Source organism: Sphingopyxis sp. GW247-27LB (genome assembly GCF_002277025.1).
Taxonomy (GTDB): Bacteria; Pseudomonadota; Alphaproteobacteria; order Sphingomonadales; family Sphingomonadaceae; genus Sphingopyxis.
The window spans coordinates 114,413-160,713 of the sequence record NZ_NIWD01000003.1; the positions used below are offsets into that span (position 1 = coordinate 114,413).

40 protein-coding genes and 7 pseudogenes are annotated in these 46,301 nt (G+C 60.7%); 21 read left to right on the forward strand and 26 right to left on the reverse strand.

Features of this window, described 5'->3' with window-relative positions:
* A pseudogene (locus CD928_RS04290) lies at window positions 1–152 on the reverse strand (ATP-binding protein); the annotation flags it as partial.
* Here CD928_RS04290 and CD928_RS04295 point away from each other — a divergent pair.
* Window positions 115–714 (forward strand): VCBS repeat-containing protein, encoded by a 600-nt coding sequence (locus CD928_RS04295; protein WP_176473445.1) that lies wholly within the window; start codon window positions 115–117, stop codon window positions 712–714. The pseudogene CD928_RS04290 and the gene CD928_RS04295 overlap by 38 nt on opposite strands.
* A gap of 125 nt (window positions 715–839) precedes the next feature.
* Here the strand turns inward: CD928_RS04295 and CD928_RS04300 are convergent, their stop codons facing one another.
* Window positions 840–2,045: an integrase arm-type DNA-binding domain-containing protein gene (locus tag CD928_RS04300; protein WP_095385517.1), complete on the reverse strand. Its 1,206-nt coding sequence runs from the start codon at window positions 2,043–2,045 to the stop codon at window positions 840–842.
* Between the two features lie 215 nt (window positions 2,046–2,260).
* Between CD928_RS04300 and CD928_RS22920 the strand changes: the two genes are divergently transcribed.
* From CD928_RS22920 to CD928_RS04310, 5 genes and pseudogenes are all read left to right on the forward strand, one after another.
* Window positions 2,261–2,479, forward strand: coding sequence for a hypothetical protein (locus tag CD928_RS22920; RefSeq protein ID WP_141237084.1), 219 nt, complete (start codon window positions 2,261–2,263; stop codon window positions 2,477–2,479).
* A 625-nt stretch (window positions 2,480–3,104) separates the two neighbouring features.
* A pseudogene (locus CD928_RS23700) lies at window positions 3,105–3,365 on the forward strand (ISL3 family transposase); the annotation flags it as partial.
* Window positions 3,363–3,524 (forward strand): annotated as a pseudogene (locus tag CD928_RS04305) (transposase); the annotation flags it as partial. The pseudogenes CD928_RS23700 and CD928_RS04305, both read left to right, overlap by 3 nt.
* A 55-nt stretch (window positions 3,525–3,579) precedes the next feature.
* The gene (locus tag CD928_RS23705; RefSeq protein WP_255247033.1) at window positions 3,580–3,786 is read left to right on the forward strand and encodes an IS66 family transposase zinc-finger binding domain-containing protein; all 207 of its coding nucleotides are present in this window, start codon (window positions 3,580–3,582) and stop codon (window positions 3,784–3,786) included.
* Window positions 3,787–3,810: 24 nt separating this feature from the next.
* The gene (locus CD928_RS04310; protein WP_255247034.1) at window positions 3,811–4,620 is read left to right on the forward strand and encodes an IS66 family transposase; all 810 of its coding nucleotides are present in this window, start codon (window positions 3,811–3,813) and stop codon (window positions 4,618–4,620) included.
* A gap of 189 nt (window positions 4,621–4,809) precedes the next feature.
* On the opposite strand, the gene CD928_RS04315 is transcribed toward CD928_RS04310, so the two are convergent.
* Genes CD928_RS04315 through CD928_RS04355 form a run of 9 tightly spaced genes read right to left on the reverse strand, consistent with a single transcriptional unit; the run spans window position 4,810 to window position 15,027 of the window.
* A complete protein-coding gene (locus CD928_RS04315) occupies window positions 4,810–5,805 on the reverse strand; it encodes an alpha/beta fold hydrolase (RefSeq protein WP_039575348.1) in 996 nt (331 codons plus the stop codon).
* Entirely contained in the window at window positions 5,805–7,439 is a 1,635-nt protein-coding gene (locus tag CD928_RS04320) for an NAD(P)/FAD-dependent oxidoreductase (RefSeq protein ID WP_054588684.1), read from the reverse strand. The genes CD928_RS04315 and CD928_RS04320 overlap by 1 nt, the downstream gene beginning before the upstream one ends.
* Window positions 7,436–9,049 carry an acyl-CoA synthetase gene (locus CD928_RS04325; protein WP_054588685.1) on the reverse strand — a complete coding sequence of 538 codons (1,614 nt, stop codon included), beginning with the start codon at window positions 9,047–9,049 and terminating at the stop codon, window positions 7,436–7,438. Before CD928_RS04325 ends, CD928_RS04320 begins: the two co-directional genes overlap by 4 nt.
* A gap of 58 nt (window positions 9,050–9,107) precedes the next feature.
* Window positions 9,108–10,199 (reverse strand): acyl-CoA dehydrogenase family protein, encoded by a 1,092-nt coding sequence (locus CD928_RS04330; protein ID WP_054588686.1) that lies wholly within the window; start codon window positions 10,197–10,199, stop codon window positions 9,108–9,110.
* A complete protein-coding gene (locus CD928_RS04335; RefSeq protein WP_054588687.1) occupies window positions 10,199–11,419 on the reverse strand; it encodes an acyl-CoA dehydrogenase family protein in 1,221 nt (406 codons plus the stop codon). The genes CD928_RS04330 and CD928_RS04335 overlap by 1 nt, the downstream gene beginning before the upstream one ends.
* Window positions 11,420–11,426: 7 nt before the next feature.
* Window positions 11,427–11,888 carry a Zn-ribbon domain-containing OB-fold protein gene (locus CD928_RS04340; protein ID WP_054588688.1) on the reverse strand — a complete coding sequence of 154 codons (462 nt, stop codon included), beginning with the start codon at window positions 11,886–11,888 and terminating at the stop codon, window positions 11,427–11,429.
* On the reverse strand, window positions 11,885–13,075 hold the full coding sequence (locus CD928_RS04345; RefSeq protein ID WP_054588689.1) for a transporter: 1,191 nt from the start codon (window positions 13,073–13,075) through the stop codon (window positions 11,885–11,887). The genes CD928_RS04340 and CD928_RS04345 overlap by 4 nt, the downstream gene beginning before the upstream one ends.
* A gap of 24 nt (window positions 13,076–13,099) precedes the next feature.
* Window positions 13,100–14,242, reverse strand: a complete 1,143-nt coding sequence (locus tag CD928_RS04350) for a nitronate monooxygenase family protein (protein WP_054588690.1) — start codon at window positions 14,240–14,242, stop codon at window positions 13,100–13,102.
* Window positions 14,243–14,286: 44 nt separating this feature from the next.
* Window positions 14,287–15,027: a FadR/GntR family transcriptional regulator gene (locus CD928_RS04355; protein WP_039575369.1), complete on the reverse strand. Its 741-nt coding sequence runs from the start codon at window positions 15,025–15,027 to the stop codon at window positions 14,287–14,289.
* 190 nt (window positions 15,028–15,217) lie between these two features.
* Between CD928_RS04355 and CD928_RS04360 the strand changes: the two genes are divergently transcribed.
* Entirely contained in the window at window positions 15,218–16,480 is a 1,263-nt protein-coding gene (locus tag CD928_RS04360) for a cytochrome P450 (protein ID WP_039575372.1), read from the forward strand.
* Window positions 16,481–16,509: 29 nt separating this feature from the next.
* Window positions 16,510–16,836, forward strand: coding sequence for a 2Fe-2S iron-sulfur cluster-binding protein (locus CD928_RS04365; RefSeq protein WP_039580993.1), 327 nt, complete (start codon window positions 16,510–16,512; stop codon window positions 16,834–16,836).
* A 197-nt stretch (window positions 16,837–17,033) separates the two neighbouring features.
* Here CD928_RS04365 and CD928_RS04370 read toward each other — a convergent pair.
* Both CD928_RS04370 and CD928_RS04375 read right to left on the reverse strand, forming a co-directional pair.
* Window positions 17,034–18,016 (reverse strand): annotated as a pseudogene (locus tag CD928_RS04370) (helix-turn-helix domain-containing protein); the annotation flags it as partial.
* 490 nt (window positions 18,017–18,506) lie between these two features.
* Window positions 18,507–19,007 carry a MarR family winged helix-turn-helix transcriptional regulator gene (locus tag CD928_RS04375; protein WP_223181259.1) on the reverse strand — a complete coding sequence of 167 codons (501 nt, stop codon included), beginning with the start codon at window positions 19,005–19,007 and terminating at the stop codon, window positions 18,507–18,509.
* A 68-nt stretch (window positions 19,008–19,075) separates the two neighbouring features.
* On the opposite strand from CD928_RS04375, the gene CD928_RS04380 reads away from it, so the two are divergent.
* Complete coding sequence (locus CD928_RS04380; RefSeq protein ID WP_039575377.1) at window positions 19,076–19,954, forward strand: alpha/beta fold hydrolase; 879 nt, start codon at window positions 19,076–19,078, stop codon at window positions 19,952–19,954.
* Entirely contained in the window at window positions 19,951–20,361 is a 411-nt protein-coding gene (locus tag CD928_RS04385; RefSeq protein WP_054588691.1) for a hotdog fold thioesterase, read from the forward strand. The genes CD928_RS04380 and CD928_RS04385 overlap by 4 nt, the downstream gene beginning before the upstream one ends.
* 285 nt (window positions 20,362–20,646) lie before the next feature.
* On the opposite strand, the gene CD928_RS04390 is transcribed toward CD928_RS04385, so the two are convergent.
* The 5 genes from CD928_RS04390 to CD928_RS04410 all read right to left on the reverse strand — a co-directional run bounded on the left by CD928_RS04390 (window position 20,647) and on the right by CD928_RS04410 (window position 27,929).
* The gene (locus tag CD928_RS04390; protein ID WP_136173728.1) at window positions 20,647–21,879 is read right to left on the reverse strand and encodes a serine hydrolase; all 1,233 of its coding nucleotides are present in this window, start codon (window positions 21,877–21,879) and stop codon (window positions 20,647–20,649) included.
* A 61-nt stretch (window positions 21,880–21,940) separates the two neighbouring features.
* Window positions 21,941–23,488 (reverse strand): carboxylesterase/lipase family protein, encoded by a 1,548-nt coding sequence (locus CD928_RS04395; protein WP_082665267.1) that lies wholly within the window; start codon window positions 23,486–23,488, stop codon window positions 21,941–21,943.
* Between the two features lie 55 nt (window positions 23,489–23,543).
* Entirely contained in the window at window positions 23,544–25,610 is a 2,067-nt protein-coding gene (locus CD928_RS04400; protein WP_176473446.1) for a TonB-dependent receptor, read from the reverse strand.
* A 277-nt stretch (window positions 25,611–25,887) separates the two neighbouring features.
* Window positions 25,888–27,192: a hypothetical protein gene (locus CD928_RS04405; protein WP_095385523.1), complete on the reverse strand. Its 1,305-nt coding sequence runs from the start codon at window positions 27,190–27,192 to the stop codon at window positions 25,888–25,890.
* Complete coding sequence (locus CD928_RS04410; protein WP_052208263.1) at window positions 27,189–27,929, reverse strand: GntR family transcriptional regulator; 741 nt, start codon at window positions 27,927–27,929, stop codon at window positions 27,189–27,191. The genes CD928_RS04405 and CD928_RS04410 overlap by 4 nt, the downstream gene beginning before the upstream one ends.
* Before the next feature lie 133 nt (window positions 27,930–28,062).
* Here CD928_RS04410 and CD928_RS04415 point away from each other — a divergent pair, with 133 nt between their 5' ends.
* The 8 genes and pseudogenes from CD928_RS04415 to CD928_RS04450 all read left to right on the forward strand — a co-directional run.
* Window positions 28,063–29,076 carry a serine hydrolase gene (locus CD928_RS04415; RefSeq protein ID WP_052208266.1) on the forward strand — a complete coding sequence of 338 codons (1,014 nt, stop codon included), beginning with the start codon at window positions 28,063–28,065 and terminating at the stop codon, window positions 29,074–29,076.
* A 214-nt stretch (window positions 29,077–29,290) separates the two neighbouring features.
* The gene (locus CD928_RS04420; RefSeq protein ID WP_137865749.1) at window positions 29,291–30,904 is read left to right on the forward strand and encodes a long-chain fatty acid--CoA ligase; all 1,614 of its coding nucleotides are present in this window, start codon (window positions 29,291–29,293) and stop codon (window positions 30,902–30,904) included.
* A gap of 171 nt (window positions 30,905–31,075) precedes the next feature.
* The gene (locus CD928_RS04425) at window positions 31,076–31,753 is read left to right on the forward strand and encodes a TetR/AcrR family transcriptional regulator (RefSeq protein WP_039575391.1); all 678 of its coding nucleotides are present in this window, start codon (window positions 31,076–31,078) and stop codon (window positions 31,751–31,753) included.
* A gap of 98 nt (window positions 31,754–31,851) precedes the next feature.
* Window positions 31,852–32,538 (forward strand): annotated as a pseudogene (locus CD928_RS04430) (DDE-type integrase/transposase/recombinase); the annotation flags it as partial.
* Window positions 32,539–32,624: 86 nt separating this feature from the next.
* Window positions 32,625–33,068 (forward strand): transposase, encoded by a 444-nt coding sequence (locus CD928_RS04435; protein WP_052208271.1) that lies wholly within the window; start codon window positions 32,625–32,627, stop codon window positions 33,066–33,068.
* Window positions 33,065–33,421: an IS66 family insertion sequence element accessory protein TnpB gene (gene tnpB, locus CD928_RS04440; protein ID WP_039575394.1), complete on the forward strand. Its 357-nt coding sequence runs from the start codon at window positions 33,065–33,067 to the stop codon at window positions 33,419–33,421. Before CD928_RS04435 ends, tnpB begins: the two co-directional genes overlap by 4 nt.
* A gap of 31 nt (window positions 33,422–33,452) precedes the next feature.
* Window positions 33,453–34,882 (forward strand): annotated as a pseudogene (locus CD928_RS04445) (IS66 family transposase).
* A pseudogene (locus tag CD928_RS04450) lies at window positions 34,883–35,167 on the forward strand (integrase core domain-containing protein); the annotation flags it as partial.
* A gap of 18 nt (window positions 35,168–35,185) precedes the next feature.
* Here CD928_RS04450 and CD928_RS04455 read toward each other — a convergent pair.
* The 7 genes from CD928_RS04455 to CD928_RS04485 form a co-directional block, all read right to left on the reverse strand.
* A complete protein-coding gene (locus tag CD928_RS04455; protein ID WP_081997347.1) occupies window positions 35,186–35,797 on the reverse strand; it encodes an ABC-type transport auxiliary lipoprotein family protein in 612 nt (203 codons plus the stop codon).
* Window positions 35,794–36,702 (reverse strand): MlaD family protein, encoded by a 909-nt coding sequence (locus CD928_RS04460; RefSeq protein WP_054588698.1) that lies wholly within the window; start codon window positions 36,700–36,702, stop codon window positions 35,794–35,796. Before CD928_RS04460 ends, CD928_RS04455 begins: the two co-directional genes overlap by 4 nt.
* Complete coding sequence (locus CD928_RS04465) at window positions 36,702–37,469, reverse strand: ABC transporter ATP-binding protein (RefSeq protein ID WP_039575408.1); 768 nt, start codon at window positions 37,467–37,469, stop codon at window positions 36,702–36,704. The genes CD928_RS04460 and CD928_RS04465 overlap by 1 nt, the downstream gene beginning before the upstream one ends.
* Window positions 37,466–38,566 carry an ABC transporter permease gene (locus CD928_RS04470; protein WP_095385526.1) on the reverse strand — a complete coding sequence of 367 codons (1,101 nt, stop codon included), beginning with the start codon at window positions 38,564–38,566 and terminating at the stop codon, window positions 37,466–37,468. The genes CD928_RS04465 and CD928_RS04470 overlap by 4 nt, the downstream gene beginning before the upstream one ends.
* Before the next feature lie 355 nt (window positions 38,567–38,921).
* Complete coding sequence (locus tag CD928_RS04475; protein ID WP_039575413.1) at window positions 38,922–40,385, reverse strand: efflux transporter outer membrane subunit; 1,464 nt, start codon at window positions 40,383–40,385, stop codon at window positions 38,922–38,924.
* Between the two features lie 7 nt (window positions 40,386–40,392).
* Window positions 40,393–41,964 (reverse strand): MDR family MFS transporter, encoded by a 1,572-nt coding sequence (locus CD928_RS04480; RefSeq protein WP_095385529.1) that lies wholly within the window; start codon window positions 41,962–41,964, stop codon window positions 40,393–40,395.
* Window positions 41,961–43,088 carry an HlyD family secretion protein gene (locus tag CD928_RS04485; RefSeq protein ID WP_054590305.1) on the reverse strand — a complete coding sequence of 376 codons (1,128 nt, stop codon included), beginning with the start codon at window positions 43,086–43,088 and terminating at the stop codon, window positions 41,961–41,963. The genes CD928_RS04480 and CD928_RS04485 overlap by 4 nt, the downstream gene beginning before the upstream one ends.
* A 131-nt stretch (window positions 43,089–43,219) precedes the next feature.
* Here CD928_RS04485 and CD928_RS04490 point away from each other — a divergent pair, with 131 nt between their 5' ends.
* The 3 genes from CD928_RS04490 to CD928_RS04500 all read left to right on the forward strand — a co-directional run bounded on the left by CD928_RS04490 (window position 43,220) and on the right by CD928_RS04500 (window position 46,138).
* A complete protein-coding gene (locus CD928_RS04490) occupies window positions 43,220–43,708 on the forward strand; it encodes a MarR family winged helix-turn-helix transcriptional regulator (protein WP_095385532.1) in 489 nt (162 codons plus the stop codon).
* Window positions 43,709–43,713: 5 nt separating this feature from the next.
* Entirely contained in the window at window positions 43,714–45,303 is a 1,590-nt protein-coding gene (locus tag CD928_RS04495) for an AarF/ABC1/UbiB kinase family protein (RefSeq protein WP_039575416.1), read from the forward strand.
* 64 nt (window positions 45,304–45,367) lie between these two features.
* On the forward strand, window positions 45,368–46,138 hold the full coding sequence (locus tag CD928_RS04500; RefSeq protein ID WP_054590306.1) for an NUDIX domain-containing protein: 771 nt from the start codon (window positions 45,368–45,370) through the stop codon (window positions 46,136–46,138).
* A 50-nt stretch (window positions 46,139–46,188) separates the two neighbouring features.
* On the opposite strand, the gene CD928_RS04505 is transcribed toward CD928_RS04500, so the two are convergent.
* Window positions 46,189–46,301, reverse strand: a 113-nt coding sequence (locus CD928_RS04505) for an integrase catalytic subunit (RefSeq protein WP_095385535.1), incomplete at its 5' end; no start/stop codon positions are given.

A 46,301-nucleotide genomic window follows, 5' to 3' on the forward strand; every position in this document is an offset into this window, starting at 1 on the left:
TTGCTGATGAGGTGGAACAGCAACTGCCCTCCGGAGCGGGCGAACGGCAGATAACCGAGCTCGTCGAGCACGATCAGGTCGAGCCGCGACAGCTGCGCCGCCAGGGTCCCGCCCTTGCCGATCCGGGTCTCCTCTTCGAGGCGTGTCACCAACTATGACAACGACGGGTGGCTTGATCTGTTTGTCACTGCCTACACCGGCAAGTCGGGTAGCCAGCGGCCCGCAAATCGTCTCTACCGCAATATCGGGGGCAAAAGCTTTATCAACGTCCTGCTTCCCGCCTCGGCGCTCAACGCCGGCGACCATGGCGTGCAGTGGATAGACTATAACCGCGATGGCGCGCTCGATCTGTCGCTAACCCGCGGCTATACCGATACCGGCGGCCACTTCCTGTTCCGAAACGACCTCGCAAGGAGCGCGGCCCGGCGAAGCCTTGCGGTCCGCGTCCTCGACAGGACGGGGCAGTTCACGCGCATGGGCGCAGAGGTGCGGCTCTACGACACGGCCGGCCGTATCTTGGCGACACGGCAGGTTTCGACCGGCGAGGGATATAATTCGCAAGGAACACAACCGCTTTACTTTGGCCTCGCTTCGATGTCGCCCATTACCCTGGAAGTCACTTTCATGGACAAAGCCGGTAGCAAGAGCCAACGGATCGAGCCTATCCATCCGGCGCGCTACGCCGGGACCGAGCTCATAGTCCGCCAGCGATAGGCTTCGGTCAGGAGCTAATGTTTCTGGGCAGCATCCGCTCGCCTAGATCGATTCTGATGCGCGCGATCACCGGGGCAGGTTTCACAATGTGCGACGTATGGCCGATGATCGGCACATTGGCACATCTAGGCGGCGCGCACGATGGATCGGGCGACGCGCAATTCATCGAGATAATCGCTCCACCATTGATGCATTGCCACACGTTCCTCCCAATAACGTCCGCGATTGTAGATCCCGCGGATGGCGTTGGCATCTGCATGCGCGAGCGATCGCTCAATCGCGTCGGGACTCCATTTTCCGCTTTCGTTGAGCAGCGAGGAAGCCGTGGTCCGAAGACCATGAGCGGTCACTTCACCGGCAGCATAGCCCATTCGGCGAAAGGCCTGATTGACCGTATTCTCGCTCATTGGCCGCTTCGACGTATGAAAGGCCGGAAAGACGAAACCCTCCGGTCCCGTCAGCGGATAAAGCTCTTCCAGATACTGGAGCACCTGTCGCGAGAGCGGAACCGCGTGCGGCCGGCGCATCTTCATGCATTCGGCCGGAATGGTCCAGACCGCCTTGTCGCGATCGATATCGCTCCATGAGGATTGGCGCAATTCGCCCGGCCGGAGCATGACATGCGGCGAGATCTGGCACGCAAGACGGGTAATCGCATTTCCGGAATAAGCGTCGATCGTCCGGAGCAACTCCCCCACGGCTTCGGGCTCGACGAGCGCGGGATGATGTTTCGTCCGGGGAGCGATCAACGCGCCGCGCAGAACCGACGTCGGGTCCATCTCCCCTCGCCCCGTCGCGACCGCATATCGAAAGACGCGGCTTGCAAAGGATCGGCAGCGCCGCGCCGTTTCATACTTCCCGCGCGCACTGAGCTTTTTGAGCGCGCCCAGCACTTCGATCGGCTTGATGTCGGCGACCGGCATTTTAGCGAGCGGCTTCAGTTGTTCGAGAAGCCAGTTGGCCTTCACCGTTGTGGCCTCGGCCCGGCCCTCGGCCACCATCTTCTCGATATACTCTTCGGCGATCTCGCCAAATGTGTTCGCGGCACCGAATGCGGCGGCGAGCTTCGCACGCTTGCGCTCCAGGATCGGATCCACGCCTTCAGCGATCGCCTGCTGGATATCATCGCGCTTCTTGCGCGCATCGGCGAGACCGACCGCGGGATAGGAGCCAAGCGCAATCCGTTTGTCCTTCCCGTGAAAGAAGTAGCGGAAGCGCCACAGCTTCGCTCCCTTCGGACTGACCTCGACATAGAGGCCGCGATCGTCCGGTACCTTGTAGAGCTTATCTCGCGCCTTGAGCGCCCTGATCTTCACGTCGCTGAGAGCCATTGCCATTTCCTTCCAAAGGGCGGCGGTTTTCTCGTGAAGATTCGGACGGCATCGGGTCAGATTTTTTGAGCGGGAAATTTGACCCGAAAATCTGACCCGGTTTCGACGAGATTATGTAAAATCTCTTCGGACGTCGCGAGACAACCACCGAGAAGAAAATGGCAGATTTCCAGCGATTTTTCAAGGTTTTTGGGACCCTTTGAGAGGGGTCCCTGGTGCCCAGAAGAGGAACTGAACTGGGCATCAAAGCGGCGGAAATCCGATGCAATCAACAACGAGATACCGCTGAAACCATCATAGAAACCATCACAAAATTTGGCAAGGGCTGGACGATATCGGAAGCCGATTTTTGGTTGCAAATTCGCTCGCGATCGCAGTCGCAGCTTTTCAAGCTCGCCGGCAGAAAAATCGCCGACCGAGTAATCATTTTATGAGCGTCGAATTCGAGCTGGCAACTTGCTAGCTATTGCGGCCCAGTCCTGTTGACGAGGCCAATAAGGTCGAGACCACGCGTTCGAGTTCGGCCAGTGCGGCAATTGCCCCCATTCCCAAGAACGACCGCGCGCGCCCGGCGCTGGCCAACGGGCCGCCTTGCGCCGATCGCCTCAGAGAGTTGCCGCACATCCGCCAAAGGACGACAAATGGAGGCTTTGAGCGTCGATCATAACGGTCGAGTTCGCGCCTCGCGCTGTCGCCCGGGTCGTCTTGCAACTATGTACGGTGCCCTTCCGACCAGGCCAAAACAAATCCCATAGCTCAATCCCAGAGCCCACGCGGGTTCCCCCATCAGAGGCTTTCGTACGCTAAAGCGCCCGAGCCCTTCGCGTTAGGATGTGGATTAGCGCCAGAATGGGGCTCTGACTCACTTTTGGTGCAAGTGCGTTGATAGTGGCGAGTTTTTCCCCGAAGGAGGAGATCGCCATGCATGGGAGAGGTTTTCGCGAAGCCATTGCGCCAACAGGATTGGTGATCGACAAGGTCGAGTATGCCGCCGATCAGATACGGATCACCCGGCGATCCCGATTTCGAGTTTCGATTTACCCGAACTGCTGCCGCCCATCTGCGCGTGTCCACAGTCGATATCACTGTACACTCGCCGATCTACTCTCTCATGGCCGACCGGTTCGGATTACTCTTGTCGCCCGGCGTTTTCGCTGCGCCACATCCCGCTGCACCACGCGGATCTTCGTTGAACGCTTTCCTCCAGATGTGACTGCAACATTTGCCCGGCGTACGGCCCGCCTGGATTCTATCGTACATCACCTTAGGCTGGCGCTGGGTGGGCGTCCGGCGGCCAGCTTGGCGCGCCGCCTTGAGGTGTTCATCGGCGCGGGCAAGCGGCGGGAGTGGCCGCCCGAGGTGGAGGCCTCGATTGTCGCGGAGTGCTATTCGGGCCGCAAGGGCGTCAGTCCTGTGGCGCGCCGGCATGGGCTGGATCCCTCGCAGCTATACGCCTGGCGGCGGGATTTGCGTAAACAGCTTGAGGCCGAGGGTGTGATCCTGCCATCGGCACATTCGGAAGATCGGCGAGGATGTGGCCGAGCGCCTCGATGTGGTGCCGACCACCTTCCGCGTCCTGGTCACCCGGCGGCCGCGTTATGGCTGCCGTTCGTGCGAGAGCGCGATCGTGCAGGCTCCGGCGCCAGCGCGGATCATCGAGGGCGGTACTCCCACCGAGGCACTGATCGCCCAGGTGCTGGTATCCAAGTATGCCGATCACCTGCCTGCGCCCCTTGCGTGACCACATTCTCGACGAGCTACGACGATCCGAGCGGTTGTTCGCCGACGAGATAACCGCCCCGGTCCTCGATCCGGGCGCGGGCCGACCAAGACAGGACAGCTCTGGGCCTATGCTCGCGATGATCGACCATGGGGCGGCTGCGATCCGCCGATCGTTGCCTATGTCTATGCGCCAGATCGCAAGGCAAAACGCCCTCACACGCACCTTGGTGATTTCGCGGGCATCCTGCAGGTCGATGGCTATGGCGGCTACGCCGCGCTCGCCCGGCGGCGCCAGCAGATCCGGCTCGCTTTCTGCTGGGCGCACGTCCGCCGCAAGTTCTACGAACTGGCCGACACGTCGCCGGTCGCCACCGAAGTGCTGCGCCGCATTGCCTTGCTCTATGGTGTCGAGGACGAGGTGCGCGGTTCACCCGCCGAGCAACGCTGTGCCGCTCGGACCGAACGCAGCCGCGTCATCGTCGGTGATCTTCATCAATATCTTGCCGCCCCTGGCCGCCAAGTCAGCGCCAAGAGCAAGCTCGGCGAGGCGATCCGCTATGCGCTCACCCGCTGGGATGGACTGTCCCGGTTCATCGACGACGGCCGCATCGAGCTCGACTCCAATACCGTCGAACGCTCGATCCGCCCCCTCGCATTGAATCGCAAAGATGCCCTGTTTGCCGGTTCCGACGAAGGCGGCGACAACTGGGCGGTGATCGCCACGCTCATCGAAAACTGCAAGATCAGCGGCGTCAACCCGCACGGGTGGATGACCCAGACCCTCGTGAAACTTGCCAACGGTCATCCCGCCAACAATCTCGCCCAACTCATGCCATGGTCCACCGTGGCCTGAAAACACCGGTTACATGCTTTCGCTGCTTGGCACTGTTTCGCCTTCCCGTTCTATCTGGTGCGGCGCGAACGATGGCTTGAACGCCGCAACGGCATGGCCGGCGAACGCTGAGTGGCAGCTCCCTTTCCCGGCAGGCAAGGTCTGGCAAGCACCGCACCTGCGGGAACCCGGGGCGAAGGACAACCAGGATCAGGCTGCAAGTGGCGGTGCAGTGTGCGTATCCCAAAGGGCAAGAATGCTGCGGAGTGCGGTTACAAAGGCCAAAGGCTGATCGAGCATCAGATGGTGACGGGCTTCAGGCACCGCGATGATCGGAATGTCACCTCCACCCAGCTCGCGGACGTATTCGGCCGATTCCGGGGTGAAGAGTTGGCTCATACCGCCGTGCACGATGGCCTTCCGGCCCGGTGCCTGCACCAGACGCTCGCCCATGGTGAGCCATTCGTTGGGCTTGTTGCTCCTCCGAAAGACCTCGGTTGAAAACTTCCACGTCCACTCGTCTCCATCCTGTCGCAGGGAATGATAGGCCATGTAGTCCAGAAGGAATGGCTCGCCGACCGGCTGGGGCGGGGAAAGGATGTACCGCTTACGTGCCGTTTCATAGCAAGGATAACGCTTGCTGGGCTTGTCCGGATCGCCGGAACCAGGGCTTGACCGCCTGAGGTTCCAGTACTCTTCCAGGAGAGCGGGCCGCATGATCATGAGATCGCAAACCACCACTCCGGCAAAGGCCTCGGGCCACTGGGTCACGGCTGTCAGGGCTGCGCCCGACCCGAAGCTGTGCGCGATGATTGTCGGCTTTTGGCCATCCGCAAACATATTCAGCGCCTCGGCAATCTCGCGAAACTCGCCCCCTCTCGCCAAGAGGTCGGCGCGACCACGCATGTCGCTGTCGCCCATGCCGGCCAGATCAAACGCCACCACGTCATAATCTTCTGCCAGAAACGGTGCAATGAAGGCAAAGCAGCGCGCATGTGCCAGAAAGCCATGGGTCATCAATACCTTGGGCTTGCTGGGGTCACCCCAGCGGAAATAGTGCGCCTTGGCCCCATCTATTTCCACATAACCTTCTTCGCGGGGCACCTTGAGCGCCGACACGAACCATTCGGGCAGATGTGAGCCGTCGCCAGCCCAAACAGGATCAATGTCCACTGGAAAGTCACTTATTCTGAACATCTCATTCATCAGGTTGCGCTGTCCTTGTTCGCTGGTGTGCTGGCGGCAAAGCCGCGGTAGGCATCGCGTGCCACATCGCCGCAAATCGCAGCATAGGTCGACACGCTTGGAAAATTGATGAGTTGGCGCTTCTTACCCGGGATGTTTGCGCCCATGTACCAGGAGTCCGCTTCGGGAAAGAGCGTCATAGCGCCAACCTGAGCGACCATTTCGGTCCAGTCCGCCTCTGCTTGCGGATCGGCGTCGAAAAGATCGTAACCGTTGTTTCGCAGCCAGACCATGAAATCGCAGATCCAGTCGCCCTGCATTTCCGCGCTTGTCGGGCCGTTGGAAAAACCCGAGGGGCTCAGGGGTCCGTAAGCGAACAGCATGTTGGGGAAACCCGATACCGCCATTCCCAGATAGGCGCGCAGCCCGTTGTCCCAAGCTTGCGACAGTAACAGGCCGCCCCTGCCGGTGATGTTCATGTCGATCAACCCGCCCCGCCCCGCGTCGAAGCCGGTGGCGAAAACGATGAGATCGCATTCGACCTCGCCGTCTGCGGTTGTGATTGCGTGCGGCCCGACACGGGTGATCGGGTTTGCCTTCAGATCAACCAGCGCAACATTGTCCTGCGCGAAAATCTCGTAATATCCCTGTTCCAGCGAAGGTCGCTTCGTGCCGAACGGATGCGGCGGTTCGGATGGGGCGAGTTTCTCGGCCAGATCGGGATCGGCGATCCGCGCGCGAACCTTGTCGCGCCAGAAATCGTAGGCGTGGCGATTGGCTGCGCGATTGGTAAGCAAGTCGGCGAAGTTGTGGTACCAGAACCTCAATCCGCCTCGCTGCCATAAATCTTCGAAGTGGGCATTGCGCTCAATCTCGTCGACTTCGAGCGCCGAGACTTCAAGTGACTGGCTTTCAAATCCTCCGCTCGTCTGCCTGCGCTGTTCGAAAAGGGCAGGATAGCTGTGCTTTTCGCGTTCCTGATCCTCCCGCGTCAGCCGCTCCTGCCGCATCGGCAGGGCCAGGATCGGGGTTCTTTGGAACAGGATCAGCGCTTCAGCCCGCTTGGCTGCTTCTTGGGCGACCTGCACACCGCTCGCTCCGGTTCCGATCAGGGCAACTTTGCGCCCATCGAGATCAATACCCTCCTGCGACCAGCGCGCCGTGTGGCACCATTCGCCCTCGAAATCCTCAATGCCCGGAATGTCGGGGATATACGGCTTCGACGCAAAACCGAGGGCTGGGAGCAAGAAGCGTGTCGATACGGATTGCCCGCCCTCAAGCTGTAGATTCCATAGTCCCCGCCCTGCATCAAAATCGGCGCTTTCGACCCTCGATCCCATCCGCATCAGCGGCCAAAGGTTCAGCGTATCGCAGACATGGCGGAAATAGGCCCTGAGTTCTTCCCAGCCGGGAAAGCGCTCACTCCAAGTCCATGTCCGCCACACTTCGGGGATCGAGAATTCATAGAGCGGAATCTGCGAATCCACGCGTGCGCCGGGATAGCAATTCCAGTGCCAGATGCCGCCCGGATCGGTCGCAGCATCGACCAGCAGCACGTTGAACCCGGCGTCCCGCAACTTGTGGAGCAAGTAGATCCCGCTGAAGCCAGCACCGATGATCACAGCGTCATAATCGGGCGAAGTCTGATTCGTCATGAAGCGGCAGTCAGGCTCTCGGCAATTGCCTTCGCCGTTGCATAGTCGGCCTTGCCGTTCGATGCGCGCAGGGGGATCTTCGTTGGATATATGGCCTTCGGTGTTTTGTAGCCTGCCAACTGCCCCCGCACATGATCCTTGACGGCTTGCTCGTCGAACGCAACGTCGCCGCTGAGGTGGACGACGGCGGTGACGGCCTGACCCCATTTTTCGTTTGGCACGTCCACGACCAGCGCGTCACCAATCGCGGGATGGGTCTTGAGAATCTCCTCGACTTCCTCGGGGTAAACTTTCTCGCCAGCAGTGTTGATGCAAACGCTGCCACGGCCCAGCAAGGTCAGGCTGCCATCGGCCTCGACCGTGCACCAGTCGCCCGGAATCGAATAGCGGACCCCATCGATTGTGCGGAAGGTCTTGGCGGATTTCTCGGGATCCTTGTAATAACCCGCTGGGATCGCACCCATGAGGGCGATAAATCCCGGTACGCCGCTTCCCGGCGTCACTTTCTGGTCGTTTTCATCAAAGACATGACAGAATTCGCCAATCGCAAATTTCGCGGTGTTGGTGCCCCCTTGCGCGGTTGTGATGGAGCGGCCGAAGCCGAGCCCTTCGGAAGCGCCGAAGCTGTCCATCAGCACCACCTGGGGGATATGCTTGCACAGCCCAGCCTTGACTTCCTTGCTCCACATCACGCCGGATGAAACGATGGTGACGAGGCTGCTGGTATCCCAGCGGCCGGGATTCCGGTCCAGCGCCTGCAGCATTGGCTTGGCAAAGGCATCGCCCACAATTGCGATGCTTTGCACCTTATGCTTATCAACTGTTTCCCACAACTCCGTCGCATCGAAGGACGAGTCTGCGAGTGTAACGATGGCGCCGCCCGACATAAGTGTGCCGATCGCGGTGATGAAGCCGGTCCCGTGCATCATCGGGCAGGATGGCAGGGTGCGGTTGCCGGGCCCTTGACTTGTGATCAACGCGACGTGTTCTTCGAGTGTCTGAGGAACGGGGGCGAGCAGCTTCTGGGCCTCGAGCTGTGCTTTGCGCATTTGGTCGTGATGCCACATCACGCCCTTGGGCATGCCCGTCGTGCCGCCGGTATAGATGAAGAGCTGATCTTCGGGAGAGCGCACTATGCCGAGCGCCGATCCGTCGCCTTCTTGCGCGAGTGTTTCGTAAGGGATCGCAAAAGGCGCGATTTGCGAAGCCTCGCCAATTTCCACAAAGGTGTGAACCTTCTCGAGCCGATCCTTGAGCTCGACGATACAGTCGCGGAATTCCGAGCTGTAGACGATCACTTCGCTATCGGAATCGTCGAAGATATAGAAGACCTCCTCGGCGACATAGCGGTAATTGATGTTCACATGGATCAGGCGCCCCTTGAAGCAGGCTGCCATCAACTCGCCATATTCGGGTCGGTTGCGCATATAAAAGGCAACCTTGGCCCCATTGCCGGCTCCGCGCTGCCGGAGCGCGCGGGCAACATTGTTCGAACGTCCCGACATTTCGGGCCAGGTGATGATCCGGTCGCCGTGTATCAGGGCCGGCGCATCCTTTGGCATGACGGGCTCGATAGCGTCGAGAATGTCGCCGAGATTCCAGTCGATCACATTAGTTCCCCTCTCCGAACGGGGTGGCGGCTTTGGCGCACTTCCCTTGGAAGAAACATCACGCAGCTTTGGTCCAGCCCTGAAGTGCCGCAGCCTCCGCCCGGACCGCTTCTGGCCCACCCAGAACCTGCCGGTCGAATCCGATCCGTTTGAACCAGTAATGCAGGCCAAGCAGGTCGGTGAATCCCATTCCGCCGTGCACTTCGGTGGAAGTGCGTGCGACAAATCGATAGACCTCGGCCGTGTGCGATTTGGCATGGCAGGCAAGCAGTGATGCCTCATTCGGCACCGCGTCGAAGGCGTGGGCGGCGTACCAGACGAGCGAACGGCACGGTTCATGCCGCGCGGCCATCTCGGCGCACATATGCTTTACGGCCTGGAAACTACCGATCAGGCGGCCGAACTGTTCGCGCTGACCAGCATAATCGACAGCCCTTTCGATCATGGCCTGACCTGCGCCAAGGCTGTCTGCGGCGAGGATCACGCGGCCCGCATCGCGCAGCCGGGCCACTGTAGCTCCGCCATCGTCAGCCAGTGGTTCCGCTTCGTCCCCGTCAAACCGCAATTCCCCGACGCTACGGGTGCGATCGATGGTCGTCAACGCGATAGCTTCCAGCCCGGACGCCTTGGCACCGACAAGGTGCAGCCTGCCACCGGAATCGGCGACGACGTAGGCATCAGCTCCTTCGAAATCGAGCGCGAACAGGGCGGTGCCGTTGAGCTTCCCGCCGGCAGAGGAAACTCCCGCGCCGTCGCGCACCTCGATCGTCTCGGAAATCGCGACACCGACACGCGCCTCGCCGCTCGCTATCTTTGGCAGCCAGTGGGCCTTTTGCTCCTCGTTGCCAGCTTCGCGCAAGGCGATCGGTGCGAGAACCTGACTGGCGAGAAACGGCACCGGTGCGACCGCATAGCCAAGCTGTTCCGCCACCACCGCCGCGTCGAGCAAGGTCATGCCGAGCCCGCCATGCTCTTCGGGGACGAGCATTCCGGCAACGCCCAGATCGTGGAGGGCGCGCAACACCTGGTCGCTCAACGGATTGTCCCGCTCCGCACATTCGCGGACGTGACTGAGCGGGCTGGTATCGGCGAGGCACCGCGAAACGGCGTCGCGCAACATCTGCTGGTCCTGCGAAAGTCCAAAGTCCATCAGTCTGCTCCCTGCTTCTGTCGCGCCATGTCCGCGGGGTTCGGCTCACGTGGCATTTCAAGGCCGCGTTCGGCGATGATGTTCTTCTGGATCTGAGCGGTCCCGCCGCCGATGATGAGACCGAGTTGGAACATATAGTTCCATTGCCACGCCCCGCCGTCCCGCTCACGCGGGCTGTGGTGATAGAGTATGCCCAGTTCGCCCATGGCGTCGATTGCCAGCGCGGATATCTGGTGAGCGAGTTCACAGCTTTGCAACTTGACGATCAGCTTCGCCATGCCGCCCGGCTCTCCCCTAAGGCTGTTCGAAAGGATGCGCATCCCATTGTATTTCATCGCCGCTACTTCGGCCTGAAGTGCCACTAGCCGGTCGCGCAGTACCGGATTGTCGATCGCGCGACCCTGGCCCAAACGCTCTTCCTGCATCAGTGCGATCAGCGCCTGCAGCCGGTTTTCGAGCGCGTCGGGATCGCCCAGCATTCCGCGCTCATGGCCTAGGGTTGCGTTCGCGACGAACCAGCCCTGGCCCCGCTGGCCGACGATCTGGTGCATGGGGACGCGCACATCGGTGAAGAACGTCTCGTTGAACTCGGCGTGACCGGTCATCGTCTTCAAGGGGCGAACCTCGATGCCCTGCGTGTCCATCGAAAAGATCAGGTAGGAAATGCCGCCATGTTTGGGTGCGTCAGGTTCGGTCCTGACCAGGCAAAAGATCATGTCGGCCTGCTTGGCGGTGCTGGTCCAGATCTTCTGGCCATTGATAACAAATTCGCCGTTTTCGATGTGCGCGCTGGTCTTGAGGTTGGCTAGGTCCGACCCGGCACCGGGTTCGGAATAGCCCTGGCACCATACGATATCGCCTTTCAACGTGGGTTCGATCCAGCGCCGTTTCTGTTCCTCGGTGCCGAGTTCAAGCAGGGTCGGCACGAACATCGAGATTCCCTGATTAGAAAGCCCGCCCGGCACCCTGGCCCGCGCAAATTCCTCTGCGATGATGCGCGATTGGAGAATGTCCGGCTCCGCTCCATAGCCTCCATACTCCTGCGGGATCGTTCGCGCGGTATACCCATGCTCGATCAACAGCTTCTGCCATTCGACTGCCTTGGACGAAGGTCGGGCCGCCCGGTCAGCAGAAGGCGGCGCGAGATGGCGGTGCGCTTCGATGAAAGCCCGCACTTGCTTGCGGAAGACATCGTATTCGGGCCCGTAATCAAGATCCATGACGCTTCTAACTTTCACGCAGGCGGAAAACAGGAAGGCGGAAGTCCTCACCGATCAATTCGAATTCCACTTCCACCGGAAGGTCGAGCGCTAGGCGCTCGTGATCGCAACCAATCAGGCGCGTGGCCATGCGTACGCCCTCTTCCAATTCCACCACCGCCGCCACGAAGGGAATTTCGTCGGCAAAAGCCGGGTGGAGGGCCTGGTGGGTAACGGTCCAGGAAAACAGCGTGCCCTTGCCACTGCTGCGTTCCCAGGAGAATTCCGGCGAGCCGCACTTTGCGCACATATAGCGCGGTAGGTGGCGGAAGCAGCCGCAGCCGCCGCAGCGCTGGAAATAGAGATTGCCGTCTTGGCACCGCTTCCAGAATTCCTGCTCAACCGGGTCTTGCGGGCGAGGTCGCGGTTTGGGCGGCGCAACCTGCGCGGAGGGCCGCATTTTGGGAGGCAGATCGCTCTCGCTGCTCATGCAAACCTCCTGAGAATGGCAATGCTTCCATCGCCAAGGTCACCCCAGCCGGTCACAAGACCAGTTTGGGCTCCCAGCACCTGGCGCTCGCCGCAGTCGTGACGAAGCTGGCGCACTGCCTCGACCACGTGGTTGAGTCCCCAGACATGCGCCTCACTGAGCAAGCCGCCATGGGTGTTGATCGGATAGCGGCCACCCAGCTCAATCTGGCCATTGGCGACGAATTCGAACTGTGCACCCGGTTCGCAATAGCCCATCGCTTCCAGTTGCAGCAGAACGACATAGGTAAAGCAGTCGTAAATCTGCAGGAAATCCATGTCCTCGCGCTTGACGCCCGCCATGTCGAAAGCGCGCGGGGCAGCATAGCTGAGGCCAATCTTGAAGGGATCGGGCCGCGAGGGGATGTCGTCGGCGGGATAGGGGTGGCCTTCCGCGGCACCGGCGATGCTGACGGGCACATGCGGCATATCCCTGGCCCGATCCATTCGCGATATGACTACCGCGCAGGCGCCATCGGTTTCAAGGCAGCAATCGTAAAGGCGGAAGGGCTCGGATATCCAGCGCGCCGAATGATAGGTTTCCGCGTCGAGTTCGCGCCCATAGGTAAAGGCGCGCGGATTCAACTGCGCGTGACGCCGGCAGGCTAGCGCTACCGCTGCCATCGCATCCGCGCCCACGCCGTAAAGCTTCGAGTGACGGGTCGCCAGCCAAGCATACATCTGCACCGGCAGGAACACACCATAGGGGATGTAATAGCCCTGGATGGTATTGGTCAGCGTGTTCATGTTCATCGCCCGAGTGGGCGGGGCACCCGGCTTGGGCCTGAGGGCGGAATAGCCGTTCCAACCGAGCGTCACCAGCACGTGATCGCAAAGCCCGCTGGCGATCGCCATTGCCGCGTTCTGCAGCGCCGTCGTCGGGCTGGCGCCGCCCATGTGAACGGTGGCCGCATAGCGCAGCACATCAATGCCGAGATTGGCGGCCATTTCCTCCGAGGTCGTATAGATCGGCGGCGGCACCATGCCGTCGATGTCGCAAGGTTTCAGCCCGGCATCTGAGATTGCGCGGCGCGAGGCTTCCAGCATCATGTCCACCGCGGTCCGTTCGGTGCCCTTGACGAATGCGGTTTCGCCCACACCGGTTATGGCGGCCTTGTCGGCAAAGGATAAGGTCTGCGAAGCGTTCATACAGCGTACCCGTCTTGCCGCAATTCAGGAATAGAATCTGGCATCGGCCAGCGCCCTTTCGGCCCCTTCGACAAGATCGCGCATGACCTCTGCCGCTGGACGGATCGAATGGATCAATCCAATTCCCTGCCCCGCGAAGCCGGGCATGATATCCTTGCGCTGAGCCTTTATGCCCGAAGCCATGACCGGCCCTGAAATCATCGACTGGTAAGGCATCGGAAGCGGCTCCTTGCCCGCCGCAACCCAAGCATCGGCCCATTTGTTGCGGATCATGCGCGCAGGCTTGCCGGTCAACGAACGGCTAACGACGGTATCTGCATCGCCGCCGTCGGTTATTGCTTCCTTTTGGAACCGTTCAATCCCTGCCTCTTCGGTTGCCAGGAACGCCGTTCCGACCCACGCGCCCAGAGCGCCCAGCATCATCGCTGCGGCGACTCCGCGGCCATCGGAGATTCCACCTGCTCCGATCACGGGAACCCGATCGCCCACCGCGTCGACTACCTGCGGAATCAGCGAGAAGGTTCCGATCGGGGAGTTGTGCCCGCCGCCATCGTGGCCCTGCGCCACAATCATGTCGATGCCGGAATCGACCACCTGCTGGGCGTGCTTGACCTTGCCGATCACCGCCATGACCCTGGTGCCATTGGAATGAAGGCGGTCCATCCACGGTCCGGGATTGCCGAGGCCGGCGGCATAGACTGGCACCTTTTCCTCGATTACCACTTCCATCTGCGCCTCGAAAAACTCCCGCGTGAACAGCTGCGGACCGCCCTTGCCCATTTCCGGCGCGCCAGCCGCGCGCATGGCCATTGCGGCATCCACTTCGGGCAGATCCTCGCGTTCCATGAAATCGCGGGTGAACTGCTGATATTCGCCAAGCAGTGCCATCGGGTTTTCGAGCGAGGCGCCGCTCTGCGGTGCCGAACCGCGCCTGACGGAGGCAGGCAGAAGGGTGTCGACCCCAAATGGCTTATCGGTCAGTTCGCGGGTCTGGCGGATCCAGCTGCGCAACTGGTCTGGCGAGCAGGCCGCAGCGCCAAGAACGCCAAGTCCCCCGGCATTCGATACTGCGGCCGCGAGCGCGGGGACACTCGCCCCGCCCATTCCGGCCAGAAGGATCGGGTATTCGATCCCGAGAATTTCGCATATGCGGCTCTTGAGTGCCATCGTAATACCCTCTCCATCCAGCGCCACCCACCGGCGCCCGTTTTTTACGTCTGTCCCCACCTGACCTTCTGGGACACAAGCTCAGGGCTTCTCTGTGCGAGATAGGAGGCGGAGCCCGCCACGAGACGCGCCATAGCCTGCCGCGCTCCTTCGGCATCGCCCTTGCGCACAGCTTCAAGGACGCGGCGCAAGAAACGCAACTGGACCGCACGCTCTTGCGCCGAATACCCCAGCGAGAGCGAGAATTCGCGGGTAAGCATATGCAACGCGGAAGTCAGAAGGCCGAAAAGCGGATTGCCGCTGGCCCAGCCGAGCATATCGTGAAAACGGCGATTCAGTTCCTCGAACTGGCTGCTCGCTTCGTTTCGCTCCAGCTCTTTGAGGCAATCGGCAAGTGCGCTCAGATCACCCGTGGTCGCGCGCTGGGCGGCATAGGCTGCAACATCCGCCGCAATCGCTTCGCGCAATTCGAGCAAGCCCCTCAAGTCCGCCTCCATGAAATGCAGGATCAGCGAGAGGCTGTTTGCGAAATCGCCAGTCTGCGGGCGAGCGACCACCGGCCCGCCACCGCGACCTAGTTGAAGATGGATAACGCCTTGGAGTTCAAGGAAGCGAAGCGCTTCGCGCAAGGTCGCTCGGGCGACATCGTATCGCGCAAGCATTTCGTCCTCGCGCGCCAACCTGTCGCCCGCAACATGCGCCCCGGCTTCGATATCGCGTACGATGTCCTGCGCAAGCGTGAGCGCACGCTTGGCCTTCCTCGAATCATCGACCTTCGGTTGCATCACTGGGAATCGCTCCTCTGATAAAACCTTATAAGAGTTTATCGGATGGCATGTCCAGCATCAGTCTATGAAGTTTGCAGTGCGGTCAAATGTCGCAACAATCCTTATAAGCTTTATTGACCACACCCTGCGAAACATCTACCTGTTTGATAGCAAGGTGAGTCTGCTTGCCTGGGATGGAGGACGAGACATGAGCATCGACACGATGGAGCTGGATACTGCCGGAAAAGTTGCAGCCATTCCGATCGACGAAATTGATGTCGCACGGCCGAGTCTTTTTCAGCAGGACACGATCGGCCTGTATTTCGACCGGCTGCGCAAAGAGGAGCCGGTCCACTATTGCCGCGAAAGCTATGTTGGGCCTTACTGGTCGATCACCAAGTTCGACGATATCATGGCTGTCGACACCAACCACAAAGTCTTTTCGTCGGAGGCAAAGCTCGGCGGTATCGCCATTCAGGACATGCATTCGGTGGAAGGCGCGCTCGAACTTGAAATGTTCATCGCTATGGATCCTCCAAAGCACGACCAGCAACGCAAGGCCGTCACCCCCGCTGTAGCGCCGTCCAACTTGCTGTTGCTCGAACCGACAATCCGCGAACGAGCGTGTCAGATTCTCGATGATCTGCCGATAGGCGAGGAATTTGATTGGGTTGACAAGGTCTCAGTTGAATTGACCACGATGACCCTTGCTACCCTATTCGATTTCCCGTGGGAGGAACGCCGCAAGCTCACGCGCTGGTCCGACGTCACAACGGCCGCCCCTGAAACCGGCATCGTCGAATCGTACGAAGCGAGGCGTGAAGAACTCATCGAGTGCGCGATGTATTTCAAAGGACTGTGGGAGCAGCGCATCAACGAAGAACCGAAGAACGATCTGATTTCCATAATGGCGCATTCCCCGGCGACACGGGATATGCCCTTCCTCGAATTTCTGGGTAACCTGCTGCTGCTGATCGTGGGCGGCAACGACACCACGCGCAATTCGATAAGCGGCGGTGTGCTGGCGCTCAATCAGAACCCCGATGAATATCGCAAACTGAATGACGACCCTTCGTTGATCGCCAGCATGGTGCCGGAAATCATCCGCTGGCAGACGCCGCTGACTCACATGCGCCGCACTGCGCTGCAGGACTGGGAGATTGGCGGCAAGCAGATCAAGAAGGGCGACAAGGTCGTGATGTGGTACCTGTCGGGCAACCGCGACGAAACGGTCATCGACCGGGCTGACCGGTTCATCATCGACCGCAAGAATCCGCGCCATCACCTGTCATTCGGTTATGGCATCCATCGATGCATGGGTAACAGGCTGGCAGAACTGCAGTTGCGGATCATCTGGGAAGAAATTCACAAGCGGTTCGCCAAGGTCGAAGTGACCGGCGAGCCCGAGCGCCTTTTCTCAAACCTTGTGCGCGGGATCACCAATCTGCCGGTGCGGCTGCACGCGCGCTGATTTGCTGAAGCAGAAATACGGAGTGTATGATGGTCAAAGTGACGTTCGTATCCAGCGATGGAACGCGGCGGGAAGTCGAAATTGCCGAGGGCGAAACCGCACGCGAGGCGGCGCTCTTCAATGATGTACCGGGCATCGACGGCGATTGCGGCGGTGTCTGCGCCTGTGCGACCTGCCATGTCCATGTCGATCCGGCCTGGATCGACAGGGTTGGTCGCCTGGTCGAAGGGGCAGCGGAGGCAGAGCTTCTGCAATTTGCCGAAGGTGCCAACGAATACAGTCGCCTCGCCTGCCAGATACCCATGGTGGAAGGAGTGGAAGGTTTGATTTTGCACGTTCCCGAGCAGCAATACTGACCAGACAGAGCGCAGCCCTGTCGTGCGCGTGCGGCGTCGCAAATTCAGTTTTGAACGGAGGTTTCAGTGCCAACTCAGCTAGAACCTGATGTCTAGACGAGCGAAGACGCATTTCGCACCGAAATGCGGCAATTCCTCGCCGCCCATTTCCCTGACGAATTAAGGGGCGCGGGCAATATGCTGGCCGGGCCCATTGGCAGCTTCGGCTTGTGGATCATCCTGGCCGACGCGCATCCGGAAGCTTCGAGGGACAGCTCCAGCGTGTCGGTGACATCCCCGGCCCGCATGGTGGTACACAGCTTCCAAAGGATGACATAACGGGAGAAGTCGTCGAGCACGGTCGACAGGTACACCAAGCCCCAGCCGATGATCTTGAAGTAGGTGAAGTCGGTCTGCCACATCTCGTTCGACCGCGTCGTCTTGGTGTGGAACCCGTCGGCGGCCTTGATCACGATGAAGGCCGGACTGGCGATCAGGTCATGGGCTTTCAACATACGGTAAACCGTGGCTTCCGACACGAAGTAGCGCTTCTCGTCGGTGAAGCGCACCGCGAGCTCGCGGGGTGACAGGTCGGTTGTATCCAACGCCATGTCGATGATCTGCTGCTGGATATCATCGCAGATGCGGTTCCACACCCGCCTCGGGGCCGATGGCCGATCCTCCAGCGCCTCCGGCCCGCGCTCGAGGTAGCGGTCGTACCAGCGTTAGAAGGTCCGGCGCGGGATGCCCAACTGCTCCAGCGTGCGCTTGGCCGGCAGGTGCGACTGCTCGACGATCCGAATGATCTCCAGCTTCTCGGATGCGGGTTACCTCATTCGTCGTCGGCCCTATCCGCGATCATGCTTTTTTTGAGCAACCGGTTTTCCAGCGTCAGATTGGCCACGCATTCCTTAAGGGCACGGGCTTCGCGGCGCAGGTCGTGCACCTCGCCGGTGGTCGCGGCACGGGCGGTGTCGCCCGCCAAGCGCCGCTTGCCCGCCTCCATGAACTCCTTCGACCACGTGTAATACAAGCTCTGGGCGATGACATCCTTGCAGCACAGCTCGGCGATGCTGTCCTCGCCGCGCAGGCCTTCCAGCACGATCCTGATTTTGTCCTCTGCAGAGAAGTGCCGGCGCGTCGCACGCCGTATGTCCTTCACCAGCCGCTCAGCAGGGGCCTTCGGCGCCGATTTTTTCAAGGAGGATTGGGCTTCATCCTCGTTCCTTAGTCACTACGACGAAGCCCAAATCCTCCTTAAATCACAACCTCAAATCTGTGCCATTGGTGCTGACGGCGGACAGCACCGGCAATCCGCCCTCACATGAAGCGCTCGGGTTGAGCCATGTCGGTCTCCACGCAGAGGTTCGTTTCTTGGTAGACAACTCGTTGCACGAAATAGCTCGTCGGTCAATTGGCGCTGGCACGCGAAGCCAAGAGCGGCCCGCCTCGCGGGAGGGCGCTCACCGCCGAACGATTGCCGGCTCGATCGGACTATTCTGCAACACGGCGGGAGGCAGGTAGGGCTCCGTGCCGCGATATTCGCAATTAGTTAGCCGTCAGTGCTGGCAACCTGATGCAGCGGGGGCAGAACGGCCGCGGCGCGCCGCCTCAGACGCGAGCGGTGCCAGTTGGGGATATCGGCTTGCTGACGATGAATGGCGTCGGCCATTTCAAATCTTCCACGGCTCCTATCGAGGAGGCATGTCTTCCGATCCGCTTTCGAGATTGCCGGACATTTTCGTCAGCAATGAGCGCATCGCGCGTATCTCAGTTGGGGAAATCATATGGAGCAGTCGCGCGTAGATCATGTCGGCTTCGGCGCGCAGCTGAGGCAGGATTTCGATCGCTCGGGGCAAAAGATGAAGTTCCCAGACGCGCCGGTCGCCCTTGGCAGCGCGCCGTTCCGCGAGCACCATTCTTTCCAGCTGGTCGACAACATGGCCAACGCTGGCACGCTCCAGTTCGAGGCATTTGGAGAGGTCGGTTTGGGTCATGCCCGGGGTCCGATAGATATAGACGAGCGCGCGCCACTGGGTTCGCGTCAATCCGAAGCGCGCCGTTGAGGCATCAAACTTCCGACGCAGTTTGCGGGGCACTTCCTCGATGAGAAAGACAAACTCGTCTGAGGCCGTCAGAAGACTTTTCGCGGGAGAGATGCCGCTTGTATTGCGAGGTTCAACCATCGTCATGGACTGTAGAGCCAACATCATATTCTGAAAACCCTTTACTGTAAGATATGATATAGTATGATCGTGGAATGATTGATCAGTCGATCACGCTTGCCGGGAAAGCGGGCCATGAAATCGCAGCGTCGGTTGATGGCCCGGAACTCGGATTACCGGTAATCCTCGCGCACGGCGGCGGACAGACCCGAAGGGCATGGAGGGCGGTAGCCCACCGGCTCGCGAGCCATGGTTTCCGGACCATCGCAGTCGATATGCGCGGGCACGGCGAGAGTGCATGGGCCAGCGACGGAGCCTATGATATCTCCGATTTTGCGGCCGATCTCGTCGAGATCGCTGCGGCGACGGCGAGCAAACCGGCGCTGATTGGCGCGTCTCTTGGTGGCCTGGCCGGGATCATCGCCGAGGGAAAATGCGCACCGGGAAGTTTCGGATCGCTGACGCTGGTCGACGTCACACCTCAGATGGAACCGAGCGGCGTCGCCCGCGTGGTCGGTTTCATGGCGGCGCATGCGCGCGATGGTTTTGCGTCGGTGGAAGAGGCCGCACAGGTCATTGCCGACTATCTGCCCCATCGCCCCAGCCGGAAGGCTTCGGCCGGGCTAGCACACTATCTGCGCCGCAAGGACGATGAACGCTTCTATTGGCACTGGGACCCCGCCTTCATCGAAAGAGTGACGCAGCAGGGCGGCGGCGTTTCCAGCGACCATGGCCGCACCGAGCTCAGCGCGGCCGCTGCCTGCTTGACCTTGCCGGTGCATCTGATCCGCGGCGGGTCAAGCGATCTCGTCTCGCTGGAAGCCGTCAAGCATTTCCAGGGCCTTGTCCCTCATATGGCGTATAGCGACATTGCGAATGCGACTCATATGGTGGTGGGGGACGAGAACGACGCTTTCGGGCAATCGATCCTAGAGTTTTTGCTCGGCATCCATGAAGCGGAAATGAAATCATGAATGCCCCCGCCGTCCCGGGGCTTGAGGAATTACGTGACCTATTGGCGCTGGCCCCTTTTCACCGCTGGCTCGGGCTCAGCATCGCTGAGGTCGGCGCCAACGAGTTGGTGATCTCCATGCCTTGGCGAGACGAAATCATCTCAAATCCGACGGTCGGCGCGGCGCATGGTGGCATCGTATCGGCTTTGATCGATCTGACCGGCCTCTATACGATCATCGCGATGGGGGGTGCTGCGCGGGCGACGGCGGACCTCCATGTGGATTTTCACCGACCGGCCAAGCTGGGGCCGCTTCGCGCGATCGGCAGCCCGGTGAAATTAGGGCGGCAGATAAGCGTCGCGGCTACCCGGATCCTAGCCGCAGACGGAACCTTGGTGGCGAGTGGTAGAGGGGCCTACGTCGCCTGATAACCGCCCGAGGCGAGCCAATCTGCGCGGCCAGATGCATGCCCAGCAGCTTTCGGAGCCGAGGCAGTGGCGGCAGCGACACGCTTTTTGGCGACGTGTCCCTAGGCCGAACCCACGACCGGACGGCCGCGCATCGGCCATTCAGTCAAATCGGCTCCCTGCCGGTCACACGCGGGTTTGGCCGCTCGCCTTTGAGCCGTCGACTTTGCCTAGTCCGACAGGCCAGCCACGCAGCGCATGGAGATCAAGTTCTCCTGTGCTGCGTGACTAGACTGCTGGGTCAGGTCAGGGCGCCGGGGTGCGATTCGCGATCGCATCCTCGATCAGATCCTGCATGACCTGTTCGAGCTCGACGCCTTTCCGGTCGCCTCCGCTCGATATTTCGGTGGCGATCAAAGCGTAATAGCCGGTCTCGCGATCGATCCAGCCGGTCCAACCATAGGCACCCGGTGAGGAATTGATCTTGGACGTCGCGCAGGCCGAAGGCGTGTCGCATTCGACAAAGGAGCCGAGCGCATATTCCCAATTGCCCGCGCTCGCCGGCACGAAAACGCGCGGCAAGCCTGCGGTACGTTGCTGGGTGAAGCTTGTCATATCGGTAATAAAGCTGCCGCCAAGGAAGGCACGCAGAAGTTTCGCATAGTCGCGCGGCGTCGAATAGGCGCCGCCCGCGACCCACGGGTTGGTGGGAGCGCTTCCCGCAGGGTCATACCAGGTCGTGCTCGTCATCCCGAGCGGGGTCGTCACATGCTGCGCGAACAGTTCGTGAAAATTGCGCTGGCGTGCCGGTGACGTGCCGGGCGCAATGCTTATATCCTTTGCCTCCAGATAGGCAGCGGCGACCTGAAGGCCGTGCGGTCCATAGCTATATTGCGCGCCGGGCGCGTTGCCCGGGCGCAAAATATCATAGCGCAAATCGTGGATGCTCTTCGCGCAATTGTAGAGCGTCATGGCCGGAAGCAGCTGACAGCCGCCAACGAGCGGGCTCGCATTGAAGCCCGACGTCATCGACAGCGCATGCTTGAGTTGGACATCCTTCTTCGTTCCGATCGTGGTCCAGAAGGCAAGCGGCGGCCGCATCGGATCGTCGAGCGTCGCGATGCCAGCCTGCACCATGCGCATCCCCAGCGCGCCGGCGAACCATTTGGAGGCCGACGCAAGCGGGGTCACCCGATCGATACCAAAGCTGCCCTTCTCGTAAGCGAAGAGATAGTCGGGATCCGAAGCATTCCCGACGATGAAATAGCCGTTATCGACCTCGGTATCAGCGTCGATTGCCGACTGTAACGCGGTCCAGTCATAGGTATAACCGCCGACGGTGGCCGAAAGGCTGGCGGCCGCGGGCGCCGATGCCGCCGACGTCGACGCTTTAGCAGCGGGCGCCGCAGGCGGAAGCTGCACCATGGGACGCGCCTCGCCGCCGCCGTTGCCCCCGAACCCGCCCTGCGCCGCAAAGGCCGCAGCCCCAGCCATCGCCGCACCAGCGGCAAGCCACATCCATTTCGTTCTTCCAGCCATTTTCTCTCTCCCAGCTTCGTTGCACATCGTCGAAACGGAGGGCCTAGCGCGGCCGGACGGGCTAGGGCCTGGGCTGGCCGTTCCCGAAGTGAACATTGAGCAGATGGTCGAGCTGCGCCTTGCGAAAGCCGGCGACGACGCCAGACTCGGGCGCAAATTTTGCGAGACGGTCGCTTGCCGCATCGTAACGCGGCCAGTCGCGAACGAGTGCGCAGCCAGGAACGCCCGTCTTGGCGAAGCCAACCCAGCAGGCGGCGATGCCTTCGCCGAAGCGGCGATCCTCGTCACCGACGGCGCCGGCGACCGACGCGAAATAGTCGAGCGTCCCGAACAGATAGGGGATTTCAGACCCGTGCGCGGCGCCCTTGGCGCGGTCGCGCCGCGCCGCTGCGACATAGTCGAAATGATAGAGATACGAAGGCGCCCCTCCCGCCGTCCGGGCCGCGAGCCAGCGCGCCGGGGCGACGAACCAGGCGTCGCCCAACACCTGGCGCGCCAGTTCATCATCGGCCAGCCCCATGCCATAGGCGGCCCGGCCCGCCGCCTGGTCGCGCCCTAGATAGGCGAGCGCGGCGGATGGCGGCACGCCCATGGCAAGGATGACGCTCGCCTCGTTGCTGTTCGCGCCGACGAGGAGCGGAACGTCGATCGGCTCGCTACGCGCAAAGACGCGCCAAGGCGCTTCGCGTACCAGGTCGCCGTCGAGGATGGGGCCGGTCATCGCGCCCGGCGTCCGGACCTCGCCAGCGGCAACGAGCGCGGCGGCGGGCAGCGCGCGAAGCGCGTCGAGCGATGCTGAAGGCGGCGCACCTGCGCGCGCTGCCAACGCCGCGCCTAGCGCTTCTTGCTCGCCAAGCGGGCGCGGATCGAGGAGACCAACGCCCGACTGAACGATCGCCTTGGCGAACAGGCCTTTGGCTTCGGGCTGGGCAAGGATCGTCGTCACTCCGATCGCCCCGGCGGATTCGCCGAACAAGGTGATCTGGCGCGGATCGCCACCAAATGCGGCGATATTTTTCTTCACCCACCGCAGGGCGGCCAATTGGTCCATCAGGCCGTAATTGGCGAGCGCCTCGCCGCGCGGCTTGGCCGCGCTGAGCGCGGGATGGGCGAAATAACCGAGCGCGCCCAACCGATAGTTGATCGTCACCAAAACCACACCTTGCCGCGCGAAGGCGGTGCCGTCGAAAACCGGGAAGGTGCCCGAACCGACCACATGGGCGCCGCCATGGATCCAGACCATCACTGGCAGCTTTCGCGCCCCCGCCGGGCGCCAGATGTTCAGCTGGAGGCAATCCTCAGACTGATGCTCGGCTACCCCGCCCGCGACAAGTGCGGGGCGCACCGTCTGCGGACAAGCCGGGCCGAGTTTTGCGGCATCGCGGACGCCCCGCCAGCGCGGCGGTGCCTGCGGCGCCCGCCAGCGAAGAGCGCCGACCGGTGCGGCGGCGAAAGGAATATCAAGGAAGCGCTCGACGTCCCCCGTGCGCGCGCCCGCAAGGCGCCCCTGCGCGATTGTCGCCGCGGGGGCCGTCTCCGCCGCCGCGACAGACACCGATCCGGTCAGCATCGCGGCACCGAACAGTGCTGCCATCACCAAATGCCGCATTGCGCCCTCCTACCCTTCCCGACCAGCGGCTGGAGGCCGCGGACGGGAGCGCGACCTAGAAAGAAATGCGTCCTTCGACGCCGACGACGCGAGGCTGGCTGTACCGGTTGATCGTCGGCGCCTGCGCGACGAAATAAACCTTGTCGAAGACGTTGTTCGCGAACGCGCTGACGCTGATCTTGCCGAAGTCGACGCCGACCCGAAGATTGACGAGGACATAATCATCGAGGTCGACCGAGGTCGCTGTCAGCTCCTGTTTGCCGCCCCATTGACCACTGATCAGGACATTGCTGGTCAGCGCGACATCCTTGGTGACCGGGTAGCGCAGATTGAGGTTGGCCGAGGCGAGCCAGTCGGGAACCTGCGCAAGGTCCAGCCCGTCATAGCGGCCGCTCTTGACCTTGCCCTCTTGCCGCGAGCCACTCAAGGCGAGGCGGCCATTGCCTTCGCCGAGATCGAAGCCCTGGCTATATTCGGCCTCGATACCCCAGCTTTTCGCATCGCCTGCGTTGGTTAGATAGGCGACCGCGGCGATCGGGCACGCCGGATTGGTGAGCGCGCAGCCATCGTCGACCTGCGCGATCAGGTCTTCAAGCTCGGTGTAATAGCCCGCGATTGCGAAATAGCCGCGGCGGATCGGACTGCCCTTGATGCCGACTTCGTAAGACGTGCTGTTTTCGTTGCCGAACAGCACCTGCACAGGACTCGGCGCGCGCGGATCGGAGAGGCGCGTGTTGAACCCGCCGGCCCGATAGCTGCTGCCGACCTTGCCATAGGCGAGGATGTTCGACGTGAGCTTGTACGAGAGGGTCGCATTGTAGGAGAGATTGTCGGCGTTGATGCTGTCGTCGATGATCCGCGATGGCCCGCCGGTGGGCAGGCCAGTCCCCAAATCGTAAAGCCGCGCCGAGATGCTCCGGCTGTCGCGGGTATAGCGCAGTTCGCCGGTCAGGTTGAGGCTGTCGGTGATGTCGAAACCGAGCGAGCCATAGGCCGCATAGCTTTCGAAATGCAGCCGCGCGGGCGCGATATTGCCCGGCGACGGATTGGCGAGCGTCGGCGTGCGCGTCGTCGCCACCGAGAAATCGCTGTCGAGCAACAGCATTTCGGCGCCGACCAGCCATGTGAAGCGATCGCTCGCCCCGCTGACATGAATATCCTGCGAAAAATTGTCGGTCGTGTCGACGACGTAGGACGCGGTGCTGGCATCGAGCGGCGTGAGAGCGCCGATCTGCCCCGCGGCGCGCGCACGCGCCAGCTCGGCGGGGCTGATCGCGTCATTGTCGAGATCATATTCGGACGTGCGCTTGCGAAAGGAGGTTGTCGACGTCAGGTCGGCACCGCCCAGATCCACGCGGACGAGCGCCTGAAGGCCGTCCACGTCCTGGCTGGCGCGCGGCGCGGTGTTCCAGGGGTAGCGAAAGCGATCCTGCGTATAACCGCCGGGAAAGCCTGGCGTGCCCGCGGGAATGGATATCTGGTAATGGATCGTCGGCGTGGTCAGCCGCTGGGTCTCGGCCGTGATGATCGCGTCGACCGGCCCGCGCTTCAGCCGGATCTGGCCGCGCAGTCCGTGGCCCTTCTGCTGGTCGAAATAGACGTCGTTGTCGGGATTGTAGAAGAAGCCCTTGTCCTGCTCGACGAGATCGCCGCTGATGCGGATCGCCAGGCCATCGGCGAGCGGGACATTGATCGCGCCCTGCGTCTGGAAGCTGTTGTTCTCGAAGCCATAGCGCGCGCTCGCCCAGCCCGAGAGATCGAATTCGGGCTCGGCCGAGATGATATTGATCGCGCCGCCGACCGCGTTGCGGCCGTACAGCGCGCCCTGCGTCCCGCGCAGAACCTCGACGCGGCCGATGTCGAGCAGGTCGAGCCGCGTGAAGTTGCGACCGCCCACCGGACCGCCGGCGATATAGGCACCGTTGCGATAGAGCCCGACGCTCGGGTCGCCATTGGTGGCACGCGCGGTCGACGAAGCGCGGATCGAGATCTCCGACGTGACGGACGAGTTCAGATTGTTGAAGCGAACGCTTGGCTGATCGGCGAGGAGTTCGCCGCTGCCCGTGGCGCCGCCGCGATCGGTGAGCGACGTGATATCGATGACCGACGCCGCGGTCGGCACATCGGCCAGCCGCTCTTCGCGGCGGCGCGCCGTTACGACTATGGCGCCGTCATCATCCGCTTCAGCCGCGTCCGGAAGAGCTTCGGACGGTGCGTCTTGAGCGAAAGCAGGCGGAGCGACGGCTACCCAAATCGCGGCCGTGCAGAAAAGAAGGTTCGCTCTGCGTCCCATGGTCACTCTCCCCATCTTGTTATCGCAATTATTATCGATAATTTTGTGCAAAACCGTCGGCAAGTCAAGCCGGAAAGCGCAATGTCTTTGCAGGTGGTTCGCTGGTCTAAGAGACGACGGCGCTCAGCAGGTCGCGGACGCCCCGCGCCGTAGCGGCAAGGGGGTCAGGTGTGACCGTCGATAAATCGTCGGTCACAGCGTGGTGATGACGGTGTGCGCCAAAGATGCCGGCATGACGCACGTAGCCGGCCTTTATCACTTCCGAGAGTTCGCCCGCTGTGCCTTCCGCCGAAGGATAGGCCATTTCCAACCCCGGCTGGCCTTTGAATATCTCGCGCGCACACGTCACGAATTCGGGCGATGTCATGAGAAAACGATAGGGATCGGCGCTTGGCAGCGGCAGCAAGCGCCCCGGCATTTCCTGATAGTCACGTGCTGCCGCATTGGCGCCGAGATGAAACCAGAAAGCGGTCTCGCCGGGGGCTGGACCCACCTTGTCGGCGATATGGCTCGCACCGAGATTCTCATATTCATGCCCGCTGTTGCACAGGAAGAGCAGGCTGTGTTGCGGAAACGCTCGGGGCATCCAGCCGGCAAGCGCGAGCCACATCGCGATACCCGGCCCCCGCTCGCCGGCGCAATCGGTCCAGCCTGAACGCGGCGTAGAGACGACGAGCCAAGGGCGACCGGAGCGAACGCGTCGCCCGATTATATTCTGCGCTGCCCGAATCCCACCGCGCCCGCGAAGCGCTAATTTCGCCGCGGCACCGTGGCGCGCGGCTTCAATCACCGGGGCGGCGAGTCGCGGCGCGAGCAAGGCAAGTGGCTTGTCCGATACAGGATGACCGGCCGGGACATTGAGGAGCAAGGCCTCGCCCGTCGGCCCAGTCGTAATGAGAATGACCCCGTTCGCACCGCGCGCAAGCGCATCGGCGAGCGGCTCGCGCACTGCACGATCTACGAGGCTCGACCAGCGGCGGAAAGGCAGGCGCACGACGGCGATCGCGCCGTCGAGGCGTTCAGGGATTTCTGCGAGGCGCAGCGGCGCAGCGAGACCGGCCTCGCCGGTTTCGACGGCGAGCGGCTGTGCGACGAGCGGTATCGTGTGGTCGCCGAGCGTAAGTTCGCAATGCGACGCCTCGAACCAAGGCACGTCAAACGTCTGGCGATCCACTTCGAATCCGGCACTGAACAGCCGCTTCGCTGTCCAGTCGGCGGTCCAGCGATCGCCCGCGCCGCCCGACTGCTTGTTGCCGGCCTCGGCATAGCTTTGGACGTCGGCGAAGAGGCGTCCGGGGCCGAACATGGTCAAATCCAGGGATACAGCGGCAGCGGAGTCAACCTGCAATGCGATCGGCGCCGCGAGGCCCGCCTTAAGCAAGGTGCGGCGGTCGGTCGGGAGACGGCTCATGTCACTTTTGCGCGGCGGCGGCTGGGCTTAGGCTTTGCGTGGCGGGCCTTATATTCCTCGAGTGCGCGCCCAAAACTATTCTGAGTAACCCCGATCAGATCGCGCGCCACCGCATCGGCGGCATCGCCATCGCGCGCGACGATATGGCGGCAAAGCGCGTCGTAGAGGATGGCCGATCGCTTCGCCGCCTCGTTGCCATGCGTCTCGATATAGCTGTCAGTATAGACATTGTGCTGCCAGCGCGCGAGCAGCGCGACCCGATCGAGGAGCTCGAGCGCGAGCGGCGCATTGCTGCGTTTGGCGATAAAGCGACCGATGCGGTTCGAGACCTTGATATGCTCGAACGTATTGTCGGTGCGCTGGGTGACATCCTTATATTCGACAAGCCGGTGCATCAGTTCGCGCCCGTCGCGGTCGGTCATTTCGGCGGCCGCAAGGCGACAAACGACGCCGAACAGCGATTTCCACAGTTCATAGACCTCGTTCGCAGCATGCTCGTCGATATCGATCACATAGGTGCCGCGCCACGGCACGACCTTGACAAGCCCGATCCGCGCGAGATGCCGGAACGCCTCGCGCACCGGCGCATGGCTCACTCCGAAGCGCGCGGCGATTTCGCGCTCGCGCAGCCACGATCCGGGCGGAATCCGCCATTCGACGATGTCGTCGGTCAAAAGGCGCGCGATCACGCGGTCCTGCGTCGGCGCGCTGTCGTCGTCGGTCTTCGTCGCGGCCATGTCTCTCCGTTCGGCTTTCCCTGCTCGCGGCGCCATCCTAATCGGGCAGCGCACACGAGCAATCGATGATTGCGAATGAATTTATTATCGATAATATGGAGAATGACAAGCATCGGAAAATCGGAGTCGGATCTTGAAGCGCACCATCCTCTTTTTCGCAGCCGCGGTTGCGGCACAGCCAGCCGCGGCAGGCGAACCCGCCCCTCTTCCCGGCTGTGCCGAAGCGATCGCCTATTCTGAGGCTAATTCCGGCGTTGCGCTGCTGATACTTGAAGATGGCAAAGTGCGCTGCCGATCGGCAGACATCGCGACGCCGCAGGAACTCTGGTCGGGCACCAAGAGCCTTGTCGGGCTGATGGCGGCGGCGGGCGCACAGGATGGACTTCTAACCCTCGACGAGCGGGCATCGGAGACACTCGCTGAATGGAGGGGCGACCCCAAAAAGGAACAGATCACGCTTCGGCAATTGCTGTCGATGACGGGCGGCCAGGCATCGACCGTCGGCAGGGCCCAAGGGTATCTGGACTCGGTGAAGGCACCGCTCACGGCGGCGCCGGGCAGCAAATTCCAATATGGTCCCGCCCCGATGCAAATCTTTGGAGAGATCATGCGGCGCAAGCTCGTTGCCAAGGGCCAAGACGGCAACGCTCGCCATTATGTGGAGCGGCGCATTCTCACTCCGCTTGGGGTTACCATAGGCAGTTGGCGCAGCGGCCCCGATGGCGCACCGCTCATGCCGCAGGGCCTCGTGCTGGCAGCGTCCGAGTGGGCGAAGATCGGCGAGTTCGTCCGCGGCGGTGGGAAGCTCGACGGCAAGCCGCTTGTCGATGAACTGGCGTTCGCCGAGCTGTTCAAGGGTAGCCAGGCCAATCCGGCCTACGGTCTCACCTGGTGGTTGCCCCGTAGCACGCCGGCTGTCGATATTGTTACCCGGTCCACCGATATCACCAGTCATGCCAACGAACTCCCGGCGGATATGGTCGTCGCCGCCGGCGCGGGCGATCAACGCCTCTATATCATTCCGTCGCTTCGGCTTACAATCGTTAGGCAGGCGAAACTCGATCTGGCGGCTTTGGCGGCGGGGGAAAAAGGCGATTGGTCCGATTGGCGGTTCCTGTCACTGTTGCTGAAAGCGGCGAGTGACTAATTTGAAACGCGGCCGAAAACATGTCGGGGCCGATCGAACCTAGGCCGTGCCGCTGCAATATGATCATTGAGAATTGCTGGCCGAATGGAAACGCGGCACGTGGAGTTTGCCGCTGGACCAAAATGATGACGGTTATTGACAGCCCGCGCGGCAATCATACCCGAGGGGCGGAACCTTGCACGCGACGCCGCAGTGGGGCGAAGAAGGATGCAGCATGTTACGGGGATTGATGCAGGACGCGCCGCTGCTGATCAGCGGAATATTGGAATATGCCGCGCGCGCGCACGGCGAGAGGGAGATCGTCTCGAAGGCTGTCGATGAGCCGGTTTGGCGGTATGACTGGCACCGCTGCGATCAGCGTGCGCGTCAGGCTGCGCAGGCCCTTGGTGTCCTCGGGATTGCAACGGGCGACCGCGTCTCGTCGCTCGCCTGGAACACGCACCGCCACCTCGAACTCTTCTATGCGGCGCCGGGCATGGGCGCTGTATTGCACACTGCCAACCCGCGTCTCAGCGACGAGCAAATCGCCTTTACTATCGCTCATGCAGGCAGCCGCATTCTCTTCTTCGAGCCCAATCTAGCCGAGCTCGTCGCACGGCTGCGCCCTCTCCTTCCAGGTATCGAGCGTTATGTCCTTCTCGCGGATCGCGGAGCGACCGCGCCAGATGTTGCTGACGCGTTGAACTATGAAGCGTTGCTGGCACGCCAGGACGGGGCCCTCACCTGGCCGAGCTTCGATGAAAAGGCAGCCGCATTTCTTTGCTACACTTCGGGGACGACGGGCGACCCCAAGGGCGTCCTATACAGCCACCGATCAATCGTTCTCCACGGGATGGCGGCCGGTCTGAGCAGTGCCTTCGGGTTCAGCGCTTTTGATGTCATCATGCCCTGCTCGTCCATGTATCATGCGACGGCATGGGGACTTCCGTTCACGGCAGCGATTAACGGCTGCAAGCTAGTGCTTCCTTGCGACAGGATGGACGGTGCCAGTCTCGCCGATCTGATCAACGAAGAGGGCGTCACCTTTTCGGGCGGTGTGCCCACGATCTGGACCATGTACCTCGCTCATCTCGACACCACGGGGACGGGGGTCGGCAATCTCAAGCGCCTCGTGATTGGCGGCTCGGCCGTCCCGCGGGCGATGGCCGAGACATTCCGCGCCAAATATGGTGTCACTGTGCTCCAGCTCTGGGGCATGACCGAAACCAATCCTCTCGGCGTGATTTCGACGCCCTCCCCGCTCCTGATGGCCGAAGGCGAGGATTTCGCGAACGATCTCCTGCTGACGAAGCAGGGTCGCATGCAATTTGGCATCGAACTGCGCATTATCGACGGCGATGGCACGCCGCTCCCCTGGGACGGTGAGCAGGCGGGTGCGCTCCAGGTCCGCGGACCGTGGGTCGTCGATCGCTATTTCCCCGATTTTGAGGGCGCCGGGAGCGATGGCTGGTTCGACACCGGGGACATAGGTACGATCGATCGCTTCGGCTTTCTCCGGCTGACCGACCGCGCGAAAGACGTGATCAAGTCCGGGGGCGAATGGATCAGCTCGATTGATATCGAGAATGCGGCGGTTGGGTACCCCGGCGTCCGGGTCGCCGCGGTCGTTGGCGTATATCATCCAAAATGGGAAGAGCGACCCCTTCTCGTGATTGAAACGCATGAAGGTCAAGCCGTCACAGCCGACGCAATTCGCGCGCATCTGGAGACGAAGGTTGTTCGTTGGTGGCTGCCGGACGACATCCTGTTCGCGACAGTACCGCTCACTGCAACGGGAAAGATCGACAAAAAGGCCTTACGCGAAGCGTATCGTAACCAACTCGCCTAGATGAGATCACACTGCGTCCATTCCCTGCGAACGGCAGCGATCCTTTCAGGCAGGCAAAGTTCAGCGGGCCTCGTGGGTCTTGCATAAGCCCGGGCAATCTCGCGGGGGCGGGCTATACAATGCAAAGCGCTCTACGCTTGCAGCGCGGACAAGGTATGGCCAAGATGAGGCATGACGTCGACCCAAAAAACCAAAGAACAAGCTTCCGGACGAACAGGGAGGCCTACTCGACAAGCCTCGCAAGCACTTTCGAGGAAAATTCTCCGTGTCGCCCGCGATGTCTTCTTTGCCGACGGATTCGGTCGTTCAACGGCGGAACGGATTGCTGCAAAAGCAGGCATCTCCAAGCGCACTTTGTACGCCCGTTACGGGAGCAAAAAGCTGCTTTTCGAGGCGGTAATACTCAGGGAAATCGAGGATCGGCTCTCCTTCCTCGAACAGCACGTTCCCGAACATGGCGACGTTCGGCCCGAGCTTGAAGAGCTGTCCGATGAACTGCTATCCTGGATGCTTACCGACATTCATGTCGCGTTGGAACGCGTTGTAATGGCTGAGGCTGCACGTTTTCCCGCTTTAGCGCGAAACCTTTACGAATTCGGCGTAGGACGCACGACGAGATTGGTGGCAGAGGTTTTGCGCAAAGCCGAGGAGAGGGGAGAAATCAGGGTGTCAGACGCGAATTTTGCTGCGGAGCAGTTTATATCCAGCGTCATTTTGTCACCTTTTCGTCGGGCCGCTCTTGGAGTGGGAGTGACCAGTCACAATGAAACCTCTTCAGCCCGAATGAGGCAAGCTGTGGATCTATTTGTGTACGGCTGCCGCCCCTCCCAGAAGGGGAGCCATCCATAACATTCCCGCTTCATCTCGGGCTGGGCAGTTGTCACGACTAGGTGTTTAGTCCCAGCATGTGATGGTGTAAGCTTGTCATCGTCACAGCGGGAGGGATTATGGGCCAGCTTCTACACGGCAGCGCCAAGACCACGCACGCCGTTCGAGCGGAGCTACAGCGATCGCAAGCTCCGGTCGCGCAGCTCGCGAAGCGGTACGGGATCAACGAGAAGACGGTGATCAAGTGGCGCAGCCGGCCGTCGGTCGAGGACATGCCGGTGGGGCCGAAGGAACGGCGCAGCACCGTGCTGTCGCCGATGGAAGAAGCCGCGATCGTGGCGCTCAGGGTGCAGGCCCGGCTGCCGCTCGATGACGTCTTCATCGCGTTGAAGGACGTGATCCCGAACCTGACGCGCTCGTCGCTTCACCGCTGCCTGCAGCGGCACGGGATCAGCCGATTGCCGAAGGCGGATCGCGAGAAGCCGAAGAAGTTCAAGAAGTACGAGATCGGCTATTTCCACATCGATATCGCCGAACTGCGCTACGAAGGCGGCAAAGGATTCCTCTATGTCGCGGTGGACCGCACCTCGAAGCTGGTGTTCGCCCGCATCTATCGACGGGCGACCAAGCTCGCCGCGGCAGCCTTCCTGCGCGTGCTGATCAAGACGGTTCCCTACAGGATCCACACCATCCTGACCGACAACGGCGTGCAGTTCGTGCAGCGTGACCAGGGCGGCACACTGGGATGGATCGGCCATATCTTCGGCCGTGTCTGCGAGCAGAACGGCATCGAGCATCGCCTCACCGTAACCGGTGTTTCCCTGCCACCTTGCGGGAGTGAAGCGTGGCGTCGATTTTCGCTAGCCCGATCAGGCTGGAGGATGCTGATGCTATGATGATGACATGTGATGATGCTGGCACCAGCGTGGTTCGGCGTTTTGAGGTTTTCACAGGTGCGGGCCAGCGTCGGGAGTGGTCGCCTGAGGTAAAGGCGTCGATCGTCGCGGAGAGCTATTCGGGTCAGGAGACGGCCTGCGCGGTGGCGCGCCGTCATGGGCTTGCTCCGTCGCAACTATTCGCTTGGCGCCGGGATCTGCGCAAGAAGCTGGAGGACCAAGGGCTGACGCTTCCAGCGACGCCTGCGTTCGTGCCGGCGGTGATCGAACCGCTCCCTTCGGGTGATCCAGCCCCTGTCGCCAGGCGCGGCCGTCGCCGTCGGCGTCCCACAGTCAGTGCTGTCGAGCTGGAGATTGACGGCGTGGCGGTGAAGATCGGACGCGGGGCCGATGCGGCTGTGATCGCAGCGGTGATTGAAGCACTCAAGGCAACGCGATGATCGGACCTGGCGCTGGCGCGCGCGTGATGGTGGCGACGCGTCCGGTGGATTTTCGCAAGGGACCTGACGCCCTGGCCGCGCTGGTCGGCGCCGAGTATGGCGGCGACCCATATTCAGGCGTGATCTACGTGTTCCGGGCAAAGCGTGCTGACCGGATCAAGCTGGTCTGGTGGGACGGCACTGGCCTGTGCCTGATGGCCAAGAAGCTGGAGTCCGGCGGCTTCCGGTGGCCGGGCATCCAGGACGGCGTGATGCGTGTGACCTCAGCGCAACTCGGCGCGCTTCTGGAGGGTCTGGATTGGCGCCGGGTGCATGGCGGGCGCCGCCCGCAGGCCCCGCAGATTGCCTGTTGACGGGGCGTTCCCAGACTGATTCACTGCTCCCATGCTCATGGAAGCGGACCTGCCGGACGATGTTGACGCGTTACGCGCGCTCGTCCTCGAACAGGCCCGCAAGCTCGAGAGTGCCGACGCGGAAGCCGAACGCCTGAGGGCGATCATCGAGGCTTTTCGGCGTCATCGGTTCGGCCGCCGTTCCGAGCAGCTCGATCAGGATCAGTTGCAGCTGGGCCTTGAGGATGCCGAGACGGCGCTCGCGGAAGCCGAGGCCGCCAGCGAAGCGAAGGCCGGACGGCCTCGCAGTGATCCTGTGCGCAAGACCAACCGCGGTTCGCTGCCCGCGCATCTCGAGCGGATCGAACAGATCGTTGACGTCGAGAGCAATGCTTGCCCCTGCTGCGGCGGCGCCCTCCACCAGGTCGGCGAGGATGTCGCCGAGCGCCTCGATGTGGTGCCGACCACCTTCCGCGTCGTGGTCACCCGGCGGCCGCGTTATGGCTGCCGTTCGTGCGAGAGCGCGATCGTGCAGGCTCCGGCGCCAGCGCGGATCATCGAGGGCGGTACTCCCACCGAGGCACTGATCGCCCAGGTGCTGGTATCCAAGTATGCCGATCACCTGCCTATCTGCGCCCCTTGCGTGACCACATTCTCGACGAGCTACGACGATCCGAGCGGCTGTTCGCCGACGAGACGACCGCCCCGGTGCTCGATCCCGGACGCGGGCGGACCAAGACCGGCCAGCTCTGGGCCTATGCCCGCGACGACCGACCATGGGGCGGCTGCGATCCGCCGATCGTCGCCTATGTCTATGCGCCAGATCGCAAGGCCGAGCGTCCCCAGTTCCATCTTGGTGATTTTGCGGGCATCCTACAGGTCGATGGCTATGGCGGCTACGCCGCGCTCCCCCGGCGGCGCCAGCAGATCAGGCTCGCTTTCTGCTGGGCGCATGTGCGTCGCAAATTCTACGAACTGGCTGATACATCCCCGGTCGCTACCGAGGTGCTGCGCCGCATCGCCTTGCTTTACGCCTTCGAGGACGATGTGCGCGGCCTCTCGGCCGAGCAGCGTCGTGCCGCTCGGGCCGGACGCAGCCGCGTCATCATCGACGATCTTCACCAATATCTTGCCGCCCGTGGCCGCCAGGTCAGCGCCAAGAGCAAGCTCGGCGAAGCGATCCGCTACGCACTCACCCGCTGGGACGGCCTCTCACGCTTCATCGATGACGGTCGCATCGACCTCGACTCCAATACCGTCGAACGATCGATCAGGCCGCTGGCTCGCAATCGCAAAAATGCCCTGTTTGCCGGTTCCGACGAGGGCGGCGACAACTGGGCGGTGATCGCCACGCTCATCGAATGTTGCAAGCTCAGCACCATCAACCCCCACCAATGGCTGACCGAAACCCTCACCAGCCTCGCCAACGGTTATCCCGCCAACAGCGTCGGTGATCTCATGCCATGGACCGTCGTAGCCTGAAAACACCGGTTACGCCTCACCAAACCCTATCACCCATGGACCAACGGTCAGGCCGAAAGGATGGTGCGCACCATCAAGGAGGCCACCGTCAAATCTTTCCATTACACGTCGATCAACGAGCTGCGCCGCCATGTCCGCGACTGGTTGGTCGCTTACAACTTTGCCAAGCAGTTGAAGGCACTGCGCTTCAAGACACCCTATGAGGCCATCGAAGAACTCTGGAAATCCAAGCCGGATATCTTCAATATGGAGCCACACCATCACATGCTGGGACTAAACACCTAAGTTTCCATTGGCTACCCGCTAATTGATCACCGCAGCCGTCCAACTCGCGATTTTGTCGGCCATTTCAAGGCTCGCGCGATCAAAGGCTTCGACGATACTCGAAACGCTGTTTGCGCTTGCTGTCCTATCAAGGACGATGCGCGTGACTGCCAGTGGTTCCGATTCTTTGGATCGGCTTAGTTCCACTTGCGCGGCGATGCGAATGATCGGGGCCGCGTCGGGCCCCTGCTCGTAATAGGCTGCAAAAGAAGAAAGCCGTGCGGATAGGACGTAATGATCGGAAGCCACGCTCTGGACAGGGATATATGCGTGATCGATTTTGCGCGCTACGCTTCCGGCAATAGCCTCGCGGATCATCTCGGGCGCAGGCCTCATCCACCGTGCTTTGGCCAGATACGTGACTTCGCGATTCTCGATCGTGAGGATCCTGTCTCCATCGGCCCCAGGCGGAAGCGTCGGTCGCGTAATATACACCGGAATCCACTGTCGTGCAATTTCACGCTCCGGTACGGGCGTGCTGCTGATCCGGTACAACGTCGATTTGCCGCCAGTTCCCAGAATATTCCCGCAACCAGAAAGGCAAATTAGCGCGCCCGTCAGCAAAAACATTCTTGCAGAGATCGTTTTCATTGGGGGAGCTTCCTTTCACGAGGGGTCCGTCGTAGCTGGCCGGCGAGCTGCTCGATTTCCTGCGCCGCGCTATCGAGCGATTTCAAAGTTGCAGCAATCCCGGAGCCGTCGGGCGCCGCCAATCCACTCGCGGCGTCATCAAGCCTGTGAATGACCACCCTCGCCTCGGCGATCCCCTCTCGAAGATCTCGAGCAGCTGCCGAGACATCGGCAAACGTCTTGCGACCGTCGCCATCGATCGCCGTGCGCGCCGATGCGGCCGCGGCCTCGATATCGGCCGCCGCCCGGTCCAGGCGTGCAAACGCTTGTTCAGCCTTGCTGAACATTCCGCGACTAGATCGCAATTCCGCCGTGGTAGCTCTTACATCCGCAATAGCAGCCGAAACATTTTCGATATTCTCGTCGGACAAGGTCCGGTTGACCCTTTCCAGGGCCTGCGAAGCGTCCGCCAACAATGCGCCACCTCCATCCATCAGGGATTGTAGCGAACTTTTTTCCGCCTTAATCACTGGGAGCGTTTCCTTGGAAACCTCCTTCAACAACGGCTTAGAGGGCGTCCCCGCACTGATCTGGATGTAGCTTCCGCCGGTTATGCCTTGCGACTCCGTCGCGGCGGTAGAATCGACGCGCACAGGCGTATCCTCGCGCAGGCGCACCCCTGCAAGCACCCTGTTTGGATTTCTGGGATCAAGACTAATACGCGTGATTTCTCCCACCGGAATTCCGTTGAACTGCACCTCGCCTCCCTCGCTAAGACCGCGGACGGGACCATCGAAAATGATCCGATACTCGTCGAAATTACGGGCGAATTGGGATTGACCGAGCCAGAGGATGAAGCCGAAAGCCGCCGCTAGCAGAGCCAGCGTCAGGCCCCCAATCAGACCGTAGTTCGCGTCGCGTTCCATTAACGGTTCCTTTCCTTGGCGCGCTCCGCCCGCCCTCCCAAAAACGCCCTGATCCAAGGATGGTCAGACCTCTCAAGTTCCGCGATTGGCGAAACCTCGACAATTTTCTGATCCGCAACCACGGCCACGCGGTCGCTGATGGAATACAGGCTGTCGAGATCATGGGTCACCATCACGACAGTAAGCCCCAGCGTGTCGCTCAGCGTCCGTATCAGCTGGTCAAATTCGGCGGCGGCGATCGGGTCGAGGCCCGAAGTGGGTTCGTCAAGGAACAGCAATTCTGGATCGAGCGCCAAGGCCCTCGCTACGCTTACACGTTTTCGCATTCCGCCTGAAAGTTCAGCGGGCATTTGCCGGCCCACCTCGGCATCGAGTCCGACAAGGCCGATTTTCATCAGAGCCACGGCCTCGAGCCACGGCTCTCTAAGACGGGTATGTTCGATGAGAGGAGCCTCGACATTTTCTTGCACACTAAGAGAAGAAAAAAGCGCGCCATTTTGAAACATGACGCCAATTCGGTGATCAATTTCCGTACGATCAAAGCGACTCCCAATTTTTTTCTGAAAGATTTCGATTGTCCCATGGCTAGGCGCAATCAGGCCCAAAATGGTGTTCATCAGGACGGATTTTCCACTACCGGACCCTCCGACGACACCAAGAATCTCGCCACGATGGACTTCTAGGTTCAAATCCTGGTGGATAATGTGATCGCCAAATCGGGTTTTAAGATTCTCCACCCGAATAACGATGTCCGGATCGCAAATCATATTTCGAGCACGTTGAAGAGAATTGCAAAGGCGGCATCCAGAAGGATGATTGCGAATAGCGCTTGGACAACGGCGACGGTCACCCGCCCGCCCAGATCCTCAACATCTCCGCGTACCGAAAGGCCGTGGCGACATCCGGCAAGCGCAATCACAATGGCCAGCACCGGTACTTTTGCCATTCCAACCCAGAAGTGTCGGATATCGACCGCAGCTGAGAGTCGTTCGGCGAAATATGTCGGGCTCACGTCGAGTATGCCCCAGCTGACGACAAGCCCGCCGGCCAAACCAGCCAGCATGGCAACAATCGCCAGGAGGGGCATAATTACAAGCAATGCCAATACGCGTGGCACAACCAGCGCGTCGAACAGGTCGATGCCCATCACCTTCATTGCCTGCGTCTCTTGATTCATTCGCATTGCGCCGATCTGGGCCGCGAAAGTGGAAGCGGACCGACCGGCAAGTAGTATCGCGGGAATGAGGACGCCGAACTCGCGGAGGACGGATATGCCAACCAGTTCGACGACCAGTTCCGATGCACCCAATGTCTTGAGCAGATCGCTTCCTATGAGAGCCACCACTGCGCCGATAAAGAATGTCATGATCGCTATGAGTGGCAGCGCATCGAAGCCGGCCTTCTGAATTGACGACGCCAGTGCGATCAATCGCATCCTTTTGGGATGTGCAAGAGATTTCATGAGCGCCACCTCAAGTTGGCCGAGAAATCGAGCGCTTGCGCCGATTTCCTGGACAGCTCGATAAACTTTTTGGCCAAGACGCACGTGAAATGGGGGAGTTTTGATTGGCGGGACATCGCGGTCGGCCATGGCCGAGCCCACCAGCGCGAACAGATCAGCAAGATTGGCGGGCAGGTCTGCGGTAAATGCCGCATTGGGTGCGAGAGTCAGGATGGCGAGCGCGCCTGCGCTGTCTATCCTTCCCAGGTTTCCGAAGTCGCTTGAGAAGGAGAGGTTCGAGGGACTCAGAACATGCCCGGAAAGGCCTGCGATCGACATCGTTGTCCAGTCACCTTCAACGACCAACGTTGAAATGCCATCTCCTTCGCGAACGAAGATGTTCGGTGCTGTGCGCGCATTCATCGCAGCAAGTCTCCAACCGGTGTCGGGAGAGCGGATCGCCCGTGGCAACTCCCTCTCCCATAACCCGTCATCGAGCGGATCATGCCAGCAAGCGGGACCACTGACCCCACACATTTAACCATGCCGATCCACACATCGCGCCTTGCCTCAATGACATTATGTAAACGTCACCGTAGCGTTATATCAGGTCGCTTGCAAGGAGTATGCTGCGCACAAATCGGCCGACAGATCGTTTGAATAAGCACAGGATACTCTTGCTAAGGTTAGATAAAATTGTCAGTTGAAATCCCTATGAGATTCTTTCTGAACCGATATCGCACCTTAGAGTTCATATTAACGACACTCGTAGGTGACATTAAATCTTTGCTTGCACTTGCCATCCCAGGCCGAGTGATTTTTGCAGGGCGATCCATGACAGCGTGAGCGCCGCCTTTCCCCGGACGAGGTCGGTTGCCGCCTGCTGCTGTTTGCGAAGCGTGCGATTTAGGTCGGCGCGCGAGATCACTCCGCCGGCAAATCGTTGTCGATCAAGATCGGCTGCGCCATCTGCCTGGGACTTGATCTGCGCGAACGCCACCAGGGCAGAGCGCTGCTGGCTAAAGCGCGACAACGCGCGCTCGGCGTCCTGAAGTGCAGAAAGCACCGTCTTTCGATAGTTGGCAACTGCCTCGGCACGGACGGCGCTCGCCTGATCGACCGAGGCATCGACCCTTCCGAAATCGAGGAAGTTCCACTGCAACTGTGGAATGGCGAGAATTGACGGATTGCTCACATCAAAGAGATCGTCTGGCGACGTTCCGCCAAGTCCCAAGATTCCCATGAATGACAGCTTCGGAAATCGTGCAGCCTCCGCAACACCGATCCGAGCCGTTGCTGCCGCCAGGCTGCGTTCGGCCGCGCGGATGTCGGGCCGACGTGCGACAAGGTTGGAGGGGTCGCCCACGGCGACCTGTTCCGGCGGGAGGGGAACATCGAAGATCTGTTTCAGCGCTTCGTCCGTTGTCCCTGGGATCTGTCCAGCTAGAATGGCAAGCGCATCGAGCAATACCGCCGTGTCAGCTTCGGCCTCGGCGAGCTGAGACTTGAGCAGCTCGAGCTCGGCATTTGCATTGCCGAGAGGGAACAGGGGCAACACGCCTTGCTGATACCGTTGATAGGTTAGCGAGAGGGTTTGCTGCTGCAACTCGCACTCGGTTCGGTACGCTTTGGCTCGAAACTGGGCCTCGCGCAGGTTGACATAGGCATTGGCAACTTCGGCGGTCAGCTGGACCTTGGCATCCTCCACATTGGCAACCGCTGCCGCGGCCTGAGCGTTGCCGGCCTCGATCCGTCGCTGCGTTCCTCCTGCGAAATCCAGCTCCCAGTTAGCGTTGAGCCCGAGATTGTAGACACTGAGGCTATCATCCGCCTGTCCCTGCGGACTAACAGGCGCGCTCGCCGAAGGCGGGGCACTGTTCTGAATATCAAGGCCCGGCAAGCGGCCCTGAATAGCCGTCGCCTGGGTTCCAAGCGTCGGAAATCTTCCGGCCTTCTCCTGTCTCACGGATGCCCGCGCCTGCGCAATCCGCGCTTGCGCAGCCTGAAGCGAAGGATTGTCCGATAACGCAGCCTCGATAAGCCTGGTCAATTCCGGATCGTTCAAAAGGAGCCACCACTCTGCCAGCTCGGGCTCGGTATCGATGATGTTACCGCCGGCACGGACAAAGCCGTCATTTCGGTTCGCCGAGAATACTTCTGGAGGCCCGGCGTAGTCTGGGCCCGCAACACAACCGGCCAGCAGAAACGAGGCGAGAAGCGATATTACAGATTTTCTTATCATGTCAGGCTCAGTGCATCGAAAGGGAAACATTCTTGGGAAGCGGCTTCAAAAAGATGACCAAAGGAACGGTCATCAAGGTCAGGACGCCCATCACCAAGAATACATCATTGTAGGTCATTACGAACGCGTCCCGCTGGATGGTCCGGCCTAGCATCGACATGGCACCCTCCATCCCGCCGAAGCTTTTCGCGAGTTCATCAAGATAAATCTGGAGTGAAGCACTGTTGGCATTCAGCGTCTCTTCCATGCGCCGGCTATGGTGCCAGATCCGCTGGTCCTGAAACGAAGCCAGTCCGGCCAAAGCGAAAGATCCTCCGAGATTTCGAGCGGCGTTAAAAATACCGGAGGCATCGCCAGCATCTGTCTTTGCCACCGAGGCTACGGTAGCCTGGTTCAGGAACATCATGGCCAGAATCATGCCAACACCCCGAATAAGCTGGCTTTCGATGAATACGGCGCCCCCAGATTCCGCGGTGAGGCTTATGCTGACGAAACAGCTGGCCGCCATCAGAAGCATTCCGACACCGACGGCAATGCGAATGTGGAGTCTGCGGATCATGAAGGGCAGGATCGGCATAAGCACAAAAGCCGGAATACCCATCCAAAATATAACGAGCCCGGTTTGAAAAGCGTTATAATCGGATATGATCGCAAGAAATTGGGGAATGACGTAGGTCGAACCATACATGACCATTCCCAGGGCGAGAGCCATCACCGCAACGCTTCCGAATTGGCGATTGAGAAGGAGGCGGAGTTTCAGGACGGGCTTCGACGCGTTCAGCTGCCCGTATATGAGTGAAGCGAAACCGATAACGGCAATGAGTGCCAGCCAGCGAATAAGAGCGGATTCAAACCATTCCTCGCGATGCCCCTCCTCAAGCAACACAGTCAAAGCGCCCAACCCCAGAATCAGGCCGGCAATGCCCGCCCAATCAGCATCGGTCAGATACTCCCACTTCGGCTCTTCGTGAGGAAGCCCGACGAATAGCAGCAGCAGCAGTACGGCGCAGATTGGAACATTGACAAAGAAGGCATAGTGCCAGCTCAAATTTTCGGTCAGCCAGCCACCGATCAGCGGCCCCATGACCGGACCCAGAATCACTGTCATGCCGAACAGCGCCATGCCGATCGGCTGTTGATGGGGCGGCAATCTTTTCGCCACGATGGTCATCGCAGTTGGTATCAGCGCACCACCCATGAAACCCTGACCCGTGCGACCGATGATCATGGTCGTGAGGTCGGTCGCCATACCGCAAAGAATTGAGAAGCCGGTGAACGCGGAAACCGCAATGATGAGCAGGTTTCGCAGTCCAAAAAGGCGTTCAAGCCAGGCGCTAAGCGGAATTACCACAATTTCGGCAACGAGAAATGCGGTGGCAATCCAAGTGCCCTCGGTGCCGCTGGCTCCGATTTCGCCCTGGATCACCGGAAGCGCGGAATTGACGATAGAGATATCGAGTGTTGCGAGCATGGCGCCAAGTGCACCCGCTGCGACCGCTATCCACGCGGTGATATCGGCATTCCGCCTTTCTGCAGTCGGAGTACCAGAGGCGCTGTTCGATGCCAACTCGGCGGTCATTTGTCGGTACTCGAGATCTCTTTCAGCTCTCCGGCAGCGTTTCGCGTGTCGACAACTGCCACAACCGACATGCCCGGGACGAGCAGACGACGCACTTTGGGCGAGGCTATTATCGCGATACGAACCGTTATCCGCTGAACAATCTTGGTGAAATTCCCTGTGGCGTTTTCGGGCGGCAGGATCGAAAATTCTGCTCCGGTTCCGGGCGAGATGCTCTCAACGCGTCCAGCAATCTCAAAGTCGGGAAGAGCATCGACCTCGAGCCTGACCGGTTGCCCCGCCCGCAAAAGGCCGACCTGCGTCTCCTTGAAATTAGCGATGACGTAGATTTCGTTTACCGGAACCACCGTCATCAATCGCTGACCGGGCTGAACGAATTGGCCGACCCTTACTGTTAGATCGCCAACGCGACCTCCCTTGCTGGCTCGCAGCAGAGTCGATGTGACATCTAGGTCGGCCGCTTCCAGCTGCGCGCGGGCCGCGTCAGCTTGGGCTTCGGTCTGGTCGATCTGTTTGAACAAGGTGGCCCTCCGACCGTTGGCAGCAGAGACTGCTGCCTGGGCAGCAACAAAGTCGGCGTGCGCTTGCTGCGCCTGTGTCTCATATTGTTGAAGCTTTTCTCGCGGCTCCGCACCGGTCGCGGCAAGGGGGCGATACCTCGCTACCTGCTCATTGGCGAGGTCGAGCGCCGCGCGCTTGGCGGCGAGTTGGGCCCGCGCCTGCCGAATCGCTGAGTCCTGTTCGGTTACTTGCGAGCGGATTGTGTCGGCGCCGGCCAGCGTCGCCGCAATTTGCGCACGCGCCTGTTGCGCCTGGGCTCTATAATCTCGCACATCCAGTTGCACGAGCGCCTCGCCGGGACTGACCCGCCCGTTCTCAGAGACGAGCACCGCGTCCACGTATCCGGCCACTTTTGATGAAACCACAACGCTGTCGGCCGCGACATAGGCGTTGTCGGTCGACTGCATGTACTGCCCATAGGTGACATGCCTGTAATACCACCAACCACCTGCAATCAGCGCAGCAGTGATGGCTATGATGAGGATGAGGCGAAATTTGGGTTGCGATTTCAGGCTGGATGCGGGCGCGCGATCCTGTTCCCGCTCATTTGGTTCGTCGGTCATCTGCCTCTTTCGAAGGATTTTGGACATGTGCTAAGTCGCTTCATGGCGTGGCGTAGACCGTTCCATCCGGTTAGTAAAATCGTTTAGTAATTTGCGTTTTGGCATTCCCACGAAACGGACTAGGCAGCGGTATGAACGCAAATCTCGACACAATGCCGCCACGGCTTCGCGAAGGCGCCCTCACCGACGACGACCGTATGCTATATTTGATGGACGAGATTAGTCGGGGGGCGAGGCGCGCTTATGACGCACGGATTGCCAAGATTGGCCTCAATCAGACGCAGTGGCGCATCATCGGACAACTTCTCCGCGAACCATCGTTGACGCAGGCCGGAATTGCCAAGCGACTAGAGTTGGAATCCGCCACGATCGGTCAAGCCGTCGCTGGCCTTTGTGGGAAAGGATTGATGGAAAGGCGACGAGCCAAAACGGACGGCCGGGCATGGCAGCTCATCCTGACCCGCGAGCTCGACAGGTTGTTGCCCCAACTGAGAGAATCCGCGGACGGGCTGCATAGGGTCCTATGGCGGAACGCCACGCGCGACGAAAAACGGACGTTGCTGGACATTCTTGTGCGGATTGCGTCGAATCTCGATCAGAGCCGGACCGATGCGGAATAGGACATATGCCTGGGTTCCGAGATAAACCGATAGGAGACATCGCACGCGCCGCCGAGATAGGACAGATTCTTGTCCGGCACGGCGCCAAAAGCCTGGCGGGCGCTCTCGGAGTCATTCCGCATCCGGCCAAGTCAATCGATCCAGGTGAATTGCGGCCGGCGGCGGTCGTCGCACTCCTGCGCGACATTGGTCCGGTCGGAATAAAGCTTGGACAGCTGCTGGCGACGCGCAGCGATCTGTTTTCCAGGTCCTGGATTGCTGCCTTCGCGACGCTCCACGATCAGGTTTCTCCGGTGCCATTCGAAGAAATCGAGCCCATCCTTGCCGCAAGCTGGGGAGCTGACTGGCGAGGGGAATTCACCCAATTCGATGAACAACCACTGGCTTCGGCTTCGGTAGCGCAGACCTACTCTGCTTCGCTGCTCGACGGCGCCGACGTTATCATAAAGGTGCGGCGTCCGGGCACTGCTGCGCGAATGGAGGCCGATGTGCGGCTCCTGACGCGCCTCGCCGCCGTTGCCGAGGATCGATCCCCTGAAATCGCCCGCTATCGCCCCGTAGAGTTCCTGCGAACCTTTGGCAGAAATCTTGCCTGGGAAATGGATCTGGCAGCAGAAGCTCGTGCATGCGAGCGTATCGGTGGCTATCTTGATACGCTTGGGATCAAGACTCCAACAATTCATTGGGAACTGACGGGGATACGGGTCAACGTCCAGGAGCGGCTGTATGGAACGCCCGCGTCTGCGATCGAGGCCGAATCGACCGACCCACGCGTGGCGGCGTTCGCGAGACAATATGCGAATGCAGTCCTGCGCATGATCATTCTGAATGGCGAATTTCATGGCGATCCGCATCCAGGCAATGTTTTCCTTATCGGGGAACAGGATGTGGGCTTTATCGACTTCGGATCGGTCGGCACTCTCACAAAGGCGAGGCGCGAGGAACTGGTACGACTTGTCATGGCTATAGCCGACGAAGACACAGCAGACGTCGCGAACGTGTTGCTCGAATGGGCTGGAGATCCGAAAGTTGACCGTGATGGGCTCACCCAGAATTTGGACCAGCTGATCGGTGAGTTCAGGGGAACGGTCCTTTCGGGGATTGAGTTCTCGCATATTTTCAGCCGCGTGTTCGATCTCCTGCGAGACTATCAGCTCGCACTTCCGCCTGATCTGGCGATCCTTCTTCGAACATTGCTCACGGCGGAAGGGTTTGCGCGTTCCTTTGCGCCTGACTATAATATCGGGGAGGAAACACGCCCCATCATGTTGGAGCTGTTCGCAGAAAGATTCTCCCTTGGCAGGAATCGCGCCAATTTAAAAAAAGTTCGCCGACAACTCCTCGCCCTAGCGGCGATCATGCCTGACCTTCTCGATAACGCCGCCGCTATAGCCAAGTCCGGGCATGTGCCTGTCCAGATTGATCCGGCAAGTTTTGAGAAGCTCGCAGCCATTCGCCGCGCGAGCCAGCCTGTCAAAGGTCCTGTGGCGGCCGCACTTATCGTCTCCGCGGCGCTGCTTGCGAATCAATCCTGGGTGCTTGCAAGTGTTGCAGTGGCTCTTGCCGGGTTGGTTCTTCTGCGCAAATGGCGATAAGATCGTTGCTCAGCTTGAACGGGCCAGCGTCCAATATCAGGCCAACTGAGAACTGGAGTTTATGATGACACTGCAGAAGCCAGTCGATCCGGTCCCCGCAGCCACCATGCTGTTGCTTCGCGACGAGCCGGAGTTCCAGGTGCTGATGGTCAAGCGGCATCACCAGATCGATTTTGCATCCGGCGCGCTGGTCTTTCCCGGTGGAAAGCCTTCTGCTGCCGATGAAGCGCCTGAATGGGCCGATTATTGCAGGGGCTGGAAAACGCTAGATCCTACGCAGCGCACCCTTCGGATTGCCGCGATTCGTGAAGCCTTTGAGGAAGCAGGCATCCTGCTGGCCGATCATCGCGACGGTAGCGAGTTCGAGGATATTTGCGATCTTGAAAGCCGCAAAGCCGTCGAGCGAGGCGAGCGCGAATTTTTCGACATTGTGCGCGAGGCCGATGTGCAACTGCGCCTTGATCGCCTGAGCGAGTTCGCGCGGTGGATCACGCCCAGCTTTATGCAAAAGCGCTTCGACACTCATTTCTTCGTCGTTCGCGCCCCAGAGCGCCAGATCGCAGCATGTGATGGATATGAAACCGTTGATGCGGAATGGCTTTCGCCAAGCAAAGCCCTGAAACTGGGTGTCAGCGGTGAACGAACGATCATCTTTCCCACGCGATTGAACCTGCAACTGCTAGCCGAAGCTGCGAGCGCAGACGATTGCGTCGCGCGGGCCAAGGCTCGCGAAATCGTGCCGGTCCTTCCAGAAGTCATCCAGCGAGACGGCAAGAACATCCTCACTATCCCCGCCGACGTGGGATACGGCACAGCCTTCGAAGTTATCAGCTGAGATAGAAGCAAGCAAGTGACCGGCCCCCACCGAGTGGTCCGCTGGGATTGTTAGTGCATTGACGCGTCCATCGCCAGTGTTGGCCGCAGGTGGAGCGAAGCGGAACCGGCGGGCGACACTGGCGATGGAACGGCCTCCGGCGCCGGTGGTCGATATCCCAGCG

Excerpts from the sequence above, each read along its gene's own strand:
- CD928_RS04365 (WP_039580993.1), top strand. The coding sequence starts at position 16,510 with ATGGTCAAAGTGACGTTCGTATCCAGCGATGGAACGCGGCGGGAAGTC.
- CD928_RS04460 (WP_054588698.1), bottom strand. The coding sequence starts at position 36,702 with ATGGAACGCGACGCGAACTACGGTCTGATTGGGGGCCTGACGCTGGCT.
- CD928_RS04435 (WP_052208271.1), top strand. The coding sequence starts at position 32,625 with ATGATGATGACATGTGATGATGCTGGCACCAGCGTGGTTCGGCGTTTT.
- CD928_RS04475 (WP_039575413.1), bottom strand. The coding sequence starts at position 40,385 with ATGATAAGAAAATCTGTAATATCGCTTCTCGCCTCGTTTCTGCTGGCC.
- CD928_RS04405 (WP_095385523.1), bottom strand. The coding sequence starts at position 27,192 with ATGAGCCGTCTCCCGACCGACCGCCGCACCTTGCTTAAGGCGGGCCTC.
- CD928_RS04340 (WP_054588688.1), bottom strand. The coding sequence starts at position 11,888 with ATGAGCAGCGAGAGCGATCTGCCTCCCAAAATGCGGCCCTCCGCGCAG.
- CD928_RS04360 (WP_039575372.1), top strand. The coding sequence starts at position 15,218 with ATGAGCATCGACACGATGGAGCTGGATACTGCCGGAAAAGTTGCAGCC.
- CD928_RS04500 (WP_054590306.1), top strand. The coding sequence starts at position 45,368 with ATGACACTGCAGAAGCCAGTCGATCCGGTCCCCGCAGCCACCATGCTG.
- CD928_RS04390 (WP_136173728.1), bottom strand. The coding sequence starts at position 21,879 with ATGGCTGGAAGAACGAAATGGATGTGGCTTGCCGCTGGTGCGGCGATG.
- CD928_RS04470 (WP_095385526.1), bottom strand. The coding sequence starts at position 38,566 with ATGAATGCGCGCACAGCACCGAACATCTTCGTTCGCGAAGGAGATGGC.
- tnpB (WP_039575394.1), top strand. The coding sequence starts at position 33,065 with ATGATCGGACCTGGCGCTGGCGCGCGCGTGATGGTGGCGACGCGTCCG.
- CD928_RS04300 (WP_095385517.1), bottom strand. The coding sequence starts at position 2,045 with ATGGCTCTCAGCGACGTGAAGATCAGGGCGCTCAAGGCGCGAGATAAG.
- CD928_RS04380 (WP_039575377.1), top strand. The coding sequence starts at position 19,076 with ATGATTGATCAGTCGATCACGCTTGCCGGGAAAGCGGGCCATGAAATC.
- CD928_RS04495 (WP_039575416.1), top strand. The coding sequence starts at position 43,714 with ATGCCTGGGTTCCGAGATAAACCGATAGGAGACATCGCACGCGCCGCC.
- CD928_RS04315 (WP_039575348.1), bottom strand. The coding sequence starts at position 5,805 with ATGAATGAGATGTTCAGAATAAGTGACTTTCCAGTGGACATTGATCCT.
- CD928_RS04420 (WP_137865749.1), top strand. The coding sequence starts at position 29,291 with ATGTTACGGGGATTGATGCAGGACGCGCCGCTGCTGATCAGCGGAATA.
- CD928_RS04350 (WP_054588690.1), bottom strand. The coding sequence starts at position 14,242 with ATGGCACTCAAGAGCCGCATATGCGAAATTCTCGGGATCGAATACCCG.
- CD928_RS04345 (WP_054588689.1), bottom strand. The coding sequence starts at position 13,075 with ATGAACGCTTCGCAGACCTTATCCTTTGCCGACAAGGCCGCCATAACC.
- CD928_RS04320 (WP_054588684.1), bottom strand. The coding sequence starts at position 7,439 with ATGACGAATCAGACTTCGCCCGATTATGACGCTGTGATCATCGGTGCT.
- CD928_RS04330 (WP_054588686.1), bottom strand. The coding sequence starts at position 10,199 with ATGGACTTTGGACTTTCGCAGGACCAGCAGATGTTGCGCGACGCCGTT.
- CD928_RS04385 (WP_054588691.1), top strand. The coding sequence starts at position 19,951 with ATGAATGCCCCCGCCGTCCCGGGGCTTGAGGAATTACGTGACCTATTG.
- CD928_RS04410 (WP_052208263.1), bottom strand. The coding sequence starts at position 27,929 with ATGGCCGCGACGAAGACCGACGACGACAGCGCGCCGACGCAGGACCGC.
- CD928_RS04355 (WP_039575369.1), bottom strand. The coding sequence starts at position 15,027 with ATGCAACCGAAGGTCGATGATTCGAGGAAGGCCAAGCGTGCGCTCACG.
- CD928_RS04375 (WP_223181259.1), bottom strand. The coding sequence starts at position 19,007 with ATGACGATGGTTGAACCTCGCAATACAAGCGGCATCTCTCCCGCGAAA.
- CD928_RS04335 (WP_054588687.1), bottom strand. The coding sequence starts at position 11,419 with ATGGATCTTGATTACGGGCCCGAATACGATGTCTTCCGCAAGCAAGTG.
- CD928_RS04465 (WP_039575408.1), bottom strand. The coding sequence starts at position 37,469 with ATGATTTGCGATCCGGACATCGTTATTCGGGTGGAGAATCTTAAAACC.
- CD928_RS04490 (WP_095385532.1), top strand. The coding sequence starts at position 43,220 with ATGAACGCAAATCTCGACACAATGCCGCCACGGCTTCGCGAAGGCGCC.
- CD928_RS04425 (WP_039575391.1), top strand. The coding sequence starts at position 31,076 with ATGACGTCGACCCAAAAAACCAAAGAACAAGCTTCCGGACGAACAGGG.
- CD928_RS04480 (WP_095385529.1), bottom strand. The coding sequence starts at position 41,964 with ATGACCGCCGAGTTGGCATCGAACAGCGCCTCTGGTACTCCGACTGCA.
- CD928_RS04395 (WP_082665267.1), bottom strand. The coding sequence starts at position 23,488 with ATGCGGCATTTGGTGATGGCAGCACTGTTCGGTGCCGCGATGCTGACC.
- CD928_RS04485 (WP_054590305.1), bottom strand. The coding sequence starts at position 43,088 with ATGACCGACGAACCAAATGAGCGGGAACAGGATCGCGCGCCCGCATCC.
- CD928_RS04455 (WP_081997347.1), bottom strand. The coding sequence starts at position 35,797 with ATGAAAACGATCTCTGCAAGAATGTTTTTGCTGACGGGCGCGCTAATT.